The organism is Pseudonocardia sp., from assembly GCF_029263155.1.
GTDB lineage: Bacteria > Actinomycetota > Actinomycetes > Mycobacteriales > Pseudonocardiaceae > Pseudonocardia.
In genome coordinates this window covers 1-57671 of the sequence record NZ_JAJCYB010000022.1, presented here as the reverse complement: position 1 = coordinate 57671, position 57671 = coordinate 1, and the positions used below count along the sequence as shown (strand labels likewise).

Genomic DNA, 57671 nt, shown 5'->3' with positions numbered 1-57671 from the left:
AGCACTGGGACACCCGGTTCCTCGGCGACCTCTACCAGGACCTGTCCGAGGACGCGAAGAAGCGCTACGCCCTGCTGCAGACCCCGCGGTTCGTGGAGCGCTTCATCCTGCGCCGCACCCTCGACCCTGCGGTGGAGGAGTTCGGCGTCGACGGCCTGCGGCTGATCGACCCGGCGTGCGGCAGCGGGCACTTCCTGCTCGGCGCGTTCGCCCGGCTGGTCGAGGCCTGGCGCGAGGAGTCCCCGGGTCTGGACGGCTACACGCTGGCCCGCCGGGCGTGCGAGTCGGTGCACGGCGTGGACACCAACCCGTTCGCGGTGGCGATCGCCCGGTTCCGGCTGTTCGTGGCCGCGCTGCAGGTGGCGGGGGTGGCGACGTTCGCCGAGGCCGCCGGGCAGCGCTGGCCGGTGGTGATCGGGTGCGGCGACTCGCTGCTCCCGCTGGAACGCCAGGAGTCGTTCACCGAGGTGGACGAGATGGCCGGGTACCGGGCCCGCTGGGAGGACGTGCACGAGTTCGCCGACGAGAAGCTGCTGCACTCCGGGACGTACCACGTGGTGGTGGCCAACCCGCCCTACATCACCGTGAAGGACCCCGAGCAGAGCGCGGCCTACCGCGAGCGCTGGTCGGCGTGCCACCGCCAGTTCCAGCTCACCGTGCCGTTCGCGCAGCGGATCTTCGACCTGGCCCGGCGGCCCGGCGCGGACGGTCTCGGGTCGGGCCACACCGGCCAGATCACCTCGAACGCGTTCATGAAGCGCGAGTTCGGCACCAAGCTGATCGAGGAGTTCCTGCCCGGGGTCGAGCTGTCGCACGTGATCGACACCTCCGGGGCCTACATCCCCGGCCACGGCACACCGACGGTCATCCTCATCGGCCGCCGCGGCGCCCCGAGCCGCCGCGGCGCCGTGCGGGCCGTGCTCGGGGTGCGCGGCGAGCCGGGCCAGCCCGACGACCCGGAGAAGGGCCTGGTCTGGACCGCGATCGAGGCACAGGTCGACCACCCGGGCTCGGAGTCGGACTGGGTGAGCGTCGTCGACCTGCCGCGGGAGCGGCTGGCGGGGCACCCGTGGTCGCTGTCGGGGGGCGGGGCCAGCGAGCTGCTCGCAGCACTGGAGTCCGGGTCGGCCACCCCGTTGGCGACCGAGCTGGATGGGCGAATCGGATTCGCAAGCTTCCCGGCCGCGGACGAGGTGTTCTTCACCGTGCCGGACCTGCCCCGGAGATTGCGCATGGAGCCCGGGGTGACGAAGCCGGTCATCCTGGGTGACCTGGTCCGGGACTGGGAGATCGCCGAGGACGAGATCGCCGTCGCCCCCTACGGCGCCGACTTCGCGCTGCTCCCGCTCGATCCGGCGAGCAGGTGGGCCCGGTACCTCTGGCCCAACCGACGGGTCCTCCAGTCGATCACCGGCTTCGGTGGCGAGACCCGGCTGCAGGCGGGCGAGCCGTGGTGGTCCTGGTACCGCTGGGTACCCGCCCGCTACCGTGAGCTGCTGTCTATCGCGTTCGCGTTCGTGTCGACCCACAACCACTTCGTGCTGGACCGGGGCGGGAAGGTGTTCAAGCAGTCCGCGCCGGTGATCAAGCTGCCGGCGGGGGCGGGGGAGGACCGGCACCTGGAGCTGCTCGGGGTGCTGAACTCGTCGACGGCGTGCTTCTGGCTCAAGCAGGTGTGCTTTCCCAAGGGCGGCAGCGGGATCGGCCGGGGGATCCAACCCGAGGACTGGATGGAGCGCTTCGAGTTCAACGGGACCAACCTCGAAGGCTTCCCCCTCCCCGCCGACCTCCCCCTCGCCCGCGCCCGCCACCTCGACTCCCTCGCCCAGCGCCTGGCCGCCACCACCCCCGCCGCGGTCGCCGAGCGCGCCGCCCCGACCCGCGACACCCTGGCCGCGGCCCGCGTCGAGTACGACCGCCTGCGTGCGGAGATGATCTCCGCGCAGGAGGAGCTGGACTGGGACGTCTACCGCCGCTACGGCCTGCTCACCGACGCCGAGGCCGCGCAGGTGCTCGGGCCGCGTTCCGCGGAACGCGACGCGGTCGGCGACGCGGAGCCGCTCGCGCTCGGTGAGCGGGCGTTCGAGATCGTGCTGGCCCGCAAGGTCGCCGCCGGGCAGGCGGAGACCCAGTGGTTCGCCCGGCACGGCTCCACCCCGATCGTCGGGCCGCCCGCGCACTGGTCGCAGGCCTACCGCCGCACCGTGGAGGCCCGGATCGCGCTGATCGAACGCCGCCGCGACCTCGCGCTGATCGAGCGCCCGGAGTGCAAGCGCCGCTGGGGAGGCGACGGCTGGGATGCCCTGCAGGAGCTGGCGCTGCGGGGCTGGCTGCTCGACCGGTGCGAGGACCGCGCGCTCTGGTTCGCCGTCGACGACAACGGCGAGCAGCAGCCGGCCCCGCAGACCGTCCGCTCGCTCGCCGACCGGCTGCTGGAGGACAAGGAGTTCGGCTCGGTCGCCGCGTTGTGGGCCGGCCAGGAGCTGGGCCGCCCCGACGCCGAGCTCGCCGAGATCCTCGGTGCCCTCCTCGACGCCGAGCACGTCCCGTTCCTCGCCGCCTACCGCTACAAGCCGGCCGGCCTGGCCAAGCGCGCCGAGTGGGAGCACACCTGGGGGCTGCAGCGCCGCGAGGACGCGATCGCCGCCCGGATGGGCCACGGTGGCCACGGTGGCGCCGACGTCACCGACCCGGAGGTCCGCCGGGAGATCGCCCGGGAGATCGGCGATGTCCCGGTCCCGCCCAAGTACGCCCAGGCAGACTTCCTGCGCGGCAGCTACTGGTCGCACCGCAACAAGCTCGACGTGGCCAAGGAGCGGTTCGTCTCCTACCCGGCCGCCACCCGCGACGGCGACGGCAGCCTGCTGCTCGGCTGGGCCGGCTGGGACCACCGCGAGCAGGCCCAGGCGCTCGCGGTGCTGGTCAGCCGGCGCCGCGCCGAGGACGGCTGGGACACCGACCGGGTGCTGCCGCTGCTCGCCGGGCTCGCCGAGGTGCTGCCCTGGGTGCAGCAGTGGCATCCCGAGCCCGACCCGCTCTACGGCACCACCCCGGCCGAGATCTACGACGGCTTCCTCGACTCCCAGCTCGGTGAGCTCCGGGTCAGCCGCGACCAGCTCGCCCGGTGGCGCCCCGACGGCCGGGTGAACGTCGCCCCGCTGCCCGGCCGTCGCACCGGCGCCCAGCTCGGCGGCCCGACCGCGCAGGCCCGGGGCGCCGGCAGCCGCCGTCCCCGCAGCGCCCCCGACCCGGCCCACGCCGACGCCGTACTCACCGCCGCCGCCACCGAACCGCTGTCCAACGAACGGATCCGCGAGCTCACCGGCCTCGACGCCGCCGCTGCCCGCGCCCTGGCGAAGTCCCTGGTCGCCGACGGCCGCCTCACCACCACCGGTCAACGCCGCGGCATGCGCTACCTGCTGCCGGATGCCGGTTCCGCCGGCGACGCCGCGGGGACGTGACGCGGACGAGGGGCCCGCGTCACGACACGACCTCGAAGGTCGTCCCGTTCCACCGCCACGACCGGGCCAGGGTGACCGACGACCCGGCCCGGGGATCGGCGCCGACCCAGTAGTCCACGTCGTGGGTGATCACCCCGTCCTCGACCGACGGGAGGCCGGTCAGGCGGGGCTCGATCCCGAACTCCGACGGGCCCGGGCCGGGTGGGGCCACCAGGGTCGCCAGGAGCTCGGGTCCGGGCCCGTGGACGTGCAGCTCGACGGTGAAATAGTTCGGGCTGACGTTCCGCGGCGCACAGAGCAGTGAGACCACGGCCTCGGACCTGCCGTCCCCGGTCAGGTCGTCGACGGCGACGGCGAGGACCTCCACGATGTACTCGTCGTGCGTACCGTCGCCCGGACCGGTACCGCTACCGCCGGCGACGACGGCGGTGAACGGGCCGTCGCTCACCCCCGAGCAGGTCATCGGGTAGCTGCGGTCGGTCCAGTCCACCGTCTCCACCGGGTCGGGGAGCTGGGACTGCACCGCCGCCTGCACCGTCCTCAGCACGGAGCCCGCCAGGACCGGGTTGCGTTGCAGGTTGCGATGGAAGCAGTCCAGCAGGAAGGCGTCGTCCGGCGCGTCGAGGGCCCGGCAGCGCAACGGCGAGACCGCCGGGTCGGGAGCGCGCGCGGAGTCGAGGCCGACCGCGAGGTCGCCGACCCCGACCCCGCCCTCGACGGTGCGGATCAACGTCGGCAGTCTGAACAGGGCCCCCGGCCCGATCAGGTCGGGGAGGTCGGGGGGTCGAGGGTCGAACAGGGCGGCCCCGGTCTCGATCTCGCCGGCCAGTGGCAGCAGCGCGACGCCGTCGGGCCAGCTCGGGAGCCGGCCGATCTCGTCCGACGACGGTTGCAGCGCGGTGCCCAGGGGGCCGTCGGCGACCGCGATGACATCGCAGCGGTTCCGCCGTCCGGCCCTCAGGTCGGCGAGTCCGAGTTCGGCGCAGGTCGTCAGCGCCGCGTCGAACGCCTGCGTCTGTGCATCGTTGCCGTCCACCGCGTCGAGCTCCGCCCCGGCCTCGCGGATGTCCTGGAAGTAGGCGAGCAGCTGCGAGCCGGTGAACGGTGTTCCGAGGGTGATCGCGGCCGCGACGTGTGGATGCGTCCCGTCCGCGGCCACGGGGGTCCGCCCCAACGCGAACTGGGTCGCCAGCCCGCCCAACGAGTGGGCGACGACGACCGCCTTCCGATCGGCCGCGCGGGCCAGGCAGGCCAGGGTCCCGGCGAGCGCCGGGCCGCTGCCCTCGGCGTCCACCCATTCCAGGGCGACCGCGCGATAGTCGAATCGGAAGGTCTGGACGCCCTCGACGTCCTCGACGACGGTCTGCTCCAACGACCTGTCGGTACCGGTGATCGGCTCGTCCCACATGGTCGGGTCGGAGTTCATCCCGTGCACGAACAGCACCGGGACGAGCCCCGGCTCCACCGCCGCGGACTGCACACCGCCACCGAGCATGCACGTCCCTCCCCGTACCGGCTCCGGTCCGCTCGGCGAGGCGCCGCCGGTGGCCGTCACCAGTCCCAGGACCGCGGCCAGCAGGGGTACCCACCGCCGACGGATCATGGTCGTACCCGCGCGAAGGTGATGCGCCACTGCCCGTCGACGAGCCGGAACCCGACGTCGATCGCCTGTTGCCGGTCGGCGGGGCCGACGAGCGCGGTGGCCGCGGCGAACGGGCCCAGGGCGCCCCAGTCGGCCAGCTCGACCCGCACGGGCTCCGAGGGCGGGGCGGGCTGGTCGGGCGCCAGCGACCGGGCGAGCGGGGGAGACAGCGCCGTCCGCAGCTCCGCGACGTCACCGGAGGACAGCAGCGTGGCGACGGCGGCGGTCGCCTGGGGCGGCGCGGCGTCCGGTTGCTCGCCCGGGCCCCGCAGCAGCATCGCCACGGACGCGGCCACGGCCGCGATCACGACGACGCTGCACAGGAGCAGGATCCGGGAGCGCCTCATCACGATCCGCCGTCCTGGGCGGGAAGCGCCACGGAATGCAGGATCAGCCACCTCGAGCCGTCCCGCGTGAGGCGGAGCAGGTACCGGCCGGGCTCCGGTCCGCGTACCTCCGCCTCGACCTCGGCGTAGCCGGGCGTGGTCTCGGCGAACGTCTCCTCGGCCACCTGCAGGGTCGACCCGGCCGGCAGCAGCGGCTCGCCGGTCTCCAGGAAGGACGCCCGGACGTCGGGATCGAGGATCTCGGCCTGCTGGGCGGGCGTCCTGGAGGTCGCCCTCTCCTCCAGCTCCGACCAGTCCGCACTGCACCCGCAGGCGAGCGCGGCCGTCAGCGCGAGGAGGATCGCCGGGCGGAGGTGCCGCGGCGCGGTCACGAGGTGCTCCCGGCGATGAAGGATCCGATCTCGTCGGGAGCACCTCGAGCCCAGCTCGGGTGTCGTCGATCCGGGATCCGGATCGGTCCCCGGCACGGACGGCCGTCCGTCGCCCGATCCGTCGGCCGGTGGCTGCTGCTGGTCCGGTGGCGTGTCTACGGGCGGTGGGTTGTCGGGTGGTGGGTCGGCCGGGGGAGAGCCGGTGACGGTGAAGTTCTTCCGGCTCGCAGCCGTCGGGCCTCCCGAGCCGGTGACCGCGCTGAAACTGACCTGGCCCGGCTGCGCCGTATCCGGGACGGTCGTCGTCGCGGTGAACCTGCCGTCCGTGACCGGTCCGGTCCGGAGGCGAGCGAGGAGCTCCAGGTTGCCGTTGCCGTAGTTCTGGGCGACCTCGATGGTGACGCCGCCCGCGTAGGTGTCGTGATCCCATCCCGTGCCGTTGATCGTGACGGTGGTACCGACGGCGCCGGACCCGGGGGAGATGGTGATGGTCCGGACGTCCTGTGCGAATGCCGGGCGAGGCCCCGACAGCAGCGTGAGCGACAGGACGGCGACCCCGAGCACGGCCGTCCAGCACGAGCGTCGTCGAGCAACCCCGGATCGCATTCCGAGCACTCCCGCCTGGCCGACCGCGGCGGACGCGGCTCCGCTGCCGGCCGTCCCGTCAGTGTCGACCCGTCAAGTGTCGACGAGGTCGTCGGGGCGCTCCGTGTCGTTACGGTGCCGCCTCCTCCGCTGTGTGGCGGCATCGGGACCGCAGCCCGCCCGATCGGCTCCGCGTTCGCCGAGGGACGCCCACGGTCGGTCGGCACCCTCCGAGGTTGCAGACCGGTGTCGATCCGCGACGGCCTGCTAATGGCGGGCCGCCGGCGCACGGTGACACGGGTGTACCCGAACCCGACAGGGGAGCACGAACCGCATGAGCCGCATCGCCCGCATCGCCCGCATCGCCGTCCTCGCCGTCACCGCCCTCGCCCTTCTCACCGGGTGCGCGGGCTCGATCCCGGAGGGCGCCGCCCCGGACGGCGCGGTCCCCGCCGCGCCGGCCCCGGCGGCCCAGCCGGAGGGGCTCAGCGACCTGGGCAACCTGCCCAAGCAGTTCGGCGAGGCCGCGCAGATCGGTCCCGACGGCGGTGAGCCGCTGATGGAGTTCACCCTCGGCGACCCGGTGGAGGCCACCTGCGACCAGGGATTCGGTGACGGCCCGGAGAACGGCCGTTTCGTCGAGCTCCCGGTCGCGGTGCAGACCTTCGACGACGCCGAGGGGATGCTGGTCCTGCTCAACCCGACCGCGCACTCCTTCGAGTTCGTCGACGCCGACGGGCGCTCACACGGCGAGCTGGGCACGATGTCGGCCGCCACCTCGTGCGGCTACGACTCGCCGATGGAGCTGCGCCCGAACCGCAGCTACGACTACCCGGTGGTGCTGGACCTGCCCGAGGGCCCGGGCACGCTCGTGCTCGACCTCGGGGCGGCCGCCGGGTGGGAGTGGCAGCTGGGCTGAGGCCGGTGTCAGAAGGGTGGTGGGTCGTCGTCGCGCCGGTCCACCGTCGGGGGTCCGGCGGGCACGGGTCTCGCGGCCGCCGTGCGGCGGGTCGGCCGCCACAGGATCGGCACGTCCAGGCGCGTCCCACCGGCGTCCTCGGCGGGCGGCTCGACCGGGCCCGGCACCGGCGGGGGCAGATCGTGATGGATCGGCTCGCCGCGCGTGCGGTAGACCCGGCCCAGCGGGCTGGTCCACTCGAAACAGCCGGGAGAGGGCTGGCACAGGCGCCAGCCGAGGTCGTGCTTGTAGCGGTGGTGGCGGCGGCAGGTGGGCCCGACGTTCGCCTCGGTGCTCGTGCCGCCGAGCGCCACGTCGCGGGTGTGATCGAGGTCGGCGGTGACCGCCGGGCGGTCGCAGCCGGGGTGGATGCAGGTGCGGTCGCGGACCTGGACGTGCCGGGCCAGCGCGCCGCGGACGAACCGGCTGCCCGCCCGGTCGTCCAGGCGGGTGAGCAGCCGGTCGCGGTCGGCGTACCGCGCGGCGATCTCCTCGACGACCCCGCGCCACGGGCCCGGCGAGCCGACCAGATCGGCGAGCTCCGCGGCGGGAACGCTGATCTCCACCACGCCGCCGCGGGAGCGGTCGGAGCCGGTCGGCGCCGAGCCGGCCCGGGCGGGGCGCCGGCGCAGGACGCCGGCCAGCGACAGCTCGCCGGTGGGACCGGTGACGGCGAAGCGCCACTCCGCACCGAGACGCTGGGCGGCGACCGCGGCGCGGGCCGCGGGCGCGGTGACCGGGCCGAGCCCGGCGATCTCGCCCGGCCGCTCGTCGTGGCCGAGCAGGGTGCCCAGCCCGACCCGGACCTCGATCCCGTCGCGCACCCCGCGCGGCTCGCCCCCGTCACCGGATGCTCGAGCCGACCCGTCCTCGCCGCCGACGGTCGCGGGGGAGGCCCCGGCACCGACTCCCGAGACCCCGCCTGGGGTCCCGGCCGAGCCCGCGGTGCCGATGGCGACCCCGCCGTTGCCGTTCGCGGACTCGCCGCGGTCCTCGGCCCGGGCGTCGTCCCCGGTCCCGCCCGCGCCACTCCCCCCGGAGCTGTCGTCGTCCGGGTCCTCGTCCTCGGGGCGCCGCCGGCGCCGCAGCTCGTCGACGATCTCGGCCTCGGCGAGGCCGTGGAACGAGCCGTCGAGCATCCCCAGGTACAGGTCGGCGCTGATCGCGGCCAGCCCGCCGGGGCAGCCGGCCCGGCGCGCGGTGGCGGCCAGGCGGTCCAGCCGCGCCGCCGCCGCGGCGGCCTCGGCGGCCGGCAGTCCGTCGCCGACCAGGGTGGCCGCACCGTCGCGCCCCAGGTACAGGCTGACCCCGCGTTCGCGCACGGCGCGCCGGTAGCGCCGGGCGGCTGCACCCGGGTCGATCGCCAGCACCGCGCGCAGGATCCGCGCCGCCAGCTGCCGGGCCGTGAGCGCGGGAGCCATCGGGAGGAAGCGGCCGCACAGCGCCGCCACCTGCGCTCCGGTCAGCTCGCACACGTCGGGGCCCAGGTGGTCGGCGAAGACCCGCGCCTTCGCCCGGTCGATCCGGCCGGCGGCGAGGGCGGCGTGCACCAGGGGCAGCGCGGTCACCAGCGTCTCGGCGAAGGACAGCTCCCAGCCGGCCGACCCGGCCGTCAGCGTCAGCGCCGCGGCGATCTCCCCGGCCGCCCACTCCTGTGGCGCCGCCGCGCGCTCGGCGGATCCGGGGACGGCTCGCGACACCGCGACCATCGCCGCCAGCACCCCGGCCTGCTCGTGCGCGAGCTGCCGGTACCGCGCGCGCAGCACCTCCACCGCCCGCTCCGGCGGCACCCGGCCGGCGTCGACCGCGGCGAGCGCGGCCGCCAGCCCCGGCCCCGGCGGCATCCCTGCCAGGGCGTCGGGGCCGGCCATCTGCTGCATGAGGCGAACATACATTCGACCCCCGACAGAACCGTGCGACTGCGTGGAGGGCGTCCGGATCGGCACCGACCGAGGTGAGCCCCGCTCGTGAAGTCCACCCTTGTCGGCTGCGATGTGGCTACAATTGGCCAGGCCGAAAGTGGTCACATCGCGTCGCGAGAGGTAGGCCATGGAGATCGGCATCCGGGAGCTGCGCGACGGGCTGAGCCGTCACCTCGCGCAGGTTCGTGAGGGCCGCACCCTCACCGTCACCGACAACGGCCGCCCGATCGCCCGGATCGTCCCCGTGGCGGCACCGACGCGTCTGGAGCGGCTGCGGGCCGAGGGCCGGGTCACCGGTGCGACCCGGCGCAAGTCGCCCGCCCCCGACCCGGTGCACGCCGACGGTCCGGTGTCCGACCTGATCGACGACCAACGCCGGTGATCGGCTACCTCGACACGTCGGTCGTCGTCCCGCTGCTCGTCGCCGAGGACGGGAGCGCCGCCTGTCGACGGTTCTGGGACGACGCGGACGACGTGGCGACATGCCGCACCACCTTCGTCGAGACCGCCGCGGCGCTCGCGGCCGCGTACCGGGCCGATCGGCTCGGCCGGCGCGCCCATGAGCAGAGCCTCGCGTTGCTGGAGCGGATGTGGTCCGAGATCGACGTCATCGGCCTCGACGATGCGCTGGTCCGCCGGGCTGCGGCCCTCGCCGACCGGTGCGCTCTGCGCGGCTACGACGCGGTGCACTGCGCTGCGGCGGAGCAGCTCGCCGATCCCGATCTCGTCGCGGCATCGGGGGACGCCCGGCTGCTGGCCGCGTGGAGCGGTCTCGGGATCGCGACGTTCGACCCGAACGTGCGGCCGTAACCGCCGTCCGCGGACGCCGGGTCGCTCCACTACGCTTCCCCGAGCACCAACGGGGGGACGCCCACTGTGACGACGACACCGGTGACCACCGGAGCGCCCCTGCTGCGCGAGCTGATCCGGATCCCCGAGCGGATCCACCAGGGCGACTTCGTGCTGCGGCTCACCGAGGGCGTCGAGCACGCCCGCGACACCCTCGACTCCTACGTCATCACCCCGCAGCTCCGGGTCGCGTTCGACGAGGCACTCGGCCTGATCGGTTCCGCGCTCGTCGAGGGCCGGTCCAAGGCCAGCTACCTGCACGGCTCCTTCGGTTCCGGCAAGAGCCACTTCATGGCCGTGCTGCACGCGCTGCTGCGTGGCGAGACCTCGGCCCGGTCCCGCCCCGAGCTCGCCGACGCCCTCGCCGCGCACCCCTGGCTGGGGGAGCGCCGGTTCATGCTGGTGCCCTACCACCTCATCGGCGCGGAGAGCCTGGAGGCCGCCGTCCTCGGCGGCTACGTCTCCCACGTCCGCCGGCACCACCCGGACGCGCCGCTGCCGCGGGTCTACCGGGCGCAGGGGCTGCTCGCCGACACCCGTGCCCTGCGCGACTCGCTCGGGGCCGAGGCCTTCCTGGCCCGGCTGCCCGCGGGCGGCGACGAGAACGGCGGGGACGACGGGGACTGGGGCGACGTCGCCACCGGCTGGACCGCCGCGGAGGTCGACTCCGCGCTGGACGGCCCGCCGGACTCCGGCCTCGCGCGCCGGCTGGTCGCCGACGCCGTCCCGGTGTTCATGCCCAGCTACGTCGACAGCGTCGCCGGGGCGGCCAACGCGTTCGTGCCGCTCGACCAGGGGCTCTCCGCGATCAGCGAGCACGCCCGTGACCTGGGCAACGACGGACTGGTGCTGTTCCTCGACGAGCTCGTCCTCTGGCTGGCCGGGAAGATCGGCGACCCGGCCTTCGTCGCCCGCGAGACCGAGAAGGTCGCCAAGCTCGTCGAGTCCTCCGACGCCCGCCGCGCCGTGCCGATCGTCAGCTTCGTCGCCCGCCAGCGCGACCTGCGCGAGCTGATGGGCGCCCGCCGCACCGGCGCGGAGACGCTGTCGTTCCAGGACCAGCTCTCCTACTGGGACGGGCGCTTCTTCACCGTCACCCTCGAGGACCGCAACCTCGGGCTGATCGCCGAGAAGCGGATCCTCGCGCCGGTCGACGACGCCGCGCGGGACCTGCTCGCCACCGCGTTCCGACGCACCGACGCCCTCCCGGGCGCCACCCGCGACATCCTGCTCACCGACGGCGACGGCGAGGCGTTCCGCCGCACCTATCCGTTCAGCCCGGCGTTCATGCAAACCCTGGTGCACGTGTCCTCGGCGCTGCAGCGCGAGCGCACCGCCCTCAAACTCATGCAGCAGATCCTCGTCGACCGGCGCGACGACCTGCGCCTGGGCGAGCTGGTCCCGCTCGGAGACCTGTTCGACGCCATCGCGGACGGCAACGACCAGCCGTTCACCGAGAAGCTCAAGCACGAGTTCGACAAGGCCCGCACCCTCTACCGCCGCACCCTGCGGCCGATGCTGCTGACCCAGCGCGAGCTCACCGAGGAGCAGATCGAGGCAGGCGACGGCGGCCCCCGGCTGGTCGCCTTCCGATCCGACGACCGCCTGGTCAAGACGCTGCTGCTGGCCGCGCTGGCGCCCGAGGTGCCCGCCATGGGCGGGATGACCGCGCGCCGGCTCGCCGCGCTCAACCACGGCAGCGTCCGCACCCCCATCCCCGGCCAGGAGATCGCCGAGGTGAGCAGGCGGCTGCGCAGCTGGGCCGGGCAGGTCGCGGAGCTCACCGTCGGCGGTGAGGACGACCCGAGCGTCACCCTCGAGCTGGTCAGCGTCGACCTCGGCCAGATCCTGGAGCGGGTCACCCACGTCGACAACGACGCCGCCCGCCGCCGGCTGTTCCGGGAACTGCTGCTCGGGGCGCTCGGCGTGACCGACGACGGCGCGTTCGAGATCGGCCACCCGGTGGTGTGGCGGGGCAGCAAGCGGGCCGTGGAGATCGTCTACGGCAATGTGCGGGACCGCGCCGAGCTGCGCGACGAGGTGTTCACCCCCGCGCAGGACGGCCGGTGGCGGCTCGTCCTCGACTTCCCCTTCGACGCCGACACCTACTCCGCCGCCGAGGACCGCAACCGGCTCTCCGAGCTGCGCGAGCAGCACGCCCGCCGGTGCGTGGCCTGGCTGCCGGCGTTCGTCACCGGCACGGTGCTGGCCAAGGTGGGCACGCTGGTGCGCATCGAGCACCTGCTGGTGGGCAACCGGCTCGACGAGAACGCCACCCACCTCGGCGCCGAGGACCGCCAGCGCGCCCGCGACCTGCTCCGCAACCAGGGTGACGCACTGCGGGCCGAGCTGCGGGAGGTGCTGCGCCAGGCCTACGGGCTGGCCCAGCCCGACCCGGCCCGGGTGCTGGAGTGGTCCGACCACCTGATCAGCCTGGACCCGGCGCTGACCCCCCGGCTCGACGTCGGCCGCTCCTTCCCGGACGCCCTGACGCACCTGGTCGACCAGTGCTTCGCCGCGAGCTACCCCGAGCACCCCCAGCTCGACCCGGCGCGTCGCGGGACCGCGGTCACCGCCGCCGAGCTGCGCACCGTGCTCGCCGTCGTCCGCCGCGCAGCCGAGGCCGACGGAGGGCGGGTGGAGACCGACCGCAGCGAGCGGGCGGCGCTGCAACGCCTCGCCCACCCGCTGCAGCTCGGGGAGCTGCACGGCGGCCCGTTCCTGCTGTCGCGGCACTGGGAGGCCGAGTTCGAGCGTCGCGCGGCCCGCGACGGCGGCAGCGAGCTGCCGGTCCGGCGGGTGCGGGGATGGCTGGCCGACCTCGGGCTGGAGACCGGCGTCGAGAACCTCGTCATCGCCACCTACGCCGAGCTCAGCCGGCGCGCCTGGGTGCGGGCCGGGCAGCAGGTCCCCCCGCCGGCCACGCTCGACGAGGTCCGCGACGACATGGTGCTGCGACCGCTGACGCTGCCCGACCCGGCAGCCTGGGCGGTCGCCGTGGAACGGGCCGGCCTGCTGTTCGGGGTCGCGGTGCCCGAGCGGGTCATCTCCCCGCGCTCGGTCGCCCAGTTCGCCGCCGTCTCCGACGCCGCCCGGCTGCTGCGGTCGCCGGCCGCGGAGCTGGTGACCCTGCTGGAGCAGTACCTGCCCCGGCTCGGCGTGCCGCTACCTCCCGACCAGGACCGCCCCGACCAGGCACGCCCCGAGCCGGCACGGCTCGCGCTGGCCGGTGCCGCCGACCGGCTGCTCACCGAGCTGCGCGGCGCCGAGGACCCGTCCGGGATCGTCACCGTGCTCGCGCAGGCGCCGATCGAGCACCCGCTGGTCTCGCTCGGCCGGACCCTGAGCACCGCAGGCGCGGTCGCCGAGACCCTGCGCGGCGCCGACTGGCAGGTCCTCGACCGCCTCCGTGACCTGGCTCGCCCCGGTGCCGCGCCGCTGCGCGAGACCCTGGCCGCCGGCGCGTCCGCCGGGGAGGACGCGGCGCCGCTGCACACGGTGCTGGCCGCGGCCCGCACCGGCACACTGAACCTGATCGCCGCCGACGACCGGGAGGACCACGCCGCGCGCGACCGGGAGCGGGAGGCGGCGCAGGAGCGGCGCGACCGCGAGACCGAGACCAGGCTGGCCACGGAACAGGCCGAGCGCGAGCGTCGGGATCGGGAACGGCGGGAACTGGAACGTCAGGAGCTGCGGCGGGAGGCCGAGCAGCGGGAGCGGGAGCGGGCCGCCGAGGAACGGCGTCGCCGCGCCGCCGAGGAGTCGCTCGCCGCCGAACGGGAGGCACGGGAGCAGGAGGCGCGCGAGCTCCGACCCGACCCGGCCCGCACCGTGAGCGGTGGTCGCGACGAGGTCCTCGCCGCCCTGCGCGACCGGCTCCCGGCCGACGCCCAGGTCGAGGTCGTGTTCCGGGTGCTCGGTACCGGTGGCTAGCCCCGCCCGGTCCACGGGGAGCGAGAACGAGACCCCCGCGACCGGCTACGGCGCCGCCGAGCGGGCGGTCCTGGCCCGGGTGCGCTCACAGCTCGGTCGCCTCGGACCCGCCACCGCGCTCGGGATCCGCTCGTCCGGGCGGCCCCGCTGGCAGGGCCCGGCCGAGATCGAGCTCGACGGCCGGACCGTCCGGGTGGTCCCCGCCCCGTCGGTCCTGGCCGTGCTCGCCGCTCTCGCCGACGACCCAGCTCTCGACTCAGCCCGCGTCGGCGATGCCGCACCCGTGGGCCGGCGGGCCCGCCGGCTGACAGTGGTGCTCACCGACCGCTCGGAGAGCGAACTGGGCGACGCCGTCCTCGCCCGATTGCATCGGGGGCGGCTGCTCGACGCCGACCGGCACACCCTGCTGTCGGACATGCTCCGCGTCCGCGATCTCGACCCGCGCATCCGCGGGACGGCCTGGCTCGTCGACGCGTTGCTCGCCCTGGACGCCGGGAACCTGCTGCCGGCGATCAGCGGGGCCGCGCTCGGCCTGCGCCGGGCCCGCAGCCTCGTCGTCGCGGCCCGGCTCGACCTGGACCCCGACGACGCCGATCTGCCGCAGCTCGTCGGCGCGCTCGACGCCACCGACCGCCGCGCCCGGTGGCGCGGCCTGCCCGAGGAGGAACGCCACGGGCTGAGAGCGCACCTGGAGGAACGCCTCGGGCCTGCAGCCGGGATCGTCGTCCGGCTCGCGCAGCAGCGCGACGACGTGCTGGCCGACCTGCTGGTCGCCCAGACCCTCACCGCGGCGCCGGAGGACGACGTCGTCGCCGCCGGAGCGCTCGGCGGCTTCCTGCAGTCCCGGTTCGATGCTCCACGCCCCGGGCGGGCAGCTCTGCAGGCCGCCGGCCGGGCGGCCGTCGAGCACGTGGTCGAGGCGCCGGCCGCCCGGCGCACCCAGCAGCTCCGCCAGGCCGGGGTCCTGCTGGAGGAGCTGGGCGCCGCGGCCCTCGCGGCATACAGCGGCGTGCTCCCCGGCGGATTCACCGAACGGCTGGCCCGAGCCGCCCGTTCGCTCGACGAGGCCGACCTCCACCCGGTCGAACAGCACCGGGACGCGCGGGCGGAGGAGCCCAGGGTGGCCCGGGTCCGGGCGGCGGTCCGGCTGCACCGCTGGCTCGCGTCCCGGCCCCGCACCGGCTACCCGACGACCGCCGAGGCCGTGGCCGCGCACGCCGAGGACCTGGCCCGCGTCGACCGTGAGCTGGCCCTGGTCCGTGGCGGCGACCCGGACGGCCGGGTCGCCGCAGCTCTCGCCGACGTCGCCCGCCGGGCCGGAGCGGCGCGCCGCGACGCCGACCGGGCGTTCTCCGTTCGGCTCGCGGCCTCTCCGGAGACACCCGAGACGCTGCTCGCCGTCGAGACGCTGCTGGCCCGCGTGGTGGCCCCGCTGGCGGCGCAGGCGCAGCTGCTGCTGGTGGTCGTGGACGGCATGTCCGGGGCGGTGGCCGCCGACCTCGCCGACGAGCTGACCGCACCCGACAGCGGCTGGACCGAGATCGTGCGCGACCCCGGCGGCGCCCGGGAGGCGGTGCTCGCGGCGTTCCCCACCGAGACCCGCTACAGCCGCACCAGCCTGCTCTGCGCCGAGCTGCGCGACGGCGACCAGGCCGTCGAGCGCGCCGCCTTCCCCCGGCACCCGTTCTGGCCGCGCGGCGGTGCGACGCTCGTGCACAAGTCCGGGGTGGGCGGTCGCGACGGCTCCGACCTCGGTGCCGACCTCGACACCGCGCTGGCCGCAGGGGAGGGCAGCGCCGTGGTGGCCGTGGTGCTCAACGCCGTCGACGACGCCCTCGGCAAGGGCCGGGCGGCCCCGGACTCCCGGTGGGCCGTCGGGCAGGTGGCCGGGCTGCCCGCGCTGTTGCGCCGGGCGGTCGAGGCCGGTCGCACCGTGGTGCTCACCGGTGACCACGGCCATGTCCTCGAGCAGGGGACCACCACCTCGCGACCGTCGACGGGTGGCGGCGCCCGCTGGCGCACCGACGACGAACCAGCCGGCGACGGCGAGGTCCTGCTGCACGGCCCCCGGATACTGACCCCGGGCGGCCGCGCCGTTCTCGCAGCCACCGACGACATCCGCTACGGCGCCCGCGCCGGCGGCGGCTACCACGGGGGTGCCACGCTGGCCGAGGCGGCGATCCCGCTGCTGGTCCTGGTCCCACCGGGGGCGCAGGTCCCGGTGGGCTGGACCGTCCGTCCCGCCGGTCGCGTCCCCGCATGGTGGACCGCCGCCCCTGCCTCCGCGCCGGCCCCGCCGGTGCGCCCTGCCGGTCCGTCGCGGGCGCGGGGGCGGCCCGCGCCCCAGGCCGAGAGCCTGTTCGAGCTGCCCGGCGAACCCGACACCGAGGCCCCGGCCGGCCGGGGGCGGCTCCTCGTCCGCTCCGAGGCCTTCGCCGTGGCCCACGAGGAGGTCCCGGCCCGGCGACGGCCCTCCGCCGAGGTGATCGCCGCGGTGGTCGACGTCCTCGCCGAGGCGGGCGGGCGGCTCCCGGTCGGGCCGGTGCTCGACGCCGCCGGAGCCTCGGCACGGCACCCGCGCGGGCTGGTCTCGACGCTCGGTCGGGTGCTCAACCGCGACAGCTACACCATGCTGAGCCTGGTCGACGGTGACCGGGCGATCGCGCTCGACCTCGCCCTCCTCGATGAGCAGTTCCCGCTGGATGCGGGATGACCGGCGCCGTCAGCCCGGCGCGGCGCCGCAGCGTCCTCGCGGCGCTGCGGCGCGGTACCGTCCCGGACAACGGGCTCGACCTGCTCGCGGTCGGGCTGGACCGGCTGGCGCCCACCGTCACCGCCGAGCTCGCCGCCTGCCGCGGCGGGGCGGCGGCGTTCACCGCGATCCGCGGCGAGTACGGGTCGGGCAAGACCTTCGCCGCCCGCTGGATCGGCGAACGGGCCAAGGCCGCCGGCATGGCCGTCGCGGAGGTGCAGATCTCCGAGACCGAGACCCCGCTGCACCGCCTCGAGACCGTCTACCGGCGGCTGTGCGAGCGGCTCGGCACCGCCAGCGACCCGCCGAGCGCGTTCCGGCCGGTCCTCGACGGCTGGCTGTACGCCCTGGAGGAGGACGCACTGGCCGAGGGGGACATCGACGCCGACGACGCCGAGGCCCTGGGTGGAGCGGTGGACGCCCTGCTCGAACGCCGCCTCGCCGACCTGCACCGCACCGCGCCGGGATTCACCGCCGGACTGCGCGGCTACCGCCGGGCACTCGCGGCGGGAGATGCGGGCACCGCCGACGGCATCGTCGCCTGGCTCGCCGGACAGCCGCACGTCGCGGCCGCGGCCCGGCGGGCAGCCGGGGTGCGCGGCGACATCGACCACTTCCTCGCCCTCGGGTTCCTGCAGGGCCTGCTCACCGTGCTGCGCGACGCCGGACACCCCGGGCTGGTGCTGGTGCTCGACGAGGTCGAGACCCTGCAGCGGGTGCGCAGCGACGCCCGCGCCAAGGCCCTCAACGCCCTTCGCCAACTGCTCGACGAGATCGACGGCGGGCGTTTCCCCGGGCTCTACCTGCTCATCACCGGCACCCCGGCGTTCTTCGACGGACGGCAGGGGATCGCGCTGCTGCCCCCGCTGCAGCAACGCCTGCACACCGATTTCAGCACCGACCCGCGGTTCGACAACCCGCGCGCCCCGCAGGTCCGGCTCCCGGGTTTCGACCTGGACCGCCTCGTCGAGCTCGGGACGAAGGTGCGCGACCTGCACGCCGCGGGAGCCCCCGACCCGCTGCGCATCCACCGGGTCGTCGACGACGAGTACCTCGCGCTGCTCGCCCGCGCGGTCACCGGCGGGCTGGGTGGTCGGGTCGGAGTCGCGCCACGGCTGTTCCTGCGCAAGCTGGTCGGGGAGGTGCTCGACCGGGTCGAGCAGTTCGCCGATTTCGATCCGCGCCGCGACTACGCACTGACCGTCGCCGACACCGAGCTCACCGACGTCGAGCGCCGGGCGCTCACCGACCCCGATGACGTCGCCCTGTGAGCACCACCGCGTTCGCCCGGCTGCATCCGGTCCTGCAGCACCACGTCGTCAACACGCTGGCGTGGCCCGGCCTGCGTCCGCTCCAGTCGGCCGCCGTCGACCCGGTGCTCGCCGGCGCCGACTGCCTGCTGCTGGCCCCCACCGCCGGGGGCAAGACCGAGGCGGCCGCGCTGCCGCTGCTCACCCGGATGGCCACCGAGGGGTGGACCGGCACCTCGGTGCTCTACCTCTGCCCGCTGCGGGCCCTGCTCAACAACCTCGCGCCCCGGCTCGCCGACTACGCCGGCTGGGTCGGGCGGACCGCGGTCGCCTGGCACGGCGACACCGGCCAGGGCGCCCGGCGCCGCGCGCAGCGGGAGCGGCCCGACATCCTGCTCACCACCCCGGAGTCGGTCGAGTCGATGCTGGTCTCGGCCGGCGTCGACGCGGCCGCCCTGCTCGGCGGGGTGCGGGCGGTGGTGGTCGACGAGGTGCACGCCTTCGCCGGGGACGACCGCGGCTGGCACCTGCTGCACCTGCTGGAACGGCTCGCCGGGCTCGCGGGCCGGCCGCTGCAACGGATCGGGCTGTCCGCCACCGTCGGCAACCCCGACGACCTGCTGGGCTGGCTGCAGGGCACCGGGACGGCGCGGCCACGGGCCGTGGTCGCGCCGCCCGCCGCCACGATCCCGGCCGAGGTCCGGCTCGACCACGTCGGCTCGGTCGCCGGGGCGGCGACGGTGATCGCGGCCCTGCACCGCGGCGAGAAGCGACTCGTGTTCGTCGACAGCCGCCGCAGGGCCGAGGAACTGGGCAGCGCGCTGCGCGGCCGGGGGATCGACACCTACCTGTCGCACTCCTCGCTCTCGGCGGCCGAGCGGCGACGCTCCGAGGAGGCCTTCGCGGAGGCCCGCGACTGCGTCATCGTCGCCACCTCGACCCTCGAACTGGGGATCGACGTGGGAGACCTCGACCGGGTGATCCAGATCGGCGCGCCGGCGACCGTCGCCTCGTTCCTGCAACGGCTCGGCCGGACCGGGCGACGGCCCGGCACGTCGCGGAACTGCCTGTTCCTGGCCGTCGACGACGACCAGTTGCTGCACGCCGCCGGGCTGCTGCTGAGGTGGTCGCAGGGCTGGGTCGAGCCCGTCGTCGCGCCGCCTGCACCGCGGCACATCGTCGCCCAGCAGCTCCTCGCGCTGGCCCTGCAGCGGCACGCGGTCGACCGCTCGACCGCGGTCGCGCACTGGAACGGGCTGGGGCCGATGGCCGCCGACGGCCCGGAGATCCTCGCCCACCTGGTGGACGAGGGGTTCCTGGAGACCGACGGGGAGCTGGTGTTCATCGGGCCGGAGGCGGAGCGGCGGTTCGGCCGGAGGCACTTCTCCGACCTGCTGGCGGTGTTCACCGCGGCGCCGGAGTTCACCGTGCTGGCCGGGCGGGACGAGATCGGGTCGGTCGGGGACGACGCACTGCTCACCGACACCGGGGGAGCGCCGCGGGTGCTGCTGCTCGCCGGCCGCGCCTGGAAGGTGACCCACGTCGACTGGGTGCGCCGGCGCTGCTTCGCCGAGCCCACCGACCTGCCCGGCAGGGCGACCTGGTCGGGCAGCGGCCCGGGGCTGTCCTTCGCCGTCACCCGCGGGATGCGCGACGTGCTGCACGGCGCCGACCCCGCCGGCGTCACCCTGACCCAGCGTGCCACCGGTGCCCTGGCCGACCTGCGTGATCACCACGGCAATCTCGTCGACGGCTCCGCGACGGTGCTCCACCACTCGCCCGACGGAGACCTGCACTGGTGGACCTGGGCGGGAGCGGCGGCCAACCGCAGCCTGCACGCCGCGCTCGGGGATCTCGTCGACCCCCGCCAGCGGCTCGGCGACCGGGTGATCCGGCTGCGGCACGGCGACGACCCGGTCCGGGCCGGTGCGCGCATCCGGGCGCTGGCCGGCGCTCCGCTGCCCGAACCCCCGGTGCACGACGCGGCGCTGCGCGGTCTGAAGTTCTCCGCCGCCCTGCCCGACTTACTGGCCCGGCGGACCGTCGGGGAGCGCCTCGGCGACCCGGGATCTGCGGGCGCCGTGCTCGCGGAGCCCCGGCGGATCGTGCGTGAGTGAGGGGACCCGCGGCGGTGCGCGACCACATCAACTATTGAACATCTGAACAGATGAACAGTAGTCTTCGATATGGCCGCTCCCACCCTCCCCGGGCCCGCCCCGCACGCGGGCCCGTCCACGCGCTGGGTCGTCCTCGTCGCCCGGCCGACGCCGGCGGGGGTCGACCGGCGCTCGGCCGACGCCCTGGCCGCCGCGGTGCGGGCCGGGCTCGACGGTCCCGTGGTCGTCGGCTACCTCGACCAGGCCGACCCGTCGGTGCACGCGGTGCTCGACGACGCCCGTGCCGCCGGGGCCGGGGAGGTCGTCCTGGTGCCACTCGCCGTCCCCGCCGACGCCTACCTGACGACCTGGATCGCGCGGGCTGTGGCGAACTGGCGGGAGACCCGCGGCGACGACCTCGACGTGCGGATCGGCGACGGCCTGACCGCGGCACCGGCGCTGGCCGGCGCGGTGGCCGCGCTGGTCGAGCAGGGCGAGCCGGTCACCGCGAGCCCGGCCGCGTACCGCAGCCCGGCCTGGTCGGTGATCCCCGAGCACGCGCGCCACGTCCTGGTCTGCCGCGGGCCGCGGTGCACCGCGTTCGGCGCCGGCGCGACGCACCGCGGGCTCAGCCGCGCCGCCCGCGGCACCGACGCCCTGGTCACCCCGACCGGCTGCCTGGGACCGTGCAACCTCGGCCCGCTGGTGGTCGTGCAGCCCGACGGGGTCTGGCACGAGCGGGTCGACGAGGGCGGCGCCGAGCGGGTGGTCCGCGGCGGCTGAGCGCGGTCTCACCCGGGCAGCCGCCCGCCCGTCATGACCAGGACCCGGTGGCAGAGCACGTCGAGCACCGCGAGGTCGTGGCTGACCACCACCAGCGCCGCGCCGCGCCCGGCCACCCCGGCGAGCAGGTGCAGGATCCCCGCCGACACCGACACGTCCAGCGCGGAGGTGGGCTCGTCGGCCAGCACCACCGCGGGCTCGGCGACCAGCGCGCGCAGGATCGCCACCCGCTGGCACTGGCCGCGGGAGAGCTCCCCGGGCCGCGCGTCGAGGTCGAGCCCGGCCAGCCCGACCGTCTCCAGCCGCTCGCGGGCGATCTCCCGGCGGCCGGCGCGGTCCGGGCGGGACGGGCGGTGCGGCGCGGTGAGCGGTTCGGTGATCGAGCGCCAGACCGGCCAGCGCGGGTCCAGGCTGCCGACCGGGTCCTGCAGGATCGGCATCGCCGCGCCGGGCACCGGGTGGCGCCCGGCGAGCGGGCGCCCGGCCAGCGAGACGGTGCCGGAGGTGGGCCGCTCCACCCCGGCCAGCAGCCGCAGCAGTGTCGACTTCCCGCACCCCGACGACCCGTGGATGCCGACGATCTCCCCGGGGGCCACGGTCAGCGAGGCCGCGGCGACCGCGGTGACCGCGCCGCGGCCGCGCCCGTAGCGACGCGACACGTCCACGGCCTGCAGGGCCGGGCTCACCGGTGGTGGCACGCGAGGTCGTCCTCCAGCCCGGGAGCGAGGGTGTGGCAGTCGGCGTCGGCCTCGGGGCAGCGCTGCGCGAACGGGCAGCCCGGCCCGGTGTCGGTCGGCGGTGGCGGGGTGCCGGGCAGCGGCTCGGGCAGCCCCGCGCCGGGGCGCGGGGTGGCCGCGAGCAGGGCCCGGGTGTAGGGGTGGCGGGGCCGGTCGAGCACGTCGGCCGTCGGGCCGGTCTCGACCACGCGCCCGGCGTAGCAGACCGCCACCCGGTCGGCGTGCCCGGCGACCGCGAGCAGGTCGTGGCTGACCAGCAGCACCCCCGCCCCGGTCGCGCGCAGGCCGGCCAGGACGCCGTCGGCGCGGTCGGCGTCCAGGGCGGTGGTCGGCTCGTCGGCGACGATCACCGGCGGGTCGTGCGCGGCCGCGGCGGCGATCGTCGCGCGCTGCAGCATCCCGCCGCTCCACTCGTGGGGATGGCGCCGGGCGGTGACCGCCGGGTCGGCGATGCCCAGGGCCGCGAGCGCGGACCCGACGCCGCCGGGCGGGGGCCGCAGCGCCAGCGCCCGCCACGCCTCGGCGACGTGGCCGCCCACCCGGTGCAGCGGGTTGCAGGCGGCGTAGGGGTCCTGGCCGACGTAGCCGATCGCCCGCCCACGCAGCGCCCGCAACGTCCGCGGCCCGGCCCCGACGACCTCGACCCCGCGCACCCGGATCGAGCCGGAGACCCGGGTGCCCGGCGGCAGCAGCCCGACCGCCGCGCGGGCGATGGTGGTCTTCCCGCAGCCGGACTCGCCGACCAGGGCCAGGCACTCGCCCGCCGCGACGTCGAGATCGATCCCGCGGGCCGCGTGCCCACCTCCCGGGTAGGTCACGTCGACCCCGCGGTAGGACAGCACCGGCGAGGACCCGGGGGCCGGATCGGTCACAGCCGCCCGCCCGCGTCCGGCCCGGCGACGTCGCGCAGGGCGTCGCCGACGAGGTTGGCCGCGGTGACCGCGAGGAACGTCGCGACGGCCGGCCCGGCGAGCAGCCACGGCGCGGTGGTGAAGTACAGGCGGGTCTCGGAGAGCATCGCGCCCCACTCGGCGTCCGGCGGCTGCACGCCGAGCCCGAGGAACGACAGTCCCGCGATCGCGACGATCACCCCGCCCAGGTCGAGGGTGGCGACCACCAGCAGCTGGGTCGCCACCCCGGGCACGATGTGGCCGGCGACGATCCGCGGGCCGGGGATGCCGGCCATCCGGGCGGCGAGCACGTCGCCGCGGGAGCGCGCGGCGAGCACGTAGCTGCGGGCCAGCCGCGCGTAGTAGGCCCACGAGGAGATCACCAGCGCCAGGACGAGGTTGGAGAAGCTGGGCCCGAGCACCCCGACGACGGCCAGCGCGAGGATCAGCCCGGGCAGGGCGAGCAGCACGTCGACCACCCGCATCGCGACCGCGTCGACCACCGGCCCGGCGAGCCCGGCCGCGATGCCGATCGTCATGCTGATCACCAGCGCGCCGGCGAGCACCAGCGCGGCGGCGCCCAGCGAGCGCCGCCCGCCCTCGAGCAGCCGGGCGAGCTGGTCGCGGCCGAACTGGTCGGTGCCCAGCCAGTGCTCGGGCCCCGGCGGGGCGAGCTTGTCGCCCAGGTCGAGCTCGGTGGTCGACTGCCCCACCAGCAGCGGTCCGGCCAGCACGGCCAGCAGCAGCACCGCGGCGAGCGCGAGCCCGGCCCGGCCGGTGCGGTGGGCGAGCAGCCGCGCCAGCACGCCGCGGCGGACGGGCACGGCCTGCACCTCGCGGCGGGCGGCGGTCCAGGCGGCGGGCACGGCGCGGCGGGCGAGGTCGGCCCTGCGGGACCCCGGGAGCACGCCGCGCCCGCTCATGCGGCCGCCTTGCGGGTGCGCGGGTCGAGCAGGCCCCCGATGACGTCGACGGTCAGGCTGGTCGCGACGTAGGCCAGCGCGGCCAGCGCGGCGAAGCCCTGGATCACCGGCAGGTCCCGGGCGTTGATCGCCTGCACGACGTAGCCGCCGATCCCGGGCCAGGTGAACACCGCCTCGACGATCGGGGTCCCGCCGATCAGCACCCCGATCCCGACCCCGACCGCGGTGAGGAAGGGCAGCAGCGCGTTGGGCAGGGCGTGCACCAGCAGTACCCGGGCCCGCGATGCCCCGCGCGCGGCCGCGACCAGGGTGTACCCCGAGCCCGCGGACTCCAGCAGGCTCGCCCGCAGCAGCCGCGACCAGTCGGCCACCCGGCCCAGCGCCAGCACCAGCGCGGGCAGCCACACCTGCGAGGGCGCCCCGTCGGACAGCGCCCGGCCCCAGCCCTGCCCGAGCACCACGACCTGCAGCAGGATCAGGCCGACCAGGAACGCCGGCATCGCCGCCCCCACCAGCGCCAGTCCGCGCAGCAGCGCGTCGGGCCAGCGCCCGGCCCAGGCCGCGGCCAGCAGCGCGGCGGGCAACGCCGCGAGCACCGCGATCGCGATCGCCACCCCCGCCAGCAGCGCGGTGGCCGGGAGCCGGGCGACGAGCTCGTCGAGCACCGGGCGGCCGGTGCGGTAGGACTCCGAGAGGTCCCCGCGCACCGCCCGGGACAGCCAGTCCAGGTACTGGGCCACCAGGGGGCGGTCCAGGCCCAGCTCGATCCGCACGGCCTCGATCTCCAGCGGCTGAGGGTCGCTCACGCCCCGCGAGGTCAGCACCCGCAGGGCCGGGTCCCCCGGGGCGAGCGGGACCAGCGCCCAGACCAGGATGCTCGCCCCGAACGCCGCGGCCAGCGCCTGCCCGAACCGTCCCGCGACCAGCCGCAGCGCCCCGCTCACCCGGTAGGGGCCGTCTCTGCGGTGATCAGCCGGCGGTCGGTGGGTACCTCGAACCCGGAGTAGGCCCGGTTGACCAGGACCGGGAACGGCTTGAGCCCGGCGATCATCAGGTAGTGCTGCTCGGACATGACGATCTCCTGGGCCCGCCGCAGCAGCCGGTCGCGCTCGCCCGCGTCGACGGTGCCCTGCAGGGTGTCGATGATCGAGTCCAGCTCGGGATCGGCGACCCCGCAGCGCCCGGCGTTGTCCTCGCTGGTGGAGTAGAGGTAGCGGCGCAGCGGGGTGACCGTGTCGCCGCTGAAGAACGAGTAGGTGGTATTGAAGATCAGGGCCAGGTCCCACTGCGGCGGCTCGGAGATGACGGCGTTGATGTCGTCGACCTGCCGGATCTCCACCCCGATGCCGACCGGTGCCAGCTGGGCCTGGATCGCCACCGCCACGGTCGCGGTGTCGGGCTGCTGGGGGTAGGCGAGCAGGACCAGCGACAGCGGCACCCCGTCGCGGGCGCGCACGCCGTCCGGCCCCGGGACCCAGCCCGCCGCGTCCAGCACGCGGGCCGCCTCGGCGGGGTCGGTGCGCTGGGTGGTCAGTGCGTAGGGCAGCTCCGCGGGGTACATGCCCTCGGCGACGTCGTAGAGCCCGCCCATCACGTCCTGCGCGATCGCGCGGTAGTCCACGCCCAGCGCGACCGCGCGGCGCACCGCGAGCTCGCCGGTCAGGCCCTCGCCGACGTTCGGGGCCAGCCGCATCGCCTCCTGGGCCACCGGCTGGCGGCGCAGGGTGATCGCGTCCTGGCCGGCCAGGATGTCCTGCACGCCGCCCGGCGGGTAGAGCACGATGTCGGCCTCGCCGTTCTGCAACGCGAGGATCCGGGCCTGCCCGTCGCTGACGAACCGCACCTCGACGCCCGGCAGGGCCGGGGTGCCGCCCCAGTAGCCGGGATGGGCGGCCAGGGTGAGGCGCTCGTCGTCCAGGCCGGTGACCGCGTAGGGCGCGGTGAAGATCCCGGCCCCGGCCAGGTCCTCGCCCGCGGTGAGGACGGCGGCGGCGTCGTAGACCGGGAACAGGGTCCGCTCGGCGAGCAGCTGCGGGACGATCGCCACCGGCTCGGCGGTGCGCAGGGTCACCTCCAGCGCGCCGGTGGCCTGCGCGGTCGCGCCGGGCAGGATCGCGGCCAGCGCGGCGAACTCGTCGATCTGGCGCTGCATGCCCGCGGCGAGCGCGGCCCCGTCCACGGCGGTGCCGTTCTGGAAGGTGACACCCTCGCGCAGGGTCAGCCGCCAGGTCAGCTCGTCGACCTGGTCGAGTGCCTCGAGCACCCACGGCTCCGGCTCGCCGTCCGCGCCCAGGCGCATCGGGTGCTCGCAGTAGCCGAACTCCCAGCACCACTGCGCTCCGGGCTCGGCCGGGTCGATGCCGGTGGCGACGAAGGAGTTGAGGATCCGCAGCGGGGCGGCCTCGCCGCCGGTCTGCCCGGGGTCGGTGTCGTCCGCGGCGGGGCCGCCGCAGGCGAGGGTCGCGAGCAGCAGCGCGGCCGTGGCGACCGTGACCAGCCGGCGCATCAGGCACCCGGCCGGGTGTCGGCGGTGACGTGGTTGAGCGAGTTCGACGGCTCGTAGCCGGCCCATTCCGGCGCGGCGACCACCGGGAACCGCTTGACCGCGAGCACCCCCAGGTAGGTCCGCTCGGTGATCACGATCTCCTGGATCCGGGCCAGCAGATCCGCGCGGGCGGCCTCGTCGAAGGTGGCGCCCAGCCGCGCGGTCAGCTCGTCGAGCTCGGGATCGGCGACCCCGCCGTAGTTGCGGTCGCCTCCGGTGACCAGGTAGCGGCGCAGGAACGGCTCCGGGGACCCGGTGAAGCCCGCGGTGCCGTTGAAGACCACCGCGGCGTCCCAGTCGGGGTCGTCGGCGAGCGCGGCGTTGACGTCCTCCACCTGGCGGATCTGCACGGCGAAGCCGAGCGGGGCGAGCTGGGACTGCACGGCGATGGCCATCGTCTGGGTGTCGGGCTGCTGCGGGTAGGTCAGCAGCACCATCCGCAGCGGCGTGCCGTCCTTGGCCCGCACGCCGTCGGCGCCCGGGAGCCAGCCGGCCCCGTCGAGCAGCGCGGTCGCCGCGGCGGTGTCGGTGCGCTGGTTGGGCACCGCGAAGTCGTGGACGGTCGAGTAGAGGCTCTGCGCGACGTCGTAGGCGCCGTCGAGGACCTCGGTGGCGATCTGGGCGTAGTCGATGCCCAGGCTCAGCGCGCGCCGGGCCGCGGGGTCGGCGAACGGCTCCCGCTGCAGGTTGATCATCAGCGTCGCGGTGCCGGTGCCCCGCTCCGGGGTGACGAAGACCGCGCTCGGGTCGCCCTCGAGCACCTGCTTGGCGTCGGTCGGGACGTAGAGCGCCAGGTCGGTCTCGCCGTTCTGCACGGCCAGGATCCGGGCCTGGGCGTCGGCGACGAACCGGACGGTGACCCCCGGCAGCGGCGGTGGGCCCGCCCAGTGGCCGGCGAACGCGTCGAGCTCCACGCGCTGCTCGTCGAGGGCGCGCACCGCGTAGGGCCCGGTGTAGATGCCCGCACCCACCAGGCTCGCGACGTCCTCGCCCGCGGCCTGCACCGTCGCGCTGTCGTAGATCGCGAACACCGCCTCGTTCGCCAGCGCGTGCGGCACGCTCGCGTCCGGGGTGGGGGTGGTGAGGGTCACCTCCAGCTCGCCGCTCGCCGCGGCGGTGGCCCCGGCGAGCTGGGCCTGGGCCGAGGGCGACTCGATGAGCTGGCGGGTCATGCTCGCGGCGAACGCCGCCGCGTCGAGCGGGGTGCCGTTCTGGAAGGTGACGTCGGGGCGCAGGGTGAGCACCCAGGTCCGCTCGTCGGAGCGGTCGAGCCCGGCGATCAGCCAGGGCTCCAGCTCGCCGTCGGGGGTGACCCGCATCGGGGTCTCGGCGACCCCGAACTCGGGCATCCAGAAGCCCTCCTGGATCGGGTCCATCGAGTCGATCGTGAACGAGGTGGCGATGCGCAGCGGGCCGGCGGGCGCCCCGGCGGACGGTGCCTGCGTCGGCGGTGCCCCGCAGGCGGCGAGAACCGCTGCCGACAGGACGGCGGCAGCGAGGCGGGTGATTCGGCGGACTCGATCCACGGGACGCCTCCATCGGGTGACGGCGCGGCCGGTCCGCGCGTTTCGCTCACCTTAGTTATGAACACTTGTTCAAGTAAGAGGGTAATTTGCACGGATCGTTCCGATCTGGGGTCGACTCTGGCGCCGACCGGACCCGCTGTCCTACGCTTCGCCGCCATGACGGTGACGCCCGGGTGATCTCCCACGCGCTCGTCGTCCCCGTCCGGGTGGACCTGCTGACCGTCGACGAGCAGACGGTGACGGCCGGGCCGCTCGCGGACTTCTCCCGGCTCCCGTGGTACGACGGCCGTCGCGACGTCAACCCCGGCCGACCACACCTCGCCGAGGCCGTCGCCGCCACCCCGTTCGAGGACGCGAGCGCGTGGCTGCCGCCCGGCGACCACCTGCACTGGACGCTGCCCGAGGCCCTCACCCGCGGCCGGCACCGCCCGGCCGGTCGGCCACCCGCCGGTCAGGCAACCGCCGGGCGGGCATCCGCAGACTCGGCCGCCGCGCGGGCCACGGCCGCGTCCGTGGAGTTCCCGCGGGCGCCGGACCGGTGGCTGGTCGGGGCGCCCGGGGGCTGGTGGGTCGTGGAGAGCGACTACCTGCACCCCGAGGGCGCCGACGCGTCGACCGACGCGGTGTCCTACCTGATGCCGCCCGACCAGCGCGGCCGCGCCCCGTTCCGGTACCTGGGCCGCCGGATCCCGCTGGCCGACTGGCGCCCGCACGACCCGGACGCCCACTATCTCGACGGCCTCACCGCACTGGGGTGGGGCCACCCGGCCTTCCACGCCTACTACCCGAACTGCCGCAGCGTGTTCGGCTTCCACCGGCCCGGCCCGGGCGGCGGGCCCTACCGGGTGTTCGGCTGGTACTCCCGCCTCCGGGACGACCCGGTCGCCGCGCACGCCGCCGCGCACCCCGGCCTGAGCGACGCAGAGCTGATCGCCGGGCTGCGCGAGGAGTTCGGCTGGACCGCCGTGGCCTCCGACGAGACCCCGGTGGCCCGGCCGACCCGGCTGCTGTGCGCGGGCCGCTGGGACCCGCCCGCAGCCCCGGCGCCGGCGCCGGACCGGCTCGACCACGTGGTGCTCGGTGCCACCGGTGCCGAGGCGCTGGCCGCGCACCTGGCCGACCTGCAGCACCCGGTGACGGCCGCCCACCTCCCCGACGACCACCACGACGCCGCCGCTGCCCGGCACGAGGAGGCCCTGGAGTCGATCCTGCTGGCCTCCCGCCTGGACCCGTCCCGGCCCGACGCGGTCGCCACGTTGCGCGAGGCCCGCCACGACAAGGAGTTCGTCGGGGTGCCCGGCGGCTCGGGCTGGACGGTCCGGGCGCGCGGTCGCGGGCTGCCCGCGGACGCGCCGAGCTCCCCGGGCGGCACGGCCGGGACCGCGCCGGCCGCGGTCCTGGCCCGGCTCGCCGAGCTCGGCCGGCTCGGGGCGCAGCGCGACCGGCTCGCCCGCCGCCAGGACGTCCTCTCCGCCGGGCTGCACTCCGACTGGTGCGCCTACCTGGAGTGCAAGTACCCGCCGCGCGGCAGTCGGCTCGACCGGCCCGACGTCGACGAGCTGCGCCACCACATCGAGCTGACGAGCCTGGCCGACCTGGAGACGAACATCGTCGAGGCCGACCGGGTCACCGGGGAGCTCGCCGCGCTGGCCACGACGATCACCGCCGCGCTCGCCGAGGACGACGCCCGCAGGTGCGAGGTCCGGGCCGAGGAGGTGCTCGACTGGCCGCTTCTCGCCGCCCGGGCCGGGGCCGCGGGTCTGCTCGGGGCGGACCTCGCCATGGGTCTGGCCGCGCGGCCCGACGACGCGACGCTGCGCGCGGCGGCTCTCGATGCGCTCCGCCGGGTGGTGCGCGCCGCGACGCCTCCCGAGGTCCCCGTCCCCGCAACGGCGGCCCCCGCGGTCGTGGCCTGGCTCGGCGACGCGGCCCCGGACGCCGCAGGCGCGCAGGCCACGGCCCGGGTCGCCCGCTCGCTGTTCCCCCGCGCCGAGCACGCCGGGCACGCGCAGCGGTGGAGCGCCGTGGCCGCAGAGCGGGCCCGGGAGGTGGGCCGCGCCCAGCGCCACCGGGTGGTCCTGGAGCTGGTGCTGCCCGGGGCGCTGGCACCGGCCCGGCTGGTGCGCCACGAGCTCGACGTGCGGCCCGGCCCGCGCTTCTGGCGGCCCCGCGACCCGGTGCTGCTGCTCGCCGGGCCCGCGGTGGCCGCGCAGGACCGCCATCCCGAACGCGGCGGCACCGTGTACTGCGGCGTCGTCGGGCTCGGCGCCGAGCCGGCCACCGGACTGGTCGCGGCGCACGACGACCGCGGCGACCCGGCGGGCCCGTCGTCGCCGGTCGCCCGTGAGATCGCCGCGATCGTGGCCGCCGCCCGCGGCGCCGACCCGGTAGCCGGGGACCGGCAGCCGATCATGCTCGACTGGACCGTCGCCCTGCACGAGGAACCGGCCGAGGGGGAACCCGCCGAGGGGGACCACGGGAACGTGGGGCACCGCTACGCCCCCGGCCACCTCACCCGCCGCTACACCCTGCGCGAGAACCGCCCCGATCTCGAACCCCGCCATCCCGGGACGGCGCCGCGCTCGCCGCGGGTCAGCCTGGTCACCGGCCGCTCGATGCTCTCCGCGCACCCCGGCCGGCAGCTGCGGGCCGCGCTGGAGCGGCTGCCGGAGACGGCGAACCCGTTCGTCCGGGAGGTCGCCGCGCAGGCCGGGGAGTACCTGGGCACCGATGCCGGGCGGGCGGTCCGGTCGGTGTCGCTCTCGGGCCTGAACGCGGCGCTGCTGATGCACGAGCCCACGCTGCCGGTCGGCATCGACGACCCGCTCGCCTTCCCCGAGGCCCGGGCCTTCGCCACCCGGGTGGCCCGCGCGATCGGGCGGCACACCCGCGACGCGCCCCGCCCGCTGCTGCACTTCATGCCGATCCGGGCGGGCCGGCTGCAGCTGGTCGGGTTGCGGCTGGTCGACCATTTCGGGCAGGTGCGCGACGTGCCCGTGGACGGTTCCGGTCCGGCGCTGCGCGGCTCGCAGGCCATGCCGATCACCGGGCTGGGGGAGGGCACCGACCGGGTCGAGGTGTTCTCGCTGCCGCCGCGGCTCGTCCCGCCCGCCCGGCTGCAGCTGCGCTGGCTGGCCGCCGGGACCCCCTCCGACGAGGCCGGTGACCATCCCTCGACCGGCCCGGTCTGCGGCTGGCTGGTGCCCGACGTGCTCGACGAGCGGCTGATGGTGCACGCCGCCGACGGGCAGGCGCTGGGCTCGGTCGACGTGCCGGGCCGCTGGCGTCCCGCGCCCGGGCGGGACCGGATCGTGCCGCCCGAGGACATCGCCGACCCGCACCTGCGCCGCGTGGTGGTGCACCTGCTGCACCGCAGCGCCCCCGAGCGCCGGAACCTGCTGGCCACCCTGGTCGCCGGGCTGGAACAGGTGATGCCCGACGCGCACGCCCGGGAGAGCCCGCTCGCGCTGCTCACCGGCCGCCCCGTCGCGGTCGTGCGGGCGAGCGTGCGGCTGGAGATCCTCGGCGCCCCGCCGGTCGACCGCGGCTGGCCGCAGCTGCGGGCCGCCCTGGGCGGTGCCCCACGCAGCACCGCCGGCCTGACCGACGTCCGGTTCCCGCTACGCCTGGGCGAGCACGGCCTGCTCGACGACGGCCTGCTCGGGTTCTGGGAGGAACGCGGCGACGGGTTCGCCGACGACCGCCTCGCCGCTCCCCAGGCCGGCCCGGACGAGCCGGCGGCCGACGGGATCGAGCGCGGCGGCGGGCACATCACCCTCACCGTGGACGGGCCGCCGGTGCACCTGACCATGCTCATGGACCCGCGCGGCAGCGTGCACGCCACCACCGGCGTGCTGCCCACGAAGGTGCTCACCATCCCCCCGGAGCAGTACGGCCCGGCGCTGGACCGCATCGCGGTCACCTTCCCGGCCGCGCCGCTGCTGTCCGATCCCGACGTCCTGCAGGTGGCGCTGCCCGTGGTACCCGGGCACCGCTGGTCGTTCCTGGAGCGGACCGGCACCGGCTGGCACGAGACGCCGTCCGCCGCGCTGCGCGAGCCGCGCACCGATGCCACCCTCACCGGGCCCCAGGAGCTGCGCGAGGGCTGGCTGCGGCTGTCCCCCGTCCCCGGGCAGGACGAGGCCGGATGAGCACCGCCGAACGGGCGCCGGTGGTCGACCTCGACCCCTCCCGGCCCGCGCCCACGCGGATCCGGCCGGAGCGGGCCGCGGGCGCGTGGGTCCCCGGCGAGGACCACCGGGTGCCCGACCCGGTGCTCGGGGCCGCCGTGCGGGTGCCCGGTGTGGAGGGCCGGCTCGCGCTGCCCGTACCGGACGCCGAGCAGCCGCGCACCGCCCTCGCGCTCACCGTGTGGGTGCGCTGGGGCGAGCTGATCCCCGGGGCGTCCGAGGAACCCCACGAGTCCGACGACGACCCGGTCGCGACCGCGGTCGGCGAGCCGCCGCCGCTGGTCGCGCTGCACCTGACCCGCCAGCGGGCCCGCCGCACCCGGGTCGAGGTCGTCGTCGGCGACGAGCGGTTCGGGGCCACCGTCGACCTCGACGGCCCCGCCGAGCACCCGGCCTCGACGGGGGAGGCCCTGCACCCCGGCGACTGGCACCACCTCGCCGTGCTCTGGGACGGCCCGACCCGCACCGCACGGCTGCTCGTCGGCTCCACCGTGGTCGCCGAGCACCCCACCGTCGTCGACCACCTGCCGTTCCGCCGCACCGCCCGGGTCGAGGTCGTCAAGCGGCGGCGCGGGGTGCGCGGCCTGCACGTCGGCCCGGTCCGGCTCCACCGCGAGCTCCGCGCACCCGCCGAGCTCACCGCGCAGCGCCATGCCGACCTGGCCGCGCACCCCGACGTCGACGAGTCGGCCCCGTTGGCGTTCCGGCTCTGCGACGCCGCCGACGAGCCCACCCTGGCGATCACCGACGACGACGCACCCGGCCGGGCCGCGGCGGTGGTGCTGGAGAACCGCTCGTCGTTCCCGGTGGACCTGCCCGCGGCCGACCTCCCTCGCGCGCGGTGGCTGGAGCTGCGGTTCCGGCCCGGTGCGCTGGCCGGCGACGCCCGCCACGCCGTGGACCCGGGCTCGACCCGCTGGCGGGTCGAGCCGCTGACCCGGCCCGACGGCGGGGTGTCGCTGCTGCTCGCGGTCACCGCGCCGACGATCCTGCCGCCGGGTGGCACCATCGCGGTCACGCTCGACCACGTGCGCGCCGCCGGGGACCTGGGCAGCCACGGCACCCACCTCGAGCTGTGCTATCCGCACCCGCACCATCCCGGCCGGTCGTCGGCCCGGGTGGGGGTGGCCCGGGTGGTCGGCCGGCGCGGGCGGCGGCGCTCCCCGCTGCGGTTCGGCGTCACCGGCGACCCGGTGGTGCTCAACGACGGGATCACCCCGAACACGCTGCGGCTGTATCTCGCCAACTCCTCGGCGTCGCGCCCGGTGCTGCTGCGCGCCCCCGTCGACGGGGTCGGCACCGCGCTGGTGCTGGGCCTCGACGCCGGGGGCCCCGACGACTCGTGGGCCCTGGGCACCACCGACCAGCTGCTCGACGCACGGGTGTCCACCGAACCGGCGGACTGGCGGGTCGAGGTGGACACCCAGGACGAGTCGCCGCAGTGGGTGCTGACCCCCACCCGGGACCGGCTGCTGGGCCCCTCGGAGCGGGTCGGGATCGTCGTGGCCAGGCTGCTCACCGACCTGCCGGCCGGCCGGACCCGGGTGAGCCTGCGGCTCGAGGACGTGCCCGGCTACTGGGACGACGAGCGGGTGCTCGACGTGGAGAAGACCCGGGTGCACCGCGACACCGCCGCGGCCGCGCTCAAGGTGCACGGGGCGGTGCACGACCGCTACGGCGAGCTGCTGCCGCCGGGCACGATCGTGATGTGGCACGGCCCGGCCGCCGAGGTCCCCGACGGCTGGCTGCTCTGCGACGGCAGCCACGGCACCCCGGACCTGGTCGGGCGGTTCGTCCGCGGCGGGGCCCCGGAAGGGCCCGGGACATCGCGCACGGGCGGCTCCGACCGGCGCACGCTGCGGGTCGAGGAGCTGCCCCGGCACACCCACGAGGCGTCGGTGGACACCGCCGAGCACGCCCACTGGGTGCCGATGGTGTCGCCGGAGACGCGGGCGGTCGTCGCCGACATGGACCACCTTCGCGTGCGCGAGCAGCGCGACGCCGCGCACCGGGCGACGATGGCGGCCGTCCGCGGGCTCGGTCCGCAGGTGGCCGCCGCGTTGGACGCCGTGCACGCGTCCGGCGAGGTCGCCTTCCGTCAGCAGGTGGACGCCGCGACGCTGCAGGTCTACGTCCCGCGCGCGGGGAGCGAGGAGCAGCTCGCCTGGAGCCGCACCGCCCGGGTCGAGGCCACCGCGGTGACGTCCGGGACCGGCGGCGGGGAGCCCGTCGACGTCCGGCCCGCCTACTACGAGCTGTGCTTCATCATGAAGCGGTCCCCGGCCGCGCCCGGGGACGGTGCGTCGTGAGACCCCCCACCGTGCACGCCACGGCGTTCGTCCGGTCCCGCGACGGCCGCTCGGTCCTCGACGGCGTCGGGGGCACCGGCGTGCCGGGCACGACGTTCACCCCGGATCCGGACCGGGTGCACGCCGCGGTGCCGGCGCTGGAGGAGCTCGGCCTGACCGTGGAGTCGGTCGACGGCCCGACGCTCGCGCTGCGCGGGACGCCGGAGGCGTTCACCGCCGCGTTCGGGGTGCCGATCGGCTGGGTCGCCACCGCCACCGCCCCCGGGTACGGGGCCTGGCGGTTCACCGGCACCCCCGATCCGGACGCCGTCGTCGTCGACCCCGGCAGCAGGCTCGGCGGGAGTCTGGACGCGGTGTCCCTCGACACCCCCGCGGTCGCGGCCGCCCGAGTGGTGGAGACCCGGCGGCTGTTCACCGGTTCGCCCGATCCGCTCACCGGCCAGGACCTGCTGCTCGGGGAGATCGGCCGCACCCTGGACACCGGGACGCCGCCGTGGCCCGCGGGCCGGGCGGCCTTCCCGGCCACCGACGCCGCCACCGCCACCGTGGCCGGCTGCGCGGCGCTGCAGGCCTGGGCGGACGACGGCCTGCGCGCCGCGCTGCACGAGCACATCACCAGGGTCCGCGGGGCCCCCGTCTCGGCCGTCCTCGTGGAGAGTTCGGCACCCCCGGGGATCGAGGCGGTGCTCTCCGGGCTCGGGGCCGCCCGGCCCGCCCCGCTGGCCCTCGACGGGGCGCCGCCCCGCCGGGACCACGACGGCTGGGCCCGCAGCGCCGTCGAGCGGTGCGCCGCCCGCTACGCCCACACCGTCGGGCCCGCCCGGGACGCCCTCGTCGAGCTGGTCGAGCTCTGCGCCGCGGATGTCGCCGCCGTGGGCAACCCCGCGGTCGCCGCGGCCGTCACCGAGCTGCGCACGACCTGGGCGGACCTGCGCCTCGCCGTCGAACGGACGGCGACGTGGATCGCCGAGCTGCAGTCCGCCGCGCCACACGACGCCGACCTGCTGTTCAGCTCGGAGTCGGCGGCCCTGCTCCGCGAACGGCTCGCCGACGTCGACGCCGCGCTCGCCGCCGCCGACGCCGACGACATCGGGGACGCCTGGGGCGAGTTCGGCAGCTCGGTCATCTCGATGGACAGGTGGTTCGACCTCCAGACCCCGCGCTACGAGGAGGCGTGGCAGGCCGCGCAGCAGCGGATGGCCCGGCACGGCGCGATGGTCGCCACCGCGCTGCTCGCGGTGACCCTCGACGACGTCGACGTGACCCTGGCGCAGCACGTCCGGCCGGACGTGCACTTCTGGGGCAGGCCGGTCCCGGCGGGTGGGCGGACGGTGCTCTCCGGTAGCTACGGCCTCGCCGACGCCGCGATCACCGCGGCCGCGGTGCGCACGCGCCAGGGGGTCTCGGCCCTGCGGCTGCGCGAGCGCGCCCGCGCCGCGCAGACCCTGCACGTCCTCGCCGCGGGCAACGCCACGGAGCCCGGCGACCCGACGCCCGACGCCCCCAACCTGGAGGCGGTGGCGGCGGCGAACGCCGACAACGTCCTGGTCGTCGGCGGGTGCGGGCCCGATGCCGCGGGTCGCTGGCTCGGCGTCGAGCGCACCCACGGGTACGGCATCACCGTGCCGCCCGCCGAGGGTGCGACCGTTGCGCACCGGGTACGTATCCCGCACGTCTGCGCGACCACGATGGGTGTCACCGGCGGGGCGGTCGCGTTCCCCGACACCGAGCCCGCGCAGGGCTGGTGGACCGGGAGCGGCAGCTCGCTGTCCACCCCGATCGTGGCCGCGGTCTGCGCGCTGGTCTGGAGCGCGTTCCCGGACCTGTCCGCGGGCCAGGTCGTCGGCGCGGTGCTCGCCGGCGCCCCCGAGCTCGACGGCCCCGAGCCCGGCGCCGCCGGGTTCCACATCCCGACCGTCGGCGGGGACGGGATCTCCGGGGGATCGAACCTCGTCGCCGACGTCGGGCGGGTGAGCCTGCCCGGTGCGCTGATCGCGGCGATGCAGGCCTCGACGGACGTGCTGAGGACCCCGCTGACCGCGCTGCTCGACGAGCGGGTGGCCGCGACCGGGGTGCTGCCGTGAACGGCGCCGCGCCGCCCCGGCGGATGCCCCGGTGACCGCCGCGACGGTCGCGGCACAGGCCGTGATCCGCTCCCGCGACGTCCGCTCGGTGCTGGACGGCGCCGCGGGCACCGGCGGGCCGGGCGCGGTGCCCACCCCGGACCCGGACCGGGTGCGCGCCGCGGTGCCGGCGCTGGAGGAGCTCGGCCTGACCGTGGAATCCATCGACGGCCCGACGGTCGCGCTGCGCGGAACACCGGAGGCGTTCACCGCCGCGTTCGGGGTGCGGCTGGACCCGGACGGCGAGCCGGACCCCGGCGGGGGCGGCTGGCGGCTGGCCGGCACCCCGGGCGGCACGAGCTTCGCGGTCACCGGCGGCCGCCTCGGCGGGCTGCTGCACACGGTCCTGCTCGACGGACGCACCGAGCCCGCGACCCGGCCGCACGACGTGCGCGAGCTGTTCGACGGCGCCGAGGCGCCGCCGTCGGCCCGGGACCTGCTGCTCGGCGAGGTCGGGACCTCCGCGCTGGCCGCCGGGCCGCCGGCCGGTCTCCTCACCCGGCAGGTGTTCCCGGCCGGTGACCCCGCCACCGCCCTCGCGCGGACGGCCTCCTCGCTGCGGGACTGGCGCGACGACCCGCTGCGCACCGCGCTGCAGGCGCACATCGCGGACCTGCCCGGCCGGGCCGCGGTCGGCGCGCGGATCGTCGAGTACGGCGCCGACCCCGCCCTGGCCGACCAGGTCCGGGCGGCGCGCCCCGACGACACGCACGGCCCGGCGCCGCAACCGCCCCTGCGGGTCGTCGGCAGCCGCCCGGACGTCCTCGACGACCCGTGCGCCTGGCCCGGGCCGCACCGGACCGACCACCCGCGGACCGCCTACTTCCTGCGGGCGGTGCGGCCGGGCTGGGCCCGGGCCGGCGCGGCGCTGGAGGCGTTCGCCGGCGCGCTCGACGGCGGCGATCGCGGCGGCGCGGCCGCCGCCTGGGCGGGGGTGCGCGGCGCGCTGACCGCGTTCCTGGACCACGCCGGCCGGCAGCGCGAGCTCGACCCGGCCGGCGCCCTCGCCGACAGGCTCACCCCCGCACTCCGCCGTGAGCTGACCGCCGCGCTCGACGGGGTCGGTACCGCGCTGGACGCCCCGGACGGCGACGTCGACGCCGCGCTCGCGGCGCTCGGCTCGCGCTGGGAGCACCTCGACCTGCTCGTCGAGGCCGACGGGCAGGCCGCGGACGCCGACCTCGCCGACGCCGGGCTCCGCGCGGTGCTGCACGCCGCGATGGTCGCCCACGCGTTCCTCGCGGTGACCCTCGACGCGGTCGAGGTGACCCTGGAGCAGACCTCGCGGCCCGGGGTGCCGATGTGGCGCACCTTCGGTGCGGTCCCGGAGGGGCGGCGCACCGTCCTGTCCGGCAGCATCAGCCACACCGCGCCGCACGACCTCACCGCCGCCGACCTGGCCCGCCACCGGGCGCTCGCCGCGGTCCGGCTGCACGAGCTGCGCGATGTCGCCCTGCACGTCGTCGGCGCGGGCAACGACACCGCCGCCGACCCGCACGTGACCGACTCGCCGAGCGTCTACGCCGTCTTCGCCGCCGACGCCGGCAACGTCCTGGTCGCCGGGGGCTGCTCGCCGGTGGTCGCGGGCTGGGCCGCCGCCGAGGTCACCCACGGCTACGACTTCGCCCTGGCGGCGGGCCCCGCAGCCGGGGCCGGGCCGTACCGGGTGCGGATCCCGCACGTCACCGCCACCACCAAGACGGCCACCGGCGGCGCGATCGCGTTCCCCACCGACGGGGGCGCCCGCTGGTGGACCGGGGCGGGTTCCTCGCTGTCCACCCCGATCGTGGCCGCGGTGTGCGCGCTGGTCTGGAGCGCTTTCCCGCAGCTCACCGCCTCCCAGGTCCGCAGCGCCGTGCTCGACGGGGCGGAACCGCTCTCCGGCGGCGCGTTCCACCTGCCCACCGCGCACGCCGCCGGGACGACGCCCGCCCCCGCGCCGCCCGCGGGGGCCGGGCGGGTCGTGCTCGCCGAGGCGCTGCGCCGGGCCGCCCGGCTCGCCGGGACCGCCCTCGCCGCGCCGCCGGCCGGGCTGCTGGCGGACGCGGCCGGGAGCGGGACCCGGTGACGGTGCCGGCGGAGGCGTTCGTCCGCTCCCGCGACGGCCGGTCCGCCCTGGACCCGACCCGCCCGGGCGTCCCGGCACCCGCCGACCCGGGCCGGGTGGCCGCCGCGGTGGCCACCCTGCTCGCGGCCCGCGTGGCGCGCGGTGACCGATGCCGCCGCGCGGTGCTCACCCGGGCGCCGGCCGCTGCGGGCCGGGTCGACACCGAACGCCGCCGTGCCCTGCCCGACCTGCTCGCCGAACCGGGAGAGAACTCGTGAGCGAACCGACCTGGCTCGCCGCGGGCCGCACCCTGCGGGTCGACGACCCCGCGCTGGCCCCGCTGGGCCGGCTGTTCGCCGTCGTCGCCCCCGATGCGGAGACGGTGGCGGTGGTGGTCGAGCGGGTCACCGGCGCGGCCGGGTCGCCCCGGACCTGGGAGGGCACCGCGCCGCTGTGGGGCAGCGACCGGGCCCGCTTCGGGATCGCCGCCGACGCCACCGGCGCCCCCACGAGCGCCTGGGTGGCCAGGCCGGTCACCCTCGCCGCGGGCATCGACATCCCCGGCCTGTCCACCGACGTGTTCTGGATGATCCTGTCCGCGCAGGTCGCCGAGCAGCCGTGGGTGCTCGACCCGGCCGAGCCGCCGATGCTCGCGATGGTGCGCCACCTGGTCGGGCCGGTCCGGGTCGGCGACCGGCCGGTGCTGGTGCGCCTCGACCTGCTCGGCGAGACGATGACCGCCTCGGTCGACCTGGACGGGACCCTCACCGACGTCGAGCGCGCCGTGCTGGGACCCGATCCCGGCGGTCCGGGCGTCACCGGTCTGGGCTTCGCCGACCTGGCCGCGCTGCTGGGCACCGCGCACGACCCGCACGCCGACCTGGCCTGGCTGCCCGAGCCGCTGCGCACCCCGGAGACCTTCACCCTCGACGAGGTGCACCTGCGGCTCGACGCGTCCGACGACCGGGTGCTGATCGGCGTCGGCGCGGCGGTCCGGGTGGGCCGCGACCGGCGCTGGCCGCTGGTGCCCGGGTTCGACGTCCTCACCGTGGGCGGGATCGTGGTCCGCTTCGACGTCGACCACCCGCTCGACCCGCTCGCCCGGTTCCCCCGGGTGAGCGTCGCCGGCGACATCGGGCTGGGCGCGGCCACCGTACGGGTCGGCGCCCGCTGGCCCGACCTGGCCGTGCAGGGCCACCTGGTCGACGGCGGGGCGCACCCGGTCGTGCTCGACGACCTGCTCGCGGCCCTGCACCTGCCCGTCCTCGGCGGGTCCGGCCCGGCGATCACCGAGCTGGGGTTCACCGCCCGGCCCGGCACCGCGCCGCGCACCTTCACCCTGCACGCGCGGGCCGCCGACCTGCTCACCGTCCCGGTCGGCGGCGCCGAGCTGCGGGTGCGCGACCTGGAGCTGGACCTGGCCCTGGACCGCGCCGCCGGCCCCGGGGAGCAGCGGGCCCTGCGCGCCGGGCTGCGCGGCGAGCTCGCGCTGGGGGAGCGGTCGCTGTCGCTGCGGGCGGTGAGCGACCACGGCGGGCACGGCTGGACGCTGCGGGCGCTGCTCACCGGGGAACCGCTGGAGCTGGGCGAGCTGGCGGCGTGGATCGCCGAACGGTTCGGGGACCACCCGCTGCCGCAGGGCCTGATGTCGGCCGCCCCGCGGGTCGAGCGCCTCGAACTGGCCTTCCACACCGGGTCGGGCGACGCGTCGTTCGAGATCGTGACCGGGGCGCAGCTGGGCGCGGTGAGCGGCGAGCTGCGGCTGGACCTGGCCCTGGCCCACCACGGCGCCGACGCCTACCGGCGCACCGTCTCCGGGCGGCTGCGGGTCGGCGACCACACCTTCGACCTGCTGCTCGCCCGCGACGCGGGCGACCCGGCCGCGGCGGGTGGGCCGGTCCCGCCGGCCGGGTCCGAGGTGCTGGTGGCGGCCTACCGGCGCGCCGGCACGGCGACCGTCGGGGACCTGCTCGCCGCGGTGGGCATCGACCTGCCGATCCCGGTCGCGCTGTCCGACGCGCTGCTCGCCCGGACCGGCGGCGCGACCCTCGCGCTGGTCGACATGGGCGCCGGGTTCGACCTGTCCCGGCTGCCGCTGGTGGGGAAGATGTTCGCCGGCACCGACGTCGCCCTGGACCTGCGGCTGGTGGTCGCCTCCGGGGACTGGGACGCCGCCGCGGTGCGCGCGGTGAACGCCGCGCTGCCCGCGGGGTACGGGCCGCTCGACGAGCCGGCGACCGCGCTGCCCCCGGTCGGACTGGTCGTCGCGCTGACCCTGGGCACCGAGACCGTGCACCTCGACCTGGGCGTCGAGCTCGACCACACCGCGCTGCCCACCCCCGCCGGACCCGCCCCCGCCGGACCCGCCCCCGCCGCTACCCGCGGCGCCCCGCCGGTCACGCACGCCGGCAGCGGCGGCGAGGTCAGCTGGTACCCGGTGCAGCGCGCGTTCGGCCCGGTGCACCTGCGCCGGGTCGGGGCCCGCTTCGACCCCGGCACCCGGTCGATCGAGCTGCTCCTCGACGCCGATCTCGGGCTCGCCGGGCTGACCCTCTCACTCGACGGCCTGTCCGTCGCGACCCCGCTGACCTCGTTCGAGCCCACCTTCGGGTTGCGCGGGCTGGGCCTGGACGTGCGGACCGGCGCCTTCGAGCTCGGCGGGACGTTCCTGCGGCTGGGCGCCGAGGAGTTCGCCGGGGCCGCGCTGCTGCGCACCGAGACGCTCTCGCTCTCGGCGATCGGCGCCTACGGGGTGGTCGACGGGCACCCGTCGCTGTTCGTCTACGCCGTGCTCGACTACCCGCTCGGCGGTCCGTCGTTCTTCTTCGTCACCGGACTGGCCGCGGGCCTGGGCTACCACCGCAGGCTGGTGCTGCCCACGGTCGACCGGATCGCGGAGTTCCCGCTCGTCGCGCAGGCCGGAGCCGGTGCCGGCGCCGCGCTCCCCGAGGCGTCGGAGCTGATGGCCACCCTCGAGTCGTTCGAGGAGTTCCTGCCCCCCGCGGTCGGCGAGATGTTCGCCGCCGCGGGGATCCGGTTCACCTCCTTCTCCCTCATCGACTCGTTCGCGCTGCTCACCGTGTCGCTGGGCGAGCGGCTGCGGATCGACCTGCTCGGCACCTCCACCCTGGTGGCCCCGACCCCGGTGCCCGGGTCGCCGGTCGACCCGGTCGCCGAGATCCACCTCGGGTACCACGCCCGGTTCCTGCCCGACGAGGGCTTCCTCGGCGTCGACGCCCGGCTGACCAGCGCCTCCTACGTGCTGTCGCGGTCCTGCCACCTCACCGGCGGCGCCGCCTTCCACTCCTGGTTCGCCGGCCCGCACGCCGGGGACTTCGTGGTCACCCTCGGCGGCTACCACCCCGCGTTCCGGGTGCCCGCGCACTACCCGAGGGTGCCGCGGCCGACGCTGAGCTGGCAGGTCAGCGACGAGATCGCGATCAAGGGCGACCTCTACTACGCGCTCACCGGACACGCGATCATGGCCGGGGGACACTTCGACGCCTCCTACACCAGCGGCGCGGTCGAGGCCTGGTTCCGGATGGGCGCGGACTTCCTGGCCTCCTGGCAGCCCTTCGCCTACGACGCCCGGGCCTACGTCGACGTCGGGGCCCGCTGGCACGCCATCGAGGTCGAGGTCGGCGTGGACGTACACGTGTGGGGGCCGGAGTTCGCCGGCGTCGCCGAGGTCGACCTGACCCTGACCTCGTTCACCGTGCACTTCGGCGACACCCGCCCGCCGGCGACGGCGCCGGTGTCCTGGGACGGTTTCCGGGCCGCCGCGCTGCCCGCGTCCACCGCGATCGTCGGCGTGTCCTGCGGGAGCGGGCTGGTCCGCCCGACCGGGCCCGGGACCGGGTTCGACGCGGAGTGGGTGGTCAGCGCGCACGACCTGGTCATGGTCGTCGCCACCCAGGTCCCGGCGACCGGCTACCGGTTCAACGGCTCCGCGGCCACGACCGTTCCCGGCGCGACCCACGCGATCGGGATCGCCCCGATGGGGGTGGCCGTCGGCGGCCTGGACGCGCCGCTGACGGTCACCGTGCAGCGCACCGCCGACGGCACCGCGCAGGACATGGTGCTCACCCCGGTACGCAAGGCCGTGCCGGCCGCGCTGTGGGGCGAGCCGAGCGGCGCCCGGCCGGCCGTGAACGGGTCCGCCCACGTGCCGGACACCCTGGCCGGGTTCGAGTTGCGCCCGCCGCGCCGCGCCGCGCCCGGCTCGTCCACCCCGGTGCGCCGCGACGCGATGGCCTACGACGACATCCCCGCCCGTGTCGCCGGCCCGGGATGGACCCCGGAACCGGTGCCGGTGGGGGAGGAGGTCGCCGCCGTGCCGCCCGCCGAGGTGGCCCGCGCCCGGGCGGCGCTGCTGCGCGGGCTCGGCGTGGATCCCGGCCTGGTCCGGCCGGGCCCGGACCTCGACGAGATGTTCCTCGCCCGGCCCGTCGCGGTGGAGCTGACCGTGCCCCCGGAGTCGTCGTGACCCCCGTGACCCCCGTGATCATTGCGACCCCGCCCGCCCGTCCCCGCCACCCCGGAGCGGCCCCGTGACCACCGACCCGAACAGCGTCGTGTTCGTCGACGCGCACGAGCCCGCCCTGGACGCGGGCGGCTACGAGATCACCGTGACCCAGCCGCTGACCGGGCACGTCCCGGTGCCGCTGCTGCCCGGCACCGTCGTCCCCACGAGCCTGGGGCCCGCCCCGCCGACGACCCGCACCCGGATCCACGTGCTCGGCCCGCGGGTGGCGCTGGAGCCGTCCTGGACCGAGTCACGGTTCCCGCCCGCCGGCCCGGACGGCCAGGACGCCGACGTGCTCGCCCACGTCGTGCTCACCCGCAGCACCCTGCCGTGGGAGCGCAGCGCGCTGCGCGGGGCCGACACCGCCCGCGCGCCGTGGCTGGCCGTCCTGCTGCTCACCGAGCCGGAGATCGCGGGGTCCGGCGGGCTGCCCGCGGTGCGCGAGGAGCAGGTGCCGTTCGGTTCGTTGCGGGCGCCGTCGGCGGCGCCGGCGTTCCCCGGGCTCGGCGACGAGCCCGGCCCGGCCGACTCCGAGCCGGTGCGGGTGCTCGACGTCCCTCGCGGGCTGCTCGCCGACCTGCTGCCCGCGGCGTCCTGGCTGGGCCACCTCACCCACGTGCGCGAACGCCTGCTGGACAGCATGCCGGGCGCGCTGGCCGACGACCTGGACCGGGAGCTGCTCCCGGCAGCGCTGCGCGAGCTGCTGCGCGAGCACGGGCACGCGCCCGACCCCGGCACCCGGGTGCGGGTGGCCGTCCCCGGGGCGCAGTGGCGCATCGACGGCGACACCACCCACTACGTCGAGCGCGCCGGGCCGCAGGCGGACCTGGCGGTCACCGCGCAGGCCCGGGCGGTCGTGCTGGGGTGCCGGGTCACCGTGCCCGGCCGGCGCTACCGCGCCCACCTGGTCTCGGTCGAGGGCCGCTACCTCGCCCGCCCGCCGGGGCCCGGAGAACCCGACGACGGCGAGGAGTTCCGGTTCGACTTCGGCGCCGCCACCGCGCCCGACGACCCGGTCCGGCTGGTGCTGCTGGACCGCTGGGACTTCGGCGCCGACGCGGGTGCCGAGCGGCTGCGCGACCTGCTGCGCGGGCTCGCCGGAACCGGCACCGGCCCGTCGGGCCCGGCCGGGCTCACCGTCCCCGTCGAGGGCCGCAGCGGCGCCGGCGTCGACATGCTCCGCGCCGGCCACGCGCTGCTGCCGCACCGGTTGCGCAACGGCGGCCGGGTCCGGTCCTGGTACCGCGGGCCGCTGGTGGCCCGGCTCGAGGAGCCCCCGCTCCCGCCGCCCCCGCACGACGTCGCCGACGCGCTGCTGGCTGTCGACCGGCACACCGGGATGCTGCTCACCTCGCACGCCGCGGCCTGGGAGCTCGGCCGCACGCTGGCCCTCGCCGACCCGTCCGTGGCGCGCGACCTGGTGCGCTGGAAGACCGAGCACCGCCGGCACGCCCACCGGCGGGCCACCGCCGCCGACACCCCGCACCTCGAGGCACCCACCGGCGAGGCACCCGGGCCGCCGCCCGCGGTGCTGTCGTTCATGCGGCGGCTACTGGTCCTCGACGGCGTCCCGTTCGGCTACCTCGTCCCCGACCCGGCGATGCTCCCGCCGGAGTCGCTGCGCACCTTCCGGCTCGACCCGGGCTGGCTCGGGGCGCTGCTCGACGGCGTGTTCGGCGCCGGGCGGTCGCTGCGCGGCGACCCGGGCACCGAGCGCGACCTGCTGTTCGAGATCATGCAGGCGGCCGCCGAGCACCTGGTCCCGGAGGGCGCGCACACGCTCACCGTGTCCGGCTGCCTGGTCCGCTCCGAGGTGGTGTCGGCCTGGCCGGCCCTGCACGTCGACGGCTGGGTCGACGGGGACCGCACCGGCCGCTGCCCGGTGCTGCGCCGGGCCCGGCTGTCCGACGACGTGCTGCTGGTGCTGTTCCTCGGTGACGTCGCGCTGATCGAGCTGCACCCCGACCCCGAGTCGCTGCACCACGGCCTGGTGCCCGACGACCGCCCGGGTGGGCCGCCGGGATGGCGGATCGTGCCGCGCCACCTCGACGGCGTCCCCGACGCGGAGGGCCCGGGGCCGGCACCGATGCGGCCCCGCGAGGTGCTCGACGTCGCCGCCGCGCGGGCGCGACCCGGCGGGTCGGGGGTGCACGCCCCCGACGAGTTCGCCCTGCGGCTGCTCGCCGGGGTGCCCCGGCTCTCGGTGCAGGTCCCCCCGGCCCACTGACCAGCCGCCGCCGGGTCCGGGCGCCCCGGTCGGCCCCCCGGTGACCGGACGTCCGGCGGGACCGCAGGCGGTGTCGGCGGCGGAGGGCGACGTGCGGGATCCGCGCCGGGCCCGAGCACTACGCTGCCTGTCATGACTGGCGACCGCGACCGGCCCCGAGCGCTCGCCGAGCCGTGTCCGCAGGACCGGATACCGATGTCGGCCGTCGCCGGCCGGGGCCCGGCGCGGCGCGCCCGGACGACTGCGGGAGCCTGACCCACGTGCCCGACGACACCGTGCTCGCGAACCGCTACGCCCTGGAGTCGGTGATCGGCCGGGGCGGGATGGCCGACGTGCACCGCGCCCGCGACGAGGTCCTGCACCGGCCGGTCGCGGTGAAGATCCTGCGCGCGGTCTCCGCCGACCCGCAGGACCGGGCGCGGTTCGGCGCCGAGACGCGGATGCTGGCCCAGCTCCGCCACCCGAACCTGGTCATGATCCTGGACGCGGGTACCGACGGCGAACGGCCGTTCCTGGTGATGGAGCTCGTGGAGGGCTCCTCGCTGGCCGAGCTGTGCCGGGCGGGCCCGCTCGAGCCTGCGCACGTGGCCACCATCGGCGTGCGGCTGGCCGACGCGCTGCGCTACGTGCACGCCGAGGGGATCGTGCACCGTGACATCAAGCCGGCCAACGTGCTGCTCTCCCACGACGGGCGGGTCCTGCTCGCCGACTTCGGCATCGCGCGGCTGACCGCCGACGCGGCCCGGCTCACCGGGAGCGGCGTCATGATCGGCACCGCCGCGTACCTCGCGCCGGAGCAGGTGCGCAACGAGGAGGTCGGCCCCGCGGCCGACATCTACTCGCTGGGACTGGTCCTGCTCGAGGCGCTGACCGGTGTCCAGACCTACTCGGGCCCGTCCACCGAGGCGGCGCTCGCCCGGCTCAGCCGCCCGCCGTCGGTGCCCGACCAGCTTCCCGAGCCGTGGCCGGGCCTGCTGCGGTCGATGACCGCGCTGGATCCGTCGACGCGCCCCACCCCGGCCGCGGTCGGCTCGGCCCTCATGGAGGCGGCCGCCGGGTTCGACCAGGCCGCGGCCACCGTGGCGCTGCGCTCCGGGTCCACCGACGGGCACCCACCGACCCGGCGGTTCGACCTCGGCGGGACCCGCGGCGACGGCCGGCCGCCGACCCGGCCCGACCTCCCCGCGGCCGGGCCTGCCACCGCCGCCGCGGCGCAGCCGCTCCGGCGGCGGCCGGTGCGCCCGGCCCTGCTCGTGGCCGTCGGGGCAGGCCTGCTCGCCGTGCTGGCCGTCGTGCTGGTCGTCACCCTGCTCAGCAGCGGCGCCGGCGCGGGCGGCACCGGCACGATCCCCGCCGAGGTGCCGCCGCAGTTCCGGGAGAGCCTGCAGGAGCTGCACGAGGCGGTGAACGGATGAACCGGCCCGGAAGGCTCGTGGCCGCCGTCGTGCTGGCCGTCGCGCTGGCCGGGTGCGGCAGCGAGGTGCCGCCCGGCGAGGCCGTGCCGGAGCTGCGCCAGGAGCTCTCGCTGGTCGACGAGGCCGTGGTGGCCGGCGACTACGGGCGGGCGCGGGAGGCGCTCGACGAGCTGGCCCGCCGGACGGTCGCGGCCCGCGAGAGCGGGCAGCTCACCGCCGAGCAGGCCGACCCGGTCCTCGCGGCGATCGCCCGGCTCGCCGCCGATCTTCCGGGGGCGGACCCGGCGACTCCGGAGCCGGATCCGACCACCCGTGAGGCGCCACCCCGCACCACGTCGGCACCGGAGGACAGCGCGGACCCGACCTCCGACGCGACCCAGGAGCCCCCGCCGTCCGACGACGGCGGGCAGGACGAGGACGGCGGCGACGGCGACGGCGACGGCGACGGCGACGGCGACGACACCAGCGGCGACGGGGATGGCGGGAGCAGCGGTGAGAACGGCGGGCCGGAGGGGTCCGGCGGGAACGGCGGGGTGGACGGGGGCGGCGGGCCCGGCAGTGGTGGCGGCGACCAGGACCAGGGCGGCTGACGTGGGGTGGCCCGCCCGCCCACCGTGCGGCGCACCTGGGCATCGGACGGCGCTGGTGTCCGCACTCGCGCGGCCGCCAACTGAACGGCTTTGCCGCCCCTAGTCGCGCAGGTCGGCGCAGCCGGCCTCGTCGGGCAACAGCGGGCGCAGGGCCACCGACCAGCGCGATCCGGCCGACGTCCACGGCGTCGCCGAGTTCGCCCCGGCCGCGGCGGCGAGCACCGCATCGGCCGCCGGGCCGGTGGCGACGGTGCAGCTCAGATCCAGCCCCGGGGCGTAGGGCTCGCCGGGCAGTTCGGGCCCCGGCCATTCCGCTTCCGGCTGCTCGCCGAGCTCCGGAGCCGGGTCGGTCCACGGCGTCACGACCGCCGCCACGGACTCCGGTTCGTAGGGCTCCTCCGCGCTCACCGCACCCGGCCCGAGGGTGCGCCCGAGGTCGGTGAGGGCGGCGAGGAGCTCGTTCAGCTCGGTCCGCGCCGCCTGCTGCTCCGGTGTGAGTCCGGGCGCTCCGGCCGTCTCGGCGAGGGCGTAGGCGTCGAGCTGCTCGCGGTCCGCACCGGACCCGACGACGAAACGGGTGGTCGTCGCGTCCGCGATCGGGGGCTCACCGAGGTCGACGTCGCGACCCACGCCCGCGTCGAGCGCGCGCTGCACGAGCGTCCGGACGTCGTCGGGCGCGATGCGGCGCGCCTGCAGGTTCGGCAGGGCCGGAGCCGGGAAGATCGCGATCTGCGGTCCCTCGGTGATGACGAGGCCGTCGGCGTAGACCGAGACCGGGGGGACCCGGGTGGCCAGCGCGGTGGGGGTCGTGAACCCGCCGACGAGCTCCACCCGCAGGGCGAGCCCGGTGTCGGTCGCCGCGAGCGGTGCGGGACGCCCGCAAGCCGGAAGCAGCAGCAACAGCAGCGCGCAGGTCGCGAGCGACGTATGTCCGCGTGTCATGGAGGGAGGACGCGCACGAGCACCGTCGGGTTCCCGGCGGTCAGCCGCGGCCGGCCCTGATCGCGGCGGCCACGGTCTTCGTGACGTACCAGGCCGGGATCAGGAACAGCACCCCGCCGACCACCGCCCGGGCGGCCTGCGGGTCCAGCCGCGTCCACTGCGACAGCTTCTCGGCGACGGGCTCGCCCGCCTTCCTGCGCCAGCCGGTCAGGGCCTGCTCGCCCATGCGCGTGACGTCCACCGGGTCCTCCTTCACCAGAGCGGATGAGATGCCTGCAGGTACCCGTAGTGCGGCGTCGCCGAACGTGCGGCTGACGCGGATCGGCGCGCTCGCCGGATCGTCAGGGCAGCCGGTCGCACGTCCTTGACGGACCGGAATCTCCCACGCGACCATCACAGCAGTTCAGGAGTATCTGGAGGTTCGTATCCCGGACGACGTTCCACGGGTGGCCGAGGCCGTCCCGCCACGACGGTGGCCGTGGGTCGTCGGGCTCGCCGCGGCGCTCGTCATGGGCGTCGTCATCGGCGCTGCCGCCGACACCGGCGTTCCCGCGAGCGAGCTGGAGGCTGCGCAACAGCAGTCGAGCTCGTTGCGCGACGATCTCGCAGCTGCCGAGGGCGAGCTCGGCACACTTCGGTCGCAGCGTTCCGCCGTACGCGCGAGGGAGTCCCGGCAGGACGGCCGCGAGCAGGAACTCGATCAGCGGGCCGCCGAGCTCGATGCTCGTGAGGCCGCGATCGGCGCCGCGGAGCGAGAGTACGAGGAGAACACGATCCCCGGCACGGGGACGTTCCTCGTGGGGGAGGACATCGCGGCGGGCACATACCGGACGGCCGGCTCGTCAGAGTGCTATTGGGCTCGCCTGCGGGGAACGTCGGGCGACCTCGACGACATCATCGCCAACGGCTTCGCCGAGGGCCCGACGACGCTGACCATCGCCCCCTCGGACGAGGCCTTCGAGGTGGGCCGGTGCGCCGAGTGGCGATTGCGCTGAGCGCACCGGTGCTGGGGCCGCCGGACTGCCGCACCGACGTGGACGATCTCCGCGGCCCGATCTCCGGGCAACGTACGGCGTGGCGCTCGGCCCGTCGACGGGTGAGCGGCTAGCGGGGTGGGCCGCTGCGAACCCGCCGACCGCGGTCCTCCAGCCACGCCACGGCGAACGCCGTGATCGCGGCGGCGTCGACCAGCACGCTCGGCGCCGCCCCGACCGTGCCCCGGGTCCCGTTCCCGCCGGCCAGGAACTCCTCGACGACCGTGGCGAAGTAGTCCTCGGGCAGCCCGTCCACGACCGGGTCCGCGGTGTCGAACTCCTCGGTGACCCGCCACTCCACGCCGCCGTCCGGGGTGCGCAGCGGCACCTCGTAGCGGATCACCCGCTTGCCCGCGACGTCGGCGAGGTGCTCGGCATGGTGCAGCAACGTCATCGTGTCCAGGGGCGCGCCGACCATCAGTACCCGCCCGCGCCGCGCCACCAGCCGGGCCAGCGGGGAGCCGGCGCCGTAGCCGTAGTCGAGCGGATGGTCGGCGGTGTAGAACCCGGCGCCCGCCCCGACCGCGGCCACCGAGGCGCCGGGGTTGCCGCTGCGGAGCGCCCCCGGGGTGGTGCGCAGGAACTCCGGCAGCGCACCGTTGTCGCGGATCGACCGGGACGCGGACGGGTCGAACGGCGGCACGTGCGGGCGCCACCGCTGCGGCACGCGCCCCTCGCCGTCGAGGAGTTCGTGGTAGCGGGCGTCCCAGTCGGTGTAGGCGAGCACCGTGCCGTCCGGGCCGACGGCGTCGAGCAGGGCACCGATCAGTGCGTCCGGGCCGTTGAGCATCGGTCCCACGCGGCGCAGAGCGGCGTGCACCATGACGTCGTGGCCGGGAGCCACACCCAGCCGCTCGAGGTCGGCCCGCAGGGCGGCGCGGGTGACGAACGGGTCGTCCACGGTCGAGATGCTAGGAGCAGCGGGCCGGCCGGTCGACGGGGTGGTCAGGCGTTCCAGGGTCCGGTGCCGCCGACGCGGTCCACCCGCACCCGCACGACGTAGCCGGGTGGCGGGTCGGCGGGCAGCGGGAACTCGCCCCCCGTGTAGACGGTGCCCAGGCGCCGCAGCAGCTCCGGGGCGCCGCCCTCGGTGACGGTGGCCGTCCCGTGGATCACCAGGTTGTCCTGCATGCCGATCGGGTTGGCGGCGGGCCCGGCGAGGGAGAACGCGATGCGCGGGTCCCGGCGCAGGTTGCGGACCTTGCGGTGGTTGCCGAGGTGGGCCATGACGATCTCGTCGCCGTCCAGGCCGACCCACACGGCGCTGACCTGGGGGCTGCCGTCGGGGTTGAGCGTGACGCAGTGCGCGAGACATCCGGACTCGACGAGAGCGCGTGCGCTCTCCGGGAGCTTCATGCTTACAGCGTTGCACAGTCCCGGGCGCCGGTCAGCTCCGGATGTCCGGGGGAGACGATCTGCGCGGGGAGCAGGCAGCCGCTGACTGAGCCGTCGGGCTCCACGACGAACTGCGCCACCGCCGTCCGGGAGCCCGCGGCGGAGAAGTTCGGCCACACGAAGTTGCCCAGGCCCCACGCGATCGGCCGGCCCGCGTGCTCGCCGAGGGGCTGCAGGCGGTGGGCGTGGTGGCCGAAGATGCCGTCGGCCCCGGCGTCGATCATCGCCTCGGCACGCTCGACGTCGACGGCCTGCGGCTCGGTCTCCAGCTCCGCACCCCAGTGGATGGAGACGAACACCAGGTCGGCCTGCTCGGCGGCGGCGCGCACCGCGGCGGTCATCGAGTCGATGTCGTCGCCGCTGGACATGCCGGGGCGGGAGTCCGTGGCCAGCCAGTCGGCGGCGGGCACCACGCCCCCGAAGCCGAGCACCGCGATCCGCCACCCGCCGGCCTCCAGGATCGCCGGCCGGTTGGCCTCCTCGACGTCGGCTCCGATCCCGACCGGTTCGATCCCGGCGCCGCGGGCCTGCTCGATGGAGTCGAGCAGGGCGACCTCGCCGTAGTCGCGGCTGTGGTTGTTGGCGAAGTTGGCCACCTCGACCCCCGCCTCGCGGGCTGCCGGCAGCGCGGCCGGGTCGCAGCGGAAGTTGAACTGCTTGGGCACGAGGGTGCCGCCGTAGGAGACCGGGCACTCCAGGTTGATCACGGTCAGGTCGTCGCCCGCGAACAGGCCCTCGAGCCCCGACCAGGCGTGGTCGTAGCCCTCCGACCGGAGCGCGGGGATGTAGTCCGGGTCGAGGTTCACGTCGCCGGTGCCGTGCACGACGATCCGCCGACGTTCCGGTCGCTCCGGCTCCGTCGGGACGGCGGTGCGCGCGGTCGTGGCGGCGGGCGGCGGGTCGGCGACCTCCGCCGCGGGCGCCGCGCATCCGGCGAGCAGGGCGACGACGCCGAACACGACGACCGAACCCCCGCTGCGCACCCGGAGGAGTCGCCGGCCCCGCTGCTCGCGATTCCCGAGACCCTCGCCATATCGCCACCCCATTCGGTGCAGCGTAGGGTGCCGCCGCCGCGCCGTGCTGCCGCCACGCGGGCGCGCCCGGGCGAACACGGACGGCCGACGGACGTCACGACGCATCGGGTCGTCGGGGTCGTGGGGGTCGCGGGCGGGGCGGGGCGCCGAGCCGGCGGCCGACCACCTCCGCGGCCTCCACCACGGCCGCGCGGATGCGGCGCAGCGGCGCCGCCCCGGCCCGGTCGGTGGGGGCCGCCACCGACAGCGCCGCGATCACCGCGCCGTCCGGGCCGTGCACCGGCGCGCCGACCGACACCACCCCCACCCGGCTCTCCTCCCGGTTCTCCGCCCACCCGCGCGCGGCGATCTCCTGCAGCCGCGCGCGCAGGAGCCCCTCGTCGACGATGCTGAACGGGGTGTGCCGACGTGGCACCCAGTGCGCCAGGCGCAGGTCCAGCTCGTCGGGGGCCAGCGCCGCCAGCAGCGCCTTGCCGGTGCTGGTCGTCGTGGCGGGCAGGCGCGTGCCCGCCCGGGCGAAGATACGCACGGTGTGCGGGCTCTCCAGCCGGTCGATGTACACCGACTCCAGCCCGTCGAGGACGGCGAGCTGGACGGTCTCGCCGGTGGAGTGCCGCAGCGTGGCCATCACCGGCATCGCCGCCTCGTGCAGGTCGAGGTGTGAGGACACGTTGGCGCCCAGGTCGAACGCCGCGAGCCCGAGCCGGTAGCCGCCCGGCGCGCGCTCCAGCAGCCGCTCGGCGGCGAGGGTGGCGAGCAGGCGGTGGACCGTGGACGTGGCCAGGTCCAGGCGCCGGGCCAGCTCGGAGACCCCGAGCTCGCGGTCGGTGCGGGAGAACTCCTTGAGCAACCGGGCCGCGTTGCGCACCGACGTCAGCTCCCAGGACGGCCTTCCCTCCATGCGGGAAGGATCCCTTGTCCGGGCCCCGATGGCTACCTACCGTCTGGTCTGCGATGCCCTCAGGCGGGCGTACCACCACAACCGGGAGATCACATGCTGACCGCCGAGCAGAACGAGCAGCTGACCCAGGTCGAGGCCGGGACGCCGATGGGGGAGGTGCTGCGGCGCTACTGGTACCCCGTGGCGTTCACCCGTGAGCTCGAGGAGTTCCCCGTCAAGCGGGTGGAGCTGCTCGGCGACTTCTTCGCGCTGTGGAAGTCGCCGTCGGGGCGCTACGGGATCGTGCCCGAGGCGTGCCCGCACCGGAAGGCGTCGCTGGCCTACGGCGTGGTGGAGGCCGACGGCATCCGCTGCCCCTACCACGGCTGGGTGTTCGACACGACCGGCGCGTGCACCGAGCAGCCCGCCGAGCGCGACAACACGCAGTTCCAGGACCGCGTGCGGGCCCAGGCCGGTCAGGTCGAGGAGATGGGCGGGCTGGTCTGGGCCTACGTCGGACCGTCCCCGGCGCCCGAGCTCCCACGCTTCGACACCTACGTGATGGAGGGCTTCCGTGACATCGGCTGGGCCGACCTGCCCTGCAACTACGTGCAGATCATGGAGAACGCCGTCGACCCGCACCACGTCGAGTTCCTGCACGGGCGCTACTTCGAGTTCGTCGGCCGCCACGAGGGCTTCACCGCACCGGCCTCGTTCGGCAAGGAGCACGTGAAGATCGGGTTCACCCCGTTCGAGTGGGGGATCATCAAGCGCCGCGTGCTCAAGGGCGCCACCGAGGAGAACGACGACTGGAAGGTCGGCCACCCGCTGGTGTTCCCGTACAACATGCGGGTGGGCGGAGGCGGCGTCCACCAGATGCAGATCCGGGTCCCGATCAACCGCACGACCACGCGGTTCATGCTCTACACGGTGCACAGCCCCGACGGCTACGAGCACGTGGAGCAGCCGCAGATCCCCGACTACGAGGTGCCGGTGTTCGACAAGGCCGGGCGGCACGTCACCAACTACGTCGAGGGCCAGGACATGATGGCCTGGTGCACGCAGGGTGCGATCACCGACCGCACCACCGAGCACCTGGGGCGCAGCGACATCGGCGTGGCGATGCTGCGCAAGATGTTCCGCGAGCAGATGGACCTGGTGGCCCGCGGCGAGGACCCGCTGGGCACGATCCGCGAGCAGCACGAGCGGATCGACCTGCCGTGCGAGAAGGACAAGTTCCACGCCGGCGGCGCGCAGTTCGCACTCGACTTCTGCGACATGGGCTCCACCCGTTTCTCGCCGATGCTCGACACGATCAAGAAGATCCACATCTCGGCGGCGGACAAGATCGCGGCGGAGAAGGGGTGACCGCTCCGGTCGACCGGCGCTTCTCGGCCGACGCCGCCGCGCACCGCCGCGACGCCCCCCGGTTCTGCCCGCAGTGCGCGGGCGGGCTGGGGATCGCCACGGAGTTCTGGGAGGCCGACGAGCGGCGCTTCTACTGCTCCTGCACGGGCTGCGGATGGACCGGGGAGATCACGCCGACCGGGACGGTGGCGACGGGGCACGAGCCGGAGCACTGACCGGCGACCCGAGCACCTCGCCCGTCGACCACCGGGCTGCGGGATCACCACGGCGGTGCAACGATCGACGGCACACAACGGCGAGGGGGCCCGGCATGACCATGCGCAGAACCACCGAACCGCGCGCGTCGTTCATCAAGGCCACGCTGTGGATGGTGGGCCTGTCGATCCTGCTGTTCTGGCTGCCGATCCTCGGCCCGGTCGTCGCGGGCCTGGTCGGTGGCTGGTTCGCCGGCACGATCGGACGGGCGGTCCTCGCCTCGCTGATGCCGGCGGTGCTCCTCGCACTGCTGATCGTGGGCGTCGGGACGCTGTTCGAGCTGCCGTTCGTCGGCGCCCTGGCCGGTGGCGCGATCGGGCTGGTGATCCTGCTGGGCGACGTCCCGCTGGTGCTGGGCGCGATCGTCGGGGCGGTCGTCAGCCAGCGGCGGTGAGTCTGCCGGCGACGACGGGCACCGTTCGACACGGTCACCTGCCGTCGCTCCCACGCGGACCGGCCGACTGCGCACCGGCGGGTGGTGGCCCGTCGAGCCGACGGCCGCGTCAGCGTCCGTCCTCCGGTCGGGCCAGTGCGCGGAGCCGCTGTGACCAGGACATCTCGGGTGGCGGCTCACCCACGTCGGCGAACCACTCGCCGCCGTGCTCGACGACGGGGTAGGTGCCCAGGCGGTGCTGCGGGGCCGTCGTGCACTCGCCGGTGTCGAGGTCGAAGCGGTACCAGTGCCACGGGCACACGACCGCCCGGCCCTCGCGCAGCCAGCCCTGTTCCAGCGGGCCCTGGTTGTGTGGGCAGACCGCGTCGGTGACGCGGAGGCCCCCGGCCCCCGGCCCGTCGCCGACGGCGAACACCGCGAAGCGGCGCCCGTCGTCGGACTCGACGACCCAGGCGTCGCGGCCGTCCGCGGCGCCCAGCGCCACGAGCGTCATCCCCGGCCCGTCACCGCTGCCCGGACGCGCGCAGCTGCGCGAGCGACTCCCCGCCGACGAACCAGTGCTCGGGCTCGCACTCGCGCAGGACGACGCGCACGTTCTCCCGCGGCGCGCCGATGGACTCGTGCACCGCGGCCGTCACCGCCTCCCCGAGCGCGGCGATCTCCTCCGGCGTGCGGCCCTTCGCGAGGGTGATCTGGACGAGCGGCATGTGCCCTCCTTCGTGAGCCGTGGGTACGCAGCGGTGCCAGGGCACCGCGGCGCACCCACGAGGTTCAGCGGCAGCCGAGTTCGAGCGTGCCGAGCCGGTCGATCGACGCGACGACCATGTCGCCGGGCCCCACGGGCACCGCGGCGGTCAGCCCGCCGGAGAGCACCACGTCCCCGGCGACCAGGCCCTCGCCGTCGGCGGCCATCGTGCGCACCATCCAGGCGACGGCGGCGGCCGGGTGCCCCAGCGACGCCGCCCCGGACGCCGTGGCCACCAGCTCGCCGTTCTTCTCCAGCACCACGCCCACCAGCCGCAGGTCGATGCCGGCCGTCGGCACCGGCGTGCCGACGACGAAGCGACCCGCCGAGGTGTTGTCAGCGACGACGTCGGCCATCGTGAACTTGTAGTCGCGGTAGCGGGAGTCGAGGACCTCGATGCCGACCGCCACCCCGGACGACGCCGAGACCACGTCGGCCGCGGTGACGTGCGGGCCGGCCAGGTCGCGCCCGAGCACGAACACGATCTCGGGCTCGCAGCGCGGCTGGATGAGCGCTGAGGTCTCCAGTGGCTCCCCGATGTCGAGCGCGTTGGCCCCGGCCAGGAACCCGAAGACCGGGCTGGACACGCCGACCTGGGCCTGCTTCGCGCGGCTGGTGACGCCGAGCTTCCAGCCGACGAGCGGGCCGGCCGCGTCGCGCAGGACACGCTGCACGGCGTAGGCGGCCGGGATGTCGGGAACGCCGAGGGCGTCGATCGCGGTGCGGTCGGCGACCGCCTTCTGCAACTGGACTGCGTACTCGTGGCTGCTCATGCTGCGCTCCCCGTGCCGGTTGCGCCGGCCGACACCCTCACCGTGATCGGGCCGAGCCGGTCGAACTCGGCGCGGAAGACGTCGCCCGGCGTCATCGGGACGGCGGCGTGCAACGCTCCCGTCATGATCAGATGACCCGCCTCGAGCGCGACCCCGTTCTCGCCGAGGACGTTGGCCAGCCACGCGACGACCGCCACCGGGTCGCCCAGCGCGGCCGCCCCGGCGCCGGTGTCGATCAGCTCGCCGTTGCGGGTCAGCGTCATGCCGATCAGGCGGCTGTCGATGCCGTCGAGCGGCACGATCCGGCTGGAGGTGGCCATCGCCCCGTTGGAGGCGAGGTCGGCCACCGTGTCCGCGAGCTTGATCTTCCAGTCGACGATGCGGGAGTCGACGATCTCCATCGCGGCGACGGCGCCGGCGATCGCGGCATGGGCCTGGGTGACGGTGACGCCCGGGCCCTGCAGCCGTTCACCGAGGACGAACACGATCTCGGCCTCGATCTTGGGCTGGATGAAGCGGTCGAGCGGGATCGTGTCGCCGTCGCGGTAGACGGTGGAGGCGAGGACCGGACCGTGGTCGGGGGAGTCGACGCCGATCATCTTCTGCATCGGCTTGCTGGTCAGCCCCACCTTGTGCCCGATGATGCGGTCGCCGTCGGCGAGCAGCAGCGCGATCAGCTCGCGTTGCACGGCGTAGCCGTCGGCCATCCCGAGTCCCGGGTCGGCGTCGGTGAAGGGCGGGATCGGCACGCGGGTGCGGCGGGCGTCGTAGAGCGCCCGGGCCTTCGCCGGTGCGTCGGTCACGGGCATGTGGTGCTCCCAGTCGTCGGTGTCCGGAACTGATCGTGTCGGGCCGCGGTCCGTGGGTCACGACCCCCGTTCCGCTGGCCGGAACGTGGCGGTCGGGAGGCGCCGGGGCGGTGGGGGTGGCCGGGGTGGCACGGGTGGGTCATGCCTCGCGGGCCCTCGTGGCCAGTTCGGGGTTCCAGCCCAGGCGCCGGCTCACCGCTTCACCGGCCTCCACCAGCGCCCGCGCGAACCTCCGCCGTGGCACCGCGCCGAACCGCGCCACCGGCGCGCCGATGCTGACGGCGGCCACGACGTCGCCGTGGAGGTCGCGGATCGGGGCGGCCAGGCTCGCGACGCCGATCTCCCGCTCGTTGATCGCCTCGGCCCAGCCGCGGGCGCGTACGGTGGCCAGCTCGTCGCGCAACACGGCGGGGTCGACGACGGTGTGCGCGGTGAGCCGGTCCAGCGGGCGGGCGAGGAACGCCTCGCGGGCGGCCTCCTCGGCGTGGGCCAGCAGCACCTTCCCGCTCGACGTGCAGTGTGCCGGCACCCGTCGCCCGGTCTCGGTGAACAGGCGCAGCGAGTGGGCGCTCTCCAGCCGGTCGACGTAGACGACCTCGTCGCCGTCGAGCACGCCGACCTGCGAGGACTCCCCGGTCTGCTCCCGCAGGTGCGCGAGCACGGGGCCCGCGGCGGCGTGCAGGTCCAAATGCACCTTGACGGCCTCACCGAGCTCGAACATCACGATCCCGAGCCGGTAGCCGCCGGAGCGCGGATCCTGCTCGACGAGCCCCTCGGCCACCAGCGTGGTGAGCAGCCGGTGCACGTTGGACTTGCCCAGCCCCAGCCGTCGGGCCAGCTCGGAGACCCCGAGCGACTCCTCCCGGCTGAGGAACGCCTTGAGCAGCCGGGCGGCGTTGCGCACGGTGGACAGCGTCGCGTCGGTCACCGCACGCCCCTTCCGCACCGAACCCCGGCGATCAAGGGCAGCTGGGGGCCTGTCGGACACCGCCGCCGCCCCACAGCCCATGATAGCCCGGGGCGGGGTGGGGCCGGGGGTGTGGGCG

Annotated in this window: 43 protein-coding genes (1 of these 43 running past the window's edge); 22 read left to right on the top strand and 21 right to left on the bottom strand. The window is 76.2% G+C overall.

Annotation, left to right across the window (positions count from 1 at the left end):
- A protein-coding gene (gene pglX, locus Q1K26_RS03710; RefSeq protein WP_300007721.1) for a BREX-2 system adenine-specific DNA-methyltransferase PglX crosses the window boundary here: on the top strand, positions 1 to 3461 show its 3' portion. 544 nt of this gene lie to the left of the window's left edge; 3461 of the gene's 4005 nt are visible here — the last part of the coding sequence; its start codon lies off the left edge, out of view; the stop codon is at positions 3459 to 3461.
- Positions 3462 to 3480: 19 nt separating this feature from the next.
- Here pglX and Q1K26_RS03705 read toward each other — a convergent pair whose 3' ends face one another.
- The 3 genes from Q1K26_RS03705 to Q1K26_RS03695 are packed head-to-tail and all read right to left on the bottom strand — an operon-like array spanning position 3481 to position 6385.
- Entirely contained in the window at positions 3481 to 5064 is a 1584-nt protein-coding gene (locus Q1K26_RS03705; RefSeq protein ID WP_300007720.1) for an alpha/beta hydrolase, read from the bottom strand.
- On the bottom strand, positions 5061 to 5453 hold the full coding sequence (locus Q1K26_RS03700) for a hypothetical protein (RefSeq protein ID WP_300007719.1): 393 nt from the start codon (positions 5451 to 5453) through the stop codon (positions 5061 to 5063). The genes Q1K26_RS03705 and Q1K26_RS03700 overlap by 4 nt, the downstream gene beginning before the upstream one ends.
- Complete coding sequence (locus Q1K26_RS03695; protein ID WP_300007718.1) at positions 5450 to 6385, bottom strand: hypothetical protein; 936 nt, start codon at positions 6383 to 6385, stop codon at positions 5450 to 5452. Before Q1K26_RS03695 ends, Q1K26_RS03700 begins: the two co-directional genes overlap by 4 nt.
- Positions 6386 to 6740: 355 nt before the next feature.
- On the opposite strand from Q1K26_RS03695, the gene Q1K26_RS03690 reads away from it, so the two are divergent.
- Positions 6741 to 7325, top strand: a complete 585-nt coding sequence (locus Q1K26_RS03690; RefSeq protein ID WP_300007717.1) for a hypothetical protein — start codon at positions 6741 to 6743, stop codon at positions 7323 to 7325.
- 8 nt (positions 7326 to 7333) lie between these two features.
- Here Q1K26_RS03690 and Q1K26_RS03685 read toward each other — a convergent pair whose 3' ends face one another.
- Entirely contained in the window at positions 7334 to 9244 is a 1911-nt protein-coding gene (locus Q1K26_RS03685) for an HNH endonuclease signature motif containing protein (RefSeq protein ID WP_300007716.1), read from the bottom strand.
- A gap of 169 nt (positions 9245 to 9413) precedes the next feature.
- On the opposite strand from Q1K26_RS03685, the gene Q1K26_RS03680 reads away from it, so the two are divergent.
- From Q1K26_RS03680 to Q1K26_RS03650, 7 genes are all read left to right on the top strand, one after another.
- On the top strand, positions 9414 to 9668 hold the full coding sequence (locus tag Q1K26_RS03680) for a type II toxin-antitoxin system prevent-host-death family antitoxin (protein WP_300007715.1): 255 nt from the start codon (positions 9414 to 9416) through the stop codon (positions 9666 to 9668).
- Positions 9665 to 10096 (top strand): type II toxin-antitoxin system VapC family toxin, encoded by a 432-nt coding sequence (locus Q1K26_RS03675; protein WP_300007714.1) that lies wholly within the window; start codon positions 9665 to 9667, stop codon positions 10094 to 10096. Before Q1K26_RS03680 ends, Q1K26_RS03675 begins: the two co-directional genes overlap by 4 nt.
- 81 nt (positions 10097 to 10177) lie before the next feature.
- A complete protein-coding gene (locus Q1K26_RS03670) occupies positions 10178 to 14068 on the top strand; it encodes a PglY protein (RefSeq protein WP_300007713.1) in 3891 nt (1296 codons plus the stop codon).
- Positions 14061 to 16781, top strand: coding sequence for a BREX-2 system phosphatase PglZ (gene pglZ / locus Q1K26_RS03665; RefSeq protein ID WP_300007712.1), 2721 nt, complete (start codon positions 14061 to 14063; stop codon positions 16779 to 16781). The genes Q1K26_RS03670 and pglZ overlap by 8 nt, the downstream gene beginning before the upstream one ends.
- A complete protein-coding gene (brxD, locus tag Q1K26_RS03660; RefSeq protein WP_300007711.1) occupies positions 16778 to 18091 on the top strand; it encodes a BREX system ATP-binding protein BrxD in 1314 nt (437 codons plus the stop codon). Before pglZ ends, brxD begins: the two co-directional genes overlap by 4 nt.
- Positions 18088 to 20187 carry a DEAD/DEAH box helicase gene (locus Q1K26_RS03655; protein WP_300007710.1) on the top strand — a complete coding sequence of 700 codons (2100 nt, stop codon included), beginning with the start codon at positions 18088 to 18090 and terminating at the stop codon, positions 20185 to 20187. The genes brxD and Q1K26_RS03655 overlap by 4 nt, the downstream gene beginning before the upstream one ends.
- Before the next feature lie 69 nt (positions 20188 to 20256).
- Complete coding sequence (locus Q1K26_RS03650) at positions 20257 to 20949, top strand: (2Fe-2S) ferredoxin domain-containing protein (RefSeq protein ID WP_300007709.1); 693 nt, start codon at positions 20257 to 20259, stop codon at positions 20947 to 20949.
- An 8-nt stretch (positions 20950 to 20957) separates the two neighbouring features.
- Here the strand turns inward: Q1K26_RS03650 and Q1K26_RS03645 are convergent, their stop codons facing one another.
- The 6 genes from Q1K26_RS03645 to Q1K26_RS03620 are packed head-to-tail and all read right to left on the bottom strand — an operon-like array spanning position 20958 to position 27570.
- Positions 20958 to 21647 (bottom strand): dipeptide/oligopeptide/nickel ABC transporter ATP-binding protein, encoded by a 690-nt coding sequence (locus Q1K26_RS03645; protein WP_300007707.1) that lies wholly within the window; start codon positions 21645 to 21647, stop codon positions 20958 to 20960.
- Positions 21632 to 22558 (bottom strand): ABC transporter ATP-binding protein, encoded by a 927-nt coding sequence (locus Q1K26_RS03640; protein ID WP_300007706.1) that lies wholly within the window; start codon positions 22556 to 22558, stop codon positions 21632 to 21634. Before Q1K26_RS03640 ends, Q1K26_RS03645 begins: the two co-directional genes overlap by 16 nt.
- The gene (locus tag Q1K26_RS03635) at positions 22555 to 23499 is read right to left on the bottom strand and encodes an ABC transporter permease (RefSeq protein WP_300007705.1); all 945 of its coding nucleotides are present in this window, start codon (positions 23497 to 23499) and stop codon (positions 22555 to 22557) included. Before Q1K26_RS03635 ends, Q1K26_RS03640 begins: the two co-directional genes overlap by 4 nt.
- A complete protein-coding gene (locus tag Q1K26_RS03630) occupies positions 23496 to 24443 on the bottom strand; it encodes an ABC transporter permease (RefSeq protein WP_300007704.1) in 948 nt (315 codons plus the stop codon). Before Q1K26_RS03630 ends, Q1K26_RS03635 begins: the two co-directional genes overlap by 4 nt.
- Positions 24440 to 26005, bottom strand: a complete 1566-nt coding sequence (locus Q1K26_RS03625; protein ID WP_300007703.1) for an ABC transporter substrate-binding protein — start codon at positions 26003 to 26005, stop codon at positions 24440 to 24442. Before Q1K26_RS03625 ends, Q1K26_RS03630 begins: the two co-directional genes overlap by 4 nt.
- Positions 26005 to 27570: an ABC transporter substrate-binding protein gene (locus tag Q1K26_RS03620; RefSeq protein ID WP_300007702.1), complete on the bottom strand. Its 1566-nt coding sequence runs from the start codon at positions 27568 to 27570 to the stop codon at positions 26005 to 26007. The genes Q1K26_RS03625 and Q1K26_RS03620 overlap by 1 nt, the downstream gene beginning before the upstream one ends.
- Before the next feature lie 173 nt (positions 27571 to 27743).
- Between Q1K26_RS03620 and Q1K26_RS03615 the strand changes: the two genes are divergently transcribed.
- From Q1K26_RS03615 to Q1K26_RS03575, 9 genes are all read left to right on the top strand, one after another.
- A complete protein-coding gene (locus Q1K26_RS03615) occupies positions 27744 to 31721 on the top strand; it encodes a hypothetical protein (RefSeq protein ID WP_300007701.1) in 3978 nt (1325 codons plus the stop codon).
- A complete protein-coding gene (locus Q1K26_RS03610; RefSeq protein WP_300007700.1) occupies positions 31718 to 34069 on the top strand; it encodes a hypothetical protein in 2352 nt (783 codons plus the stop codon). Before Q1K26_RS03615 ends, Q1K26_RS03610 begins: the two co-directional genes overlap by 4 nt.
- Positions 34066 to 36153 carry a S8 family serine peptidase gene (locus Q1K26_RS03605; RefSeq protein ID WP_300007699.1) on the top strand — a complete coding sequence of 696 codons (2088 nt, stop codon included), beginning with the start codon at positions 34066 to 34068 and terminating at the stop codon, positions 36151 to 36153. Before Q1K26_RS03610 ends, Q1K26_RS03605 begins: the two co-directional genes overlap by 4 nt.
- A 31-nt stretch (positions 36154 to 36184) precedes the next feature.
- Entirely contained in the window at positions 36185 to 38260 is a 2076-nt protein-coding gene (locus Q1K26_RS03600) for a S8 family serine peptidase (protein ID WP_300007698.1), read from the top strand.
- Complete coding sequence (locus Q1K26_RS03595) at positions 38257 to 38517, top strand: hypothetical protein (protein WP_300007697.1); 261 nt, start codon at positions 38257 to 38259, stop codon at positions 38515 to 38517. The genes Q1K26_RS03600 and Q1K26_RS03595 overlap by 4 nt, the downstream gene beginning before the upstream one ends.
- On the top strand, positions 38514 to 42725 hold the full coding sequence (locus Q1K26_RS03590; RefSeq protein ID WP_300007696.1) for a DUF6603 domain-containing protein: 4212 nt from the start codon (positions 38514 to 38516) through the stop codon (positions 42723 to 42725). The genes Q1K26_RS03595 and Q1K26_RS03590 overlap by 4 nt, the downstream gene beginning before the upstream one ends.
- Positions 42726 to 42789: 64 nt before the next feature.
- Entirely contained in the window at positions 42790 to 44991 is a 2202-nt protein-coding gene (locus tag Q1K26_RS03585) for a hypothetical protein (RefSeq protein ID WP_300007695.1), read from the top strand.
- A 260-nt stretch (positions 44992 to 45251) separates the two neighbouring features.
- Positions 45252 to 46406 (top strand): serine/threonine-protein kinase, encoded by a 1155-nt coding sequence (locus Q1K26_RS03580; protein ID WP_300007694.1) that lies wholly within the window; start codon positions 45252 to 45254, stop codon positions 46404 to 46406.
- Complete coding sequence (locus Q1K26_RS03575; protein WP_300007693.1) at positions 46403 to 46996, top strand: hypothetical protein; 594 nt, start codon at positions 46403 to 46405, stop codon at positions 46994 to 46996. Before Q1K26_RS03580 ends, Q1K26_RS03575 begins: the two co-directional genes overlap by 4 nt.
- 99 nt (positions 46997 to 47095) lie before the next feature.
- Here the strand turns inward: Q1K26_RS03575 and Q1K26_RS03570 are convergent, their stop codons facing one another.
- Positions 47096 to 47938, bottom strand: a complete 843-nt coding sequence (locus tag Q1K26_RS03570) for a hypothetical protein (RefSeq protein ID WP_300007691.1) — start codon at positions 47936 to 47938, stop codon at positions 47096 to 47098.
- 40 nt (positions 47939 to 47978) lie between these two features.
- Complete coding sequence (locus Q1K26_RS03565; RefSeq protein WP_300007690.1) at positions 47979 to 48179, bottom strand: hypothetical protein; 201 nt, start codon at positions 48177 to 48179, stop codon at positions 47979 to 47981.
- A gap of 268 nt (positions 48180 to 48447) precedes the next feature.
- On the opposite strand from Q1K26_RS03565, the gene Q1K26_RS03560 reads away from it, so the two are divergent.
- Complete coding sequence (locus Q1K26_RS03560) at positions 48448 to 48933, top strand: hypothetical protein (protein ID WP_300007689.1); 486 nt, start codon at positions 48448 to 48450, stop codon at positions 48931 to 48933.
- 109 nt (positions 48934 to 49042) lie between these two features.
- Here the strand turns inward: Q1K26_RS03560 and aac(3) are convergent, their stop codons facing one another.
- From aac(3) to Q1K26_RS03540, 4 genes are all read right to left on the bottom strand, one after another.
- Positions 49043 to 49873 (bottom strand): aminoglycoside 3-N-acetyltransferase, encoded by an 831-nt coding sequence (gene aac(3), locus Q1K26_RS03555; RefSeq protein WP_300007688.1) that lies wholly within the window; start codon positions 49871 to 49873, stop codon positions 49043 to 49045.
- A 44-nt stretch (positions 49874 to 49917) separates the two neighbouring features.
- Entirely contained in the window at positions 49918 to 50328 is a 411-nt protein-coding gene (locus Q1K26_RS03550) for a PPOX class F420-dependent oxidoreductase (protein ID WP_300007687.1), read from the bottom strand.
- A gap of 2 nt (positions 50329 to 50330) precedes the next feature.
- Positions 50331 to 51413: a CapA family protein gene (locus tag Q1K26_RS03545; RefSeq protein ID WP_300007686.1), complete on the bottom strand. Its 1083-nt coding sequence runs from the start codon at positions 51411 to 51413 to the stop codon at positions 50331 to 50333.
- A gap of 82 nt (positions 51414 to 51495) precedes the next feature.
- Positions 51496 to 52302 carry an IclR family transcriptional regulator gene (locus tag Q1K26_RS03540; protein WP_300007685.1) on the bottom strand — a complete coding sequence of 269 codons (807 nt, stop codon included), beginning with the start codon at positions 52300 to 52302 and terminating at the stop codon, positions 51496 to 51498.
- A gap of 93 nt (positions 52303 to 52395) precedes the next feature.
- Between Q1K26_RS03540 and Q1K26_RS03535 the strand changes: the two genes are divergently transcribed.
- From Q1K26_RS03535 to Q1K26_RS03525, 3 genes are all read left to right on the top strand, one after another.
- Positions 52396 to 53649, top strand: coding sequence for a Rieske 2Fe-2S domain-containing protein (locus Q1K26_RS03535; RefSeq protein WP_300007684.1), 1254 nt, complete (start codon positions 52396 to 52398; stop codon positions 53647 to 53649).
- Positions 53646 to 53864, top strand: a complete 219-nt coding sequence (locus Q1K26_RS03530) for a hypothetical protein (protein WP_300007683.1) — start codon at positions 53646 to 53648, stop codon at positions 53862 to 53864. The genes Q1K26_RS03535 and Q1K26_RS03530 overlap by 4 nt, the downstream gene beginning before the upstream one ends.
- A gap of 95 nt (positions 53865 to 53959) precedes the next feature.
- On the top strand, positions 53960 to 54298 hold the full coding sequence (locus tag Q1K26_RS03525; RefSeq protein WP_300007682.1) for a hypothetical protein: 339 nt from the start codon (positions 53960 to 53962) through the stop codon (positions 54296 to 54298).
- A gap of 109 nt (positions 54299 to 54407) precedes the next feature.
- Here the strand turns inward: Q1K26_RS03525 and Q1K26_RS03520 are convergent, their stop codons facing one another.
- The 5 genes from Q1K26_RS03520 to Q1K26_RS03500 form a co-directional block, all read right to left on the bottom strand.
- Positions 54408 to 54791: a Rieske 2Fe-2S domain-containing protein gene (locus Q1K26_RS03520; RefSeq protein WP_300007681.1), complete on the bottom strand. Its 384-nt coding sequence runs from the start codon at positions 54789 to 54791 to the stop codon at positions 54408 to 54410.
- A gap of 10 nt (positions 54792 to 54801) precedes the next feature.
- The gene (locus Q1K26_RS03515; RefSeq protein WP_300007680.1) at positions 54802 to 55005 is read right to left on the bottom strand and encodes a 2-hydroxymuconate tautomerase; all 204 of its coding nucleotides are present in this window, start codon (positions 55003 to 55005) and stop codon (positions 54802 to 54804) included.
- A gap of 64 nt (positions 55006 to 55069) precedes the next feature.
- Complete coding sequence (locus tag Q1K26_RS03510) at positions 55070 to 55816, bottom strand: fumarylacetoacetate hydrolase family protein (protein WP_300007678.1); 747 nt, start codon at positions 55814 to 55816, stop codon at positions 55070 to 55072.
- Positions 55813 to 56625 (bottom strand): fumarylacetoacetate hydrolase family protein, encoded by an 813-nt coding sequence (locus Q1K26_RS03505; RefSeq protein ID WP_300007677.1) that lies wholly within the window; start codon positions 56623 to 56625, stop codon positions 55813 to 55815. Before Q1K26_RS03505 ends, Q1K26_RS03510 begins: the two co-directional genes overlap by 4 nt.
- 139 nt (positions 56626 to 56764) lie before the next feature.
- Complete coding sequence (locus Q1K26_RS03500; protein WP_300007676.1) at positions 56765 to 57553, bottom strand: IclR family transcriptional regulator; 789 nt, start codon at positions 57551 to 57553, stop codon at positions 56765 to 56767.
- Positions 57554 to 57671: the final 118 nt, after the last annotated feature.

Coding starts and splice junctions, on each gene's coding strand:
- Q1K26_RS03705 (WP_300007720.1), bottom strand. CDS start 5,064: ATGATCCGTCGGCGGTGGGTACCCCTGCTGGCCGCGGTCCTGGGACTG.
- Q1K26_RS03690 (WP_300007717.1), top strand. CDS start 6,741: ATGAGCCGCATCGCCCGCATCGCCCGCATCGCCGTCCTCGCCGTCACC.
- Q1K26_RS03685 (WP_300007716.1), bottom strand. CDS start 9,244: ATGCAGCAGATGGCCGGCCCCGACGCCCTGGCAGGGATGCCGCCGGGG.
- Q1K26_RS03680 (WP_300007715.1), top strand. CDS start 9,414: ATGGAGATCGGCATCCGGGAGCTGCGCGACGGGCTGAGCCGTCACCTC.
- brxD (WP_300007711.1), top strand. CDS start 16,778: ATGACCGGCGCCGTCAGCCCGGCGCGGCGCCGCAGCGTCCTCGCGGCG.
- Q1K26_RS03650 (WP_300007709.1), top strand. CDS start 20,257: ATGGCCGCTCCCACCCTCCCCGGGCCCGCCCCGCACGCGGGCCCGTCC.
- Q1K26_RS03635 (WP_300007705.1), bottom strand. CDS start 23,499: ATGAGCGGGCGCGGCGTGCTCCCGGGGTCCCGCAGGGCCGACCTCGCC.
- Q1K26_RS03625 (WP_300007703.1), bottom strand. CDS start 26,005: ATGCGCCGGCTGGTCACGGTCGCCACGGCCGCGCTGCTGCTCGCGACC.
- Q1K26_RS03610 (WP_300007700.1), top strand. CDS start 31,718: ATGAGCACCGCCGAACGGGCGCCGGTGGTCGACCTCGACCCCTCCCGG.
- Q1K26_RS03575 (WP_300007693.1), top strand. CDS start 46,403: ATGAACCGGCCCGGAAGGCTCGTGGCCGCCGTCGTGCTGGCCGTCGCG.
- Q1K26_RS03570 (WP_300007691.1), bottom strand. CDS start 47,938: ATGACACGCGGACATACGTCGCTCGCGACCTGCGCGCTGCTGTTGCTG.
- Q1K26_RS03560 (WP_300007689.1), top strand. CDS start 48,448: ATGGGCGTCGTCATCGGCGCTGCCGCCGACACCGGCGTTCCCGCGAGC.
- Q1K26_RS03550 (WP_300007687.1), bottom strand. CDS start 50,328: ATGAAGCTCCCGGAGAGCGCACGCGCTCTCGTCGAGTCCGGATGTCTC.
- Q1K26_RS03545 (WP_300007686.1), bottom strand. CDS start 51,413: ATGGGGTGGCGATATGGCGAGGGTCTCGGGAATCGCGAGCAGCGGGGC.
- Q1K26_RS03540 (WP_300007685.1), bottom strand. CDS start 52,302: ATGGAGGGAAGGCCGTCCTGGGAGCTGACGTCGGTGCGCAACGCGGCC.
- Q1K26_RS03535 (WP_300007684.1), top strand. CDS start 52,396: ATGCTGACCGCCGAGCAGAACGAGCAGCTGACCCAGGTCGAGGCCGGG.
- Q1K26_RS03525 (WP_300007682.1), top strand. CDS start 53,960: ATGACCATGCGCAGAACCACCGAACCGCGCGCGTCGTTCATCAAGGCC.
- Q1K26_RS03520 (WP_300007681.1), bottom strand. CDS start 54,791: ATGACGCTCGTGGCGCTGGGCGCCGCGGACGGCCGCGACGCCTGGGTC.
- Q1K26_RS03515 (WP_300007680.1), bottom strand. CDS start 55,005: ATGCCGCTCGTCCAGATCACCCTCGCGAAGGGCCGCACGCCGGAGGAG.
- Q1K26_RS03510 (WP_300007678.1), bottom strand. CDS start 55,816: ATGAGCAGCCACGAGTACGCAGTCCAGTTGCAGAAGGCGGTCGCCGAC.
- Q1K26_RS03505 (WP_300007677.1), bottom strand. CDS start 56,625: ATGCCCGTGACCGACGCACCGGCGAAGGCCCGGGCGCTCTACGACGCC.